Annotated in this window: 38 protein-coding genes and 4 tRNA genes; 11 read left to right on the top strand and 31 right to left on the bottom strand. The window is 69.7% G+C overall.

Annotated elements, in window-relative coordinates:
• Positions 1–98 precede the first annotated feature (98 nt).
• From ACFWP5_RS31690 to ACFWP5_RS31675, 4 genes are all read right to left on the bottom strand, one after another.
• Positions 99–1,520 carry a sugar porter family MFS transporter gene (locus ACFWP5_RS31690; RefSeq protein ID WP_384164154.1) on the bottom strand — a complete coding sequence of 474 codons (1,422 nt, stop codon included), beginning with the start codon at positions 1,518–1,520 and terminating at the stop codon, positions 99–101.
• A gap of 248 nt (positions 1,521–1,768) precedes the next feature.
• Positions 1,769–5,374, bottom strand: a complete 3,606-nt coding sequence (gene smc / locus ACFWP5_RS31685) for a chromosome segregation protein SMC (RefSeq protein WP_384164151.1) — start codon at positions 5,372–5,374, stop codon at positions 1,769–1,771.
• Positions 5,375–5,592: 218 nt separating this feature from the next.
• Entirely contained in the window at positions 5,593–5,793 is a 201-nt protein-coding gene (locus ACFWP5_RS31680) for a hypothetical protein (RefSeq protein ID WP_365306919.1), read from the bottom strand.
• 393 nt (positions 5,794–6,186) lie between these two features.
• On the bottom strand, positions 6,187–6,468 hold the full coding sequence (locus ACFWP5_RS31675; RefSeq protein WP_384164146.1) for an acylphosphatase: 282 nt from the start codon (positions 6,466–6,468) through the stop codon (positions 6,187–6,189).
• Positions 6,469–6,623: 155 nt separating this feature from the next.
• Here ACFWP5_RS31675 and ACFWP5_RS31670 point away from each other — a divergent pair, with 155 nt between their 5' ends.
• Together ACFWP5_RS31670 and ACFWP5_RS31665 are read left to right on the top strand one after the other, a co-directional pair.
• Positions 6,624–7,895, top strand: coding sequence for a CAP domain-containing protein (locus ACFWP5_RS31670; RefSeq protein WP_384164143.1), 1,272 nt, complete (start codon positions 6,624–6,626; stop codon positions 7,893–7,895).
• 109 nt (positions 7,896–8,004) lie between these two features.
• Positions 8,005–8,406, top strand: coding sequence for a winged helix-turn-helix transcriptional regulator (locus tag ACFWP5_RS31665; protein ID WP_384164139.1), 402 nt, complete (start codon positions 8,005–8,007; stop codon positions 8,404–8,406).
• Here ACFWP5_RS31665 and mutM read toward each other — a convergent pair.
• From mutM to ACFWP5_RS31625, 8 genes are all read right to left on the bottom strand, one after another.
• Positions 8,403–9,257, bottom strand: coding sequence for a bifunctional DNA-formamidopyrimidine glycosylase/DNA-(apurinic or apyrimidinic site) lyase (gene mutM / locus ACFWP5_RS31660; RefSeq protein WP_384164136.1), 855 nt, complete (start codon positions 9,255–9,257; stop codon positions 8,403–8,405). The two genes, ACFWP5_RS31665 and mutM, sit on opposite strands and share 4 nt — an antisense overlap.
• 80 nt (positions 9,258–9,337) lie before the next feature.
• Complete coding sequence (gene rnc / locus ACFWP5_RS31655; RefSeq protein ID WP_384164133.1) at positions 9,338–10,177, bottom strand: ribonuclease III; 840 nt, start codon at positions 10,175–10,177, stop codon at positions 9,338–9,340.
• Between the two features lie 19 nt (positions 10,178–10,196).
• Entirely contained in the window at positions 10,197–10,370 is a 174-nt protein-coding gene (rpmF, locus tag ACFWP5_RS31650) for a 50S ribosomal protein L32 (protein WP_015657589.1), read from the bottom strand.
• Positions 10,371–10,372: 2 nt separating this feature from the next.
• Positions 10,373–11,026 carry a YceD family protein gene (locus ACFWP5_RS31645; RefSeq protein WP_384164162.1) on the bottom strand — a complete coding sequence of 218 codons (654 nt, stop codon included), beginning with the start codon at positions 11,024–11,026 and terminating at the stop codon, positions 10,373–10,375.
• A gap of 153 nt (positions 11,027–11,179) precedes the next feature.
• Complete coding sequence (locus ACFWP5_RS31640; protein WP_384164130.1) at positions 11,180–12,271, bottom strand: ATP synthase F0 subunit B; 1,092 nt, start codon at positions 12,269–12,271, stop codon at positions 11,180–11,182.
• A 99-nt stretch (positions 12,272–12,370) separates the two neighbouring features.
• Positions 12,371–12,850, bottom strand: a complete 480-nt coding sequence (gene coaD / locus ACFWP5_RS31635) for a pantetheine-phosphate adenylyltransferase (protein ID WP_384164159.1) — start codon at positions 12,848–12,850, stop codon at positions 12,371–12,373.
• A 26-nt stretch (positions 12,851–12,876) separates the two neighbouring features.
• Entirely contained in the window at positions 12,877–13,500 is a 624-nt protein-coding gene (gene rsmD, locus ACFWP5_RS31630; RefSeq protein WP_384164127.1) for a 16S rRNA (guanine(966)-N(2))-methyltransferase RsmD, read from the bottom strand.
• Between the two features lie 43 nt (positions 13,501–13,543).
• The gene (locus ACFWP5_RS31625; protein WP_384164124.1) at positions 13,544–16,765 is read right to left on the bottom strand and encodes a helicase-related protein; all 3,222 of its coding nucleotides are present in this window, start codon (positions 16,763–16,765) and stop codon (positions 13,544–13,546) included.
• A gap of 168 nt (positions 16,766–16,933) precedes the next feature.
• Here ACFWP5_RS31625 and ACFWP5_RS31620 point away from each other — a divergent pair, with 168 nt between their 5' ends.
• Together ACFWP5_RS31620 and ACFWP5_RS31615 are read left to right on the top strand one after the other, a co-directional pair.
• Complete coding sequence (locus ACFWP5_RS31620; protein WP_384164121.1) at positions 16,934–18,760, top strand: HSP90 family protein; 1,827 nt, start codon at positions 16,934–16,936, stop codon at positions 18,758–18,760.
• A complete protein-coding gene (locus ACFWP5_RS31615) occupies positions 18,760–21,711 on the top strand; it encodes a tetratricopeptide repeat protein (RefSeq protein WP_384164118.1) in 2,952 nt (983 codons plus the stop codon). The genes ACFWP5_RS31620 and ACFWP5_RS31615 overlap by 1 nt, the downstream gene beginning before the upstream one ends.
• A 13-nt stretch (positions 21,712–21,724) precedes the next feature.
• Here the strand turns inward: ACFWP5_RS31615 and ACFWP5_RS31610 are convergent, their stop codons facing one another.
• Positions 21,725–23,485 (bottom strand): DAK2 domain-containing protein, encoded by a 1,761-nt coding sequence (locus tag ACFWP5_RS31610; protein WP_384164156.1) that lies wholly within the window; start codon positions 23,483–23,485, stop codon positions 21,725–21,727.
• Between the two features lie 259 nt (positions 23,486–23,744).
• Here ACFWP5_RS31610 and rpmB point away from each other — a divergent pair, with 259 nt between their 5' ends.
• Positions 23,745–23,930, top strand: coding sequence for a 50S ribosomal protein L28 (rpmB, locus tag ACFWP5_RS31605; RefSeq protein WP_003973430.1), 186 nt, complete (start codon positions 23,745–23,747; stop codon positions 23,928–23,930).
• A 116-nt stretch (positions 23,931–24,046) separates the two neighbouring features.
• Here the strand turns inward: rpmB and thiD are convergent, their stop codons facing one another.
• Both thiD and ACFWP5_RS31595 read right to left on the bottom strand, forming a co-directional pair.
• Complete coding sequence (gene thiD / locus ACFWP5_RS31600) at positions 24,047–24,838, bottom strand: bifunctional hydroxymethylpyrimidine kinase/phosphomethylpyrimidine kinase (protein ID WP_384164115.1); 792 nt, start codon at positions 24,836–24,838, stop codon at positions 24,047–24,049.
• The gene (locus ACFWP5_RS31595) at positions 24,835–25,800 is read right to left on the bottom strand and encodes a thiamine-phosphate kinase (RefSeq protein WP_019058663.1); all 966 of its coding nucleotides are present in this window, start codon (positions 25,798–25,800) and stop codon (positions 24,835–24,837) included. Before ACFWP5_RS31595 ends, thiD begins: the two co-directional genes overlap by 4 nt.
• 413 nt (positions 25,801–26,213) lie before the next feature.
• Here ACFWP5_RS31595 and ACFWP5_RS31590 point away from each other — a divergent pair, with 413 nt between their 5' ends.
• Positions 26,214–26,447 (top strand): Lrp/AsnC family transcriptional regulator, encoded by a 234-nt coding sequence (locus ACFWP5_RS31590; protein WP_019068732.1) that lies wholly within the window; start codon positions 26,214–26,216, stop codon positions 26,445–26,447.
• 20 nt (positions 26,448–26,467) lie between these two features.
• Positions 26,468–26,959 carry a DUF3515 domain-containing protein gene (locus ACFWP5_RS31585; RefSeq protein ID WP_384164111.1) on the top strand — a complete coding sequence of 164 codons (492 nt, stop codon included), beginning with the start codon at positions 26,468–26,470 and terminating at the stop codon, positions 26,957–26,959.
• A 37-nt stretch (positions 26,960–26,996) separates the two neighbouring features.
• Here ACFWP5_RS31585 and ACFWP5_RS31580 read toward each other — a convergent pair whose 3' ends face one another.
• The 3 genes from ACFWP5_RS31580 to ACFWP5_RS31570 all read right to left on the bottom strand — a co-directional run bounded on the left by ACFWP5_RS31580 (position 26,997) and on the right by ACFWP5_RS31570 (position 30,129).
• Positions 26,997–28,154, bottom strand: a complete 1,158-nt coding sequence (locus tag ACFWP5_RS31580; RefSeq protein WP_384164108.1) for a D-alanine--D-alanine ligase family protein — start codon at positions 28,152–28,154, stop codon at positions 26,997–26,999.
• A 158-nt stretch (positions 28,155–28,312) separates the two neighbouring features.
• A complete protein-coding gene (locus ACFWP5_RS31575; RefSeq protein ID WP_384164105.1) occupies positions 28,313–29,323 on the bottom strand; it encodes an NAD(P)H-dependent glycerol-3-phosphate dehydrogenase in 1,011 nt (336 codons plus the stop codon).
• Positions 29,320–30,129 carry a lysophospholipid acyltransferase family protein gene (locus ACFWP5_RS31570; RefSeq protein WP_384164102.1) on the bottom strand — a complete coding sequence of 270 codons (810 nt, stop codon included), beginning with the start codon at positions 30,127–30,129 and terminating at the stop codon, positions 29,320–29,322. Before ACFWP5_RS31570 ends, ACFWP5_RS31575 begins: the two co-directional genes overlap by 4 nt.
• A 144-nt stretch (positions 30,130–30,273) precedes the next feature.
• On the opposite strand from ACFWP5_RS31570, the gene cofC reads away from it, so the two are divergent.
• Positions 30,274–30,912, top strand: a complete 639-nt coding sequence (cofC, locus tag ACFWP5_RS31565) for a 2-phospho-L-lactate guanylyltransferase (protein WP_384164099.1) — start codon at positions 30,274–30,276, stop codon at positions 30,910–30,912.
• Between the two features lie 30 nt (positions 30,913–30,942).
• The gene (locus ACFWP5_RS31560; protein ID WP_365306900.1) at positions 30,943–31,146 is read left to right on the top strand and encodes a hypothetical protein; all 204 of its coding nucleotides are present in this window, start codon (positions 30,943–30,945) and stop codon (positions 31,144–31,146) included.
• An 88-nt stretch (positions 31,147–31,234) separates the two neighbouring features.
• On the opposite strand, the gene ACFWP5_RS31555 is transcribed toward ACFWP5_RS31560, so the two are convergent.
• The 4 genes from ACFWP5_RS31555 to leuC all read right to left on the bottom strand — a co-directional run bounded on the left by ACFWP5_RS31555 (position 31,235) and on the right by leuC (position 34,526).
• Positions 31,235–31,858, bottom strand: a complete 624-nt coding sequence (locus ACFWP5_RS31555) for an HU family DNA-binding protein (RefSeq protein ID WP_384164095.1) — start codon at positions 31,856–31,858, stop codon at positions 31,235–31,237.
• A gap of 138 nt (positions 31,859–31,996) precedes the next feature.
• Positions 31,997–32,227, bottom strand: a complete 231-nt coding sequence (locus tag ACFWP5_RS31550) for a hypothetical protein (RefSeq protein WP_033282690.1) — start codon at positions 32,225–32,227, stop codon at positions 31,997–31,999.
• A gap of 275 nt (positions 32,228–32,502) precedes the next feature.
• The gene (gene leuD / locus ACFWP5_RS31545) at positions 32,503–33,096 is read right to left on the bottom strand and encodes a 3-isopropylmalate dehydratase small subunit (RefSeq protein WP_384164092.1); all 594 of its coding nucleotides are present in this window, start codon (positions 33,094–33,096) and stop codon (positions 32,503–32,505) included.
• A gap of 5 nt (positions 33,097–33,101) precedes the next feature.
• Positions 33,102–34,526: a 3-isopropylmalate dehydratase large subunit gene (gene leuC, locus ACFWP5_RS31540; protein WP_384164089.1), complete on the bottom strand. Its 1,425-nt coding sequence runs from the start codon at positions 34,524–34,526 to the stop codon at positions 33,102–33,104.
• 188 nt (positions 34,527–34,714) lie between these two features.
• Here leuC and ndgR point away from each other — a divergent pair, with 188 nt between their 5' ends.
• Positions 34,715–35,431 carry an IclR family transcriptional regulator NdgR gene (gene ndgR / locus ACFWP5_RS31535; protein ID WP_019068721.1) on the top strand — a complete coding sequence of 239 codons (717 nt, stop codon included), beginning with the start codon at positions 34,715–34,717 and terminating at the stop codon, positions 35,429–35,431.
• A 155-nt stretch (positions 35,432–35,586) separates the two neighbouring features.
• Here the strand turns inward: ndgR and ACFWP5_RS31530 are convergent.
• The 9 genes from ACFWP5_RS31530 to ACFWP5_RS31490 form a co-directional block, all read right to left on the bottom strand.
• Positions 35,587–35,659, bottom strand: a tRNA-Glu gene (locus ACFWP5_RS31530).
• A 28-nt stretch (positions 35,660–35,687) separates the two neighbouring features.
• Positions 35,688–35,759 (bottom strand) — tRNA-Gln (locus tag ACFWP5_RS31525).
• Positions 35,760–35,779: 20 nt separating this feature from the next.
• A tRNA-Glu gene (locus ACFWP5_RS31520) sits at positions 35,780–35,852 on the bottom strand.
• Between the two features lie 42 nt (positions 35,853–35,894).
• A tRNA-Gln gene (locus tag ACFWP5_RS31515) sits at positions 35,895–35,966 on the bottom strand.
• 92 nt (positions 35,967–36,058) lie between these two features.
• A complete protein-coding gene (locus ACFWP5_RS31510) occupies positions 36,059–36,790 on the bottom strand; it encodes an HAD family hydrolase (protein WP_384164086.1) in 732 nt (243 codons plus the stop codon).
• 50 nt (positions 36,791–36,840) lie between these two features.
• Positions 36,841–37,500, bottom strand: a complete 660-nt coding sequence (locus tag ACFWP5_RS31505) for a DUF4241 domain-containing protein (protein WP_384164083.1) — start codon at positions 37,498–37,500, stop codon at positions 36,841–36,843.
• A 114-nt stretch (positions 37,501–37,614) separates the two neighbouring features.
• Entirely contained in the window at positions 37,615–39,099 is a 1,485-nt protein-coding gene (gltX, locus tag ACFWP5_RS31500) for a glutamate--tRNA ligase (RefSeq protein WP_384164080.1), read from the bottom strand.
• Positions 39,092–39,868: a fumarylacetoacetate hydrolase family protein gene (locus ACFWP5_RS31495; RefSeq protein ID WP_019058646.1), complete on the bottom strand. Its 777-nt coding sequence runs from the start codon at positions 39,866–39,868 to the stop codon at positions 39,092–39,094. Before ACFWP5_RS31495 ends, gltX begins: the two co-directional genes overlap by 8 nt.
• 79 nt (positions 39,869–39,947) lie before the next feature.
• The gene (locus ACFWP5_RS31490; RefSeq protein WP_266772910.1) at positions 39,948–40,133 is read right to left on the bottom strand and encodes a hypothetical protein; all 186 of its coding nucleotides are present in this window, start codon (positions 40,131–40,133) and stop codon (positions 39,948–39,950) included.
• Positions 40,134–40,705: 572 nt separating this feature from the next.
• On the opposite strand from ACFWP5_RS31490, the gene ACFWP5_RS31485 reads away from it, so the two are divergent.
• A partial coding sequence (locus ACFWP5_RS31485; protein ID WP_384164075.1) for a nitrate- and nitrite sensing domain-containing protein occupies positions 40,706–43,138 on the top strand: 2,433 nt, incomplete at its 3' end.

Below are 43,138 nucleotides of genomic sequence, written 5' to 3'. Positions count from 1 at the left end.
GGCACGGACAGTGGCCGTGCCGGGGGCGGCGGTGGGTTTCGGGGAGACGGGCGGCGGGGGCTTGAGCCCGTCTCCCCGAGTTCAGGGGGAGGGCCCGGTCAGCCCATCTCCTCCAGCTTCTTGCCCTTCGTCTCCTTCACGAACTTCAGGACGAACGGGATGGAGAGCGCGGCGAAGACCGTGTAGATCACGTAGGTCGCGGAGAGGTTCCAGTCGGCCAGCGACGGGAAGCTCGCGGTGATGGCCCAGTTGGCGATCCACTGCGCGGAGGCGGCCACACCCAGGGCGGCGGCGCGGATCCGGTTCGGGAACATCTCGCCGAGGAAGACCCAGACCACGACACCCCAGGAGAGGGCGAAGAAGAGGACGAACACGTGGGCCGCGATCAGCGCGGTCCAGCCCTGCGCGGAGGGCAGCTTGCCGTCGACGAGGTGGTAGGAGAAGGCCCAGGCCTCCAGCGCGAGACCGACGACCATGCCGACCGAGCCGATGAGGGCCAGCGGCTTACGGCCGATGCGGTCCACGAAGATCATGGCGATCACGGTGCCGATGATGTTCACGATCGACGTCGTGAAGGAGTAGAAGAACGACTCCGTGGGGTCGACGCCGACGGACTGCCACAGCGTCGAGGAGTAGTAGAACGCGACGTTGATGCCGACGAGCTGCTGGAAGGCCGAGAGACCGATGCCGACCCAGACGATCGGCCTGAAGAAGAAGCCGCCACCGCCGAGCAGGTCCTTGAAGGTCGACTTGTGCTCGCTCTTCATCGCGTGCTCGATCTCGGCGACCCGGGCGTCCAGGTCGACCTCGTCGCCCTCGACCTCGCGCAGCACGTCGTGCGCGCGGCTCAGCTTGCCCGCGGAGATCAGGAAGCGCGGGGACTCGGGGATCGCGAAGGAGAGCAGGCCGTAGAGGATGGCCGGGATCACCATGACGCCGAGCATGACCTGCCAGGCCTCGATGCCCATGAGCTTGCCGCGCTGGTCGCCGTCGGCGGCGTTCAGCAGACCCCAGTTGACCAGCTGCGAGATCGCGATGCCGATGACGATGGCGGCCTGCTGGAAGGAGCCGAGCCGGCCGCGGTAGGCGGGCGGGGAGACCTCGGCGATGTAGGCGGGGCCGATGACGGAGGCCATGCCGATGGCGAAGCCGCCGATGACCCGCCAGAAAGCGAGGTCCCACAGCGCGAAGGGCAGCGCCGAACCGACGGCGCTGACGGTGAACAGCACGGCGGAGATCTGCATACAGCGGATACGGCCGATCCGGTCGGCTATCCGGCCGGCGGTCGCCGCGCCGATGGCACAGCCGATCAGGGCGATGGCGATGACCTGCGCCAGGACCGTGGAGCCCACGTCGTAGCGGTCGCGGATCGCCTCCACGGCACCGTTGATCACGGAACTGTCGTAGCCGAAGAGGAAGCCGCCCATCGCGGCCGCCGCCGCGATGAAGATGACGTGCGCGAGATATTCGGGATGAGCCGACCCGGCTCCTGACTGAGGTGCCTGCGCAGTGCTGGTCACGTGTAACTCCTCGGGCCACCGGCAACGTCGCCGGTGTGGGGGGCGACCCTTCCAGTGGCTCACAGCTTTCAGCCGCCCACCACTTGAAGGTAAGAACAACGTTGCAGAGACTATTCCTTCATGTTTCGAAGTCAACAGCCGGGTAGCTGTGAATTTAAGGGCACAAGAGGGTGGGTTTATGTTCAAGAGTTGAAGGATTCAAGAAGTGCAGGTAGAGACCGGTGTAGCCACCACGTACCGCCGTCCGGCTAGCGCAGTCGCTGCGAGATGACCTTCGACACACCGTCGCCCTGCATGGAGACGCCGTACAGCGCGTCGGCGACCTCCATCGTGCGCTTCTGATGGGTGATCACGATCAACTGCGAGGCCTCCTGCAGCTCCTGCATGATCCGGATCAGCCGCTGGAGGTTGGTGTCGTCGAGCGCCGCCTCGACCTCGTCCATCACATAGAACGGGCTGGGCCGTGCCTTGAAGATCGACACCAGCAGCGCTACGGCGGTCAGCGAGCGCTCGCCGCCGGAGAGCAGGGAGAGCCGCTTGACCTTCTTGCCCGGGGGACGGGCCTCGACGTCGACGCCCGTGGTGAGCATGTTGCCGGGATCGGTCAGGATCAGCCGCCCCTCGCCACCCGGGAACAGCCGGCTGAAGACACCCTCGAACTGCAGGGCCGTGTCCCGGTACGCCTCGGTGAAGACCTGCTCGACGCGCTCGTCGACCTCCTTCACCACTTGAAGCAGGTCGGCGCGGGTCTTCTTCAGGTCCTCCAGCTGCTCACTGAGGAACTTGTGCCGCTCCTCCAGCGCCGCGAACTCCTCCAGCGCGAGCGGGTTCACCTTCCCTAGCTGCTGGTACGCCCGTTCGGCCGACCTGAGGCGCTTCTCCTGCTCGGCGCGGTGGAACGTACGGGGCTGGTTGCGCGGGTCCTCCGGGTCGTCCGGGAGCACCTCGCCCTCGGCGGCGAGCGAGGGCGGCACGAGCTGGTGGGGGCCGTACTCGTCGACCAGCCCGGCCGGCTCGACGCCCAGCTCCTCCAGCGCCTTGGTCTCCAGCTGCTCGATCCGCATCCGCTTCTCGGCACCGAGCACCTCACCGCGGTGCACCGAGTCGGTGAGCTTGTCGAGCTCGCCCTTGAGGTCGCGCCCCTGGTTACGGGCGGCGGTCAGCTCCTGCTCGCGGCGCGCCTTGGCGGCATCGGCGGCGGTGCGCTCCTCGTCGGCCCGGCTCAGTGACACCTCGACGTGCGCGAGCAGTTGCCGCGCCCCGAAGGCGACCGCCTCCGCCACACCGGCCTCATGCCGCAGCCGCGCCAACCGCTGCTCCGCACGCGCGCGTGCCTCACGCTCGGCCCTGGCCCCCCGATCCAGCGAATCGGCCCGCCCGGCAAGCCCCTTGACCCGCTCCTCATGCGTACGAACCTGAAGCCGGGCCTCCATCTCGGTCTGCCGGGCATTGGCCCCATCAGCGGCCAACCGATCCCGCACGGAGGTGTCGGGCTCCTCCTCGACCGGCATCTCCTCGGCCACGGCCAGCCGTTCGGCCAGTACTTCAGCCTCTTCTACGGCCTTGTCGAGCGCCTCCTGCGCCCGTGCGGCGGCAGCGGCGGACCGTTCGGCCTCGCCTGCGGCCCCGCGCGCCTGCCCGGCCAGCCGTCCCAACTGCTGTGCCACGGCCGACTTCTCGCGCTCGGCGGCCCGGCGCCGCTCCCCCAACTCCTCGACCAGCGCGGCACATTCCTTGCGCCGCTCTCCTGCGGCCTGCTGCGCTCCGGCCAACTCCTCGCAGCGCACGGCCAGTTCTTCGAGCTCGGCGGCGGCTTCGTCCACGGAGGCCTGGACTTCGAGGAGGCTGGGGGCGCCGGCGGAGCCGCCGTGGGCGAAGTGGGCGCCCAGGAGGTCGCCTTCGGCGGTCACTGCTGTCAACTCGGGGTGCCTGTATACGAGTTCCTCGGCGGCTTCGAGGGTGTCGACGATGATGATGTTGTGCAGGAGACGTCGAACGGCGGGCATGAGTTCCGAGGGGCTGCGGACCAGATCGACTGCAGGACGTCGTCGGTTGTCCGCGGGTTCGTTCTGGCTGAGCGCGCCGTTCCCCGCGCCCCTTTGGGGCACCTCAGTGGCCGGCGACGCATCGTCCGGGCCTCCTGCCAGCAGCAGCGCCGCCCTGCCCCCATCCTGCTTGCGCAGCAAGCGGATCGCGTCCGCCGCCGAGGACGGTGTGGTCACCGCGATCGCGTCCGCCGCCGCGCCGAAGGCTGCCGCCAGGGCGACCTCGTGCCCCGGGGTCACCGTCAGCAGTTCCGCCGCCGGCCCCAGGACTCCGGTGAGCCTGTCCCGTGCGCCGAGCAGTATCCCCGTGCCGTCCTTGCGGCGCAGGCCCAGTGCCAGCGCCTCGTGGCGGGCCTGCGTGGCGGCCCGCCTGCGTTCCACCGCCGTGGCCGCCTCCCGGGCTGCCGTCAGCGCGGCCTCCGCCTCGGCCAGTTGTCGCCTGCCCTCCTCGTGCCGCTCGGAGAGTTCCGCGTCGCCGGCGTCCAGGCCGTCGACCTCGGCCTGGAGGACCTCGTACTCCTCCTGCGCGGTGACCGCTCGTTCCTGGGCCTCGTCGCGGGCGGAGGCGAGGCGGTCGATCTCGGCCTGGGCGGAGGCCGCGCGTGAACGGGCCGCGTTGACCTGGCCGTTGAGCCGGGCGAGGCCCTCGCGGCGGTCGGCGATGGAACGGGCGACGTCCTTCAACCGCCGTTCCTCGGCGGTCAGTTCGCGTTCCAGTTCGGAGCGGTGGGCGACCGTGTCCTCCAGCGCGTGCTCGGCCGCCTCCAGGGCCGCTTCCAACTCGGCCTCCTGCTCGCGGATCCGGGCGGCCTCGCGCTCCATGTCCTCGGGGTCACGCCCCCGCCGTTCCTCCGGCGGCGCCGACGTCGCGCTCTTCACGCGGGCGTCGGCCAGCGAGATCGTGCCGCGCACCCGCTCGGCCAGCTGGGACAGCTCGTACCAGGTCTGCTGGGCACGCTGGAGACGCGGCGTGAGCTGCCGTACCTCGTCCTCCAGGAGGCCTTCGCGCTGGAGCGCCTTGCGCAACTCCAGTTCGGCGGCCTCCTTGCGTCCCTTCAGCGCGGCCTCGTCGGCGATCTCGGTGTTCAGCGCCTGGCGCAGTCGTACGAGATCGTCGGCGAGGAGCCGGAGGCGGGCGTCGCGGAGGTCCGCCTGGATGACGGCGGCGCGGCGGGCGACCGCGGCCTGGCGGCCCAGGGGCTTGAGCTGTCGGCGGAGTTCGTCCGTCAGGTCCTGCACGCGCGCGAGGTTGGCCTGCATCGCGTCCAGTTTCCGCAGCGCCTTCTCCTTGCGCTTGCGGTGTTTGAGGACTCCGGCCGCCTCCTCGATGAAGGCGCGGCGGCCCATGGGGTCGGCGTGGAGCACGGAGTCGAGCTGGCCCTGGCCGACGATGACGTGCATCTCGCGGCCGATGCCGGAGTCGGAGAGGAGTTCCTGGATGTCGAGGAGGCGACACGTGTCGCCGTTGATCTGGTACTCGCTGCCGCCGTTGCGGAACATGATCCGCGTGATGGTGACCTCGGCGTACTCGATGGGCAGCGCCCCGTCGGAGTTGTCGATGGTCAGGGACACCTCGGCGCGGCCCAGCGGGGGGCGGCCGGTGGTGCCGGCGAAGATGACGTCCTCCATCTTGCCGCCGCGCAGCGACTTGGCGCCCTGTTCGCCCATGACCCAGCTGAGCGCGTCCACGACATTGGACTTGCCCGAGCCGTTCGGACCGACGACGCACGTGATCCCCGGCTCGAACCGGAGCGTGGTCGCCGAGGCGAACGACTTGAACCCCCGCAGGGTCAGGGCCTTGAGGTGCACGCCGCTGGACTCTACCTTCCGCCGCTCGCTCTCTCCATGAACGTCCGGTTCCCCGCGGTTTCGCCCTTGAACGTGCAGGGCACACCAAACGTTAAAGAGGGTGGAGGCAGGCGGGGGAAAGAAAGAAGGGACGCCGAAGCGTCCCTTGCAAACTCTGACAACTTAGCGGTTGATGCTGGCCGCCCAACCACTGCTTGTCATGTGGTGCGTCGCAGTGATCAGGTGAGCGCGGGCTCCGCCTGGCGTGCGTCGAGCTCGAGAAGCGAATCGTGAGTTGCGGCAGCCGTCAGCGCGTCGTTCTCTTCCTGGATCCGAACGAGCTCGGATTCCAGGTCTTGGACGCGCTGCTGGAGCCGTCGCATCTCGGATAGGAGTCGCGGGTCGGAGCCGCCGACGTAACCGAGAAGCGCCTTTGCCATGATGGATGGTCCTCCACACTGAGTGACCGACCGAAGCGGTGTGGGTCGTGAGGGAATCGCACCCGCGGTGCTTGACAAACTTGGGTGTTGCTCTGCTGTTCTTCCATGCCAAACAGCTAAGGTGCGCGGGGCTTTCAGAGTCTCACCAAAAAGTTTGACGGTCAACACGATCACGCCCCGTATTGGCGGGCATCCCGGGGGCACGCGACCCTTACCGGGCAGCGCTGCGACTCCTGCGGGGCCTCGCTGGGTGTGGCGATCATCCTTAGGTGCGGAGCCTGCCAGAGCGAGCCGTTCTTGGCAACCACCAGGTCATTTCTGCTGTGGGCAGCTGCCGGTGGCATGTCCCTCCGCTTCCGCCAGGGCTGCTTTACACCGTTTCGCAGATTGTGCTCAGCGGATCGCGAAGCCGTCGTAGCCGCCGCGAGGTGTGTCCCAGATCTCGGTCACACCATCAACGCGCCCGGGCGTGTCGTGCCCCTGGAGCCAGTCGAGGAGTCCTTCGCAGCCCCCACGCGATCCCTCCGCGACCACTTGGACGCGTCCGTCGCCCAAATTGAGAGCAAAACCACTCAGGCCGCCGATCTCCAGAGCCTTGGCACGGGTAAACCACCGAAAACCCACACCTTGCACACGCCCTCGCACCCAGGCGACCATCCGCACATCCTCGCTCATGGCTGCAACCTAACCGGCCAATGTCTCTCTGGGCACTTGCTCCCCTCCCGCCATGCGGTACCGTCCGCCCCAATGAATCTCATATGAAACTCACTCGATCGAGTGAGCTGGGTCACCGCACGGACGAGTTGACCGCAAGGACGAAAGGCAAGGACATGGGACGCCACCGACGCTCCGCCGCCGGCCGCGCCGCCACGAGCCGCGCCACGGGGGTCACAGAGACGCACGGCTCATACACGAGCGGCTACGACCCGCATGACTCGTACGACTGGAACGACCGGTCCGACCGGAACGACCACTCCGACTGGAACCCGGCCGACGGCTCGACGATCGGCATGGCGCCCTATCTCCACCCGGAGGGCCCCGCCGAGTTCCACCCGAACCACCAGACCCACGCGAACCGCCAGGCCCCCACGGACCACGGGGTCCACGAGGGCCGCGCGAACCACGAGGTCCCGCCGAAGAGCGAAGCCCGCCTGAAGGCGGAGACCCGCCTCAAGGCCGACTCCCGCCGGAAGAGCGAGGCCTATCTCTTCGCCACCGAGGAGGACTACGCCGTGGTCTTCCCCGAGGCGACGGGCGCCACCTCGTCCCGGGGCGACGGCTCACGCCCGGGCCGCGGACGCCGTCGTAAGCGCAAGAGCGTGACGGTCAAGTCGGGCCTGCTCGGTGTCTCCGCCGCGGTCGCCATCGGCACGGTCGCGGTCGCCGCGGGCGCGATGCCGGGGCTGGACAACTACAAGCTCGGCGGTGGCGGCGGCTCGGACAAGGTGCAGGCCGCCGGCTCGCCGTCCAACACGGCGACCGAGCAGGGCGGTACCTCCGGCAGCGCCGAGTCCCGCGACGACGGCTCGTCCACGAGCCGCGACGCGAACCGCGCGGCCTCCCCGTCGGCGGCTCCGACCAAGTCCGCCACCGCGCCCGCCACCAAGGCCCCGCCGAAGAAGCCGGTGGCCACCCCGACCGAGAAGCCGACCACGACTCCCTCGGCGAAGAAGCCCACCCCGACGCCCACGCAGTCCGCCGCCGCGCCGGTGACGGTCTCCGCAGAGGCCGCCGCCGAGGCCGAGGTACTCAAGCTCGTCAACGAGCAGCGGACGATCGTCGGCTGCAGCCCGGTGGCCGCCAACAGCTCGCTGACCGAACTGGCCGAGAGCTTCAGCACGCAGATGGCCACCGAGGACTTCTTCGACCACACCGACCCCGACGGGGCCACCCCGTGGGACCGGGCGGAGAAGCTCGGCATCACCAACCTCGGCGGCGAGAACATCGCCCGCGGCCAGGCCGACGCGGCCGCGGTCATGGACGCCTGGATGAACAGCCCCGGCCACAAGGCCAACATCCTGAACTGCGACTTCAAGACCCTGGGCGTCGGTGTGCACCTCGGCACCGGCGGCCCCTGGTGGACGCAGGACTTCGGGTACTAGGCCAAAGCCCACAGAAGCCGAAGCCGACAGAAGCCGATACTGACAGGGAGCACTAACCATTGGTTAGTGCTCCCTGTCGGTTAGCGCTGCGTTCGCGTACGCTGGCGACATGGACACGACCCAGGAGCGTACGGAGGAGCAGAACTTCCCGTACAGCGTCTTCGCGAAGGCCTGCCCCTCCCGAGGCACCCTGGAGCACATCACGGGCCGCTGGGGCGGGCTCACCCTGTGCGCGCTGCACGAGGGCTCGCTGCGCTTCAACGAACTTCGGCGCCGCGTCGACGGCGTGAGCGAGAAAATGCTCTCGCAGACCCTGCACGCCCTGGAGCGCGACGGCCTGGTCCACCGCGAGGCCCAGCCGACCAACCCGCCCCGCGTGGACTACGAGTTGACCCCGCTCGGACACGGGGTCGCCGAACGTCTCAAGGGGCTCGTCGACTTCGTGGAGTCCCGCATGGACGACGTCCTCGCGGCCCGCACGCGCTACGACGAGACGCGCGGCGGCCTCTAGACCCGCGGCGCCCGCTGACACTTCGGGCAGAAGTAGCTCGACCGGTTCATCCACGCCCGCCGGCTCATCGGCGTACCGCAGCGCCGGCACGGCAGACCCTCGCGGCCGTACGCGTCGAGCGAGCGGTCGAAGTAGCCCGACTCCCCGTTCACGTTGACGTACAGGCTGTCGAAACTGGTGCCGCCCACGGCGAGGGCCGCGTTCATCACATCCCGTACGTGGCCCAGGAGTTCGGCGGTGCGCGGGCGCGTGAAGCTCGCGGTCGGGCGTTCGTAGTGGACGCGGGCCCGCCAAAGGGCCTCGTCCGCATAGATGTTGCCGACTCCGCTGATCAACGACTGGTCGAGCAGGGCCCGTTTGACGGTCGTGCGCTTGCGGCGCAGGGACTGGTGGAACAACTCGTGGTCGAACAACGGGTCCAGGGGGTCACGCGCGATGTGCGCGATGACGTCCGGCAGCCCGTCCGGGGTGGTGTCGTGCAACGACAGCCCGCCGAAGGTGCGTTGGTCGACGAAGCGGAGTTCCGTACCTAGGCCGTCGGCGAACCGGACCCGGATGCGCAGATGCTTCTCGTCGGGCAACTCGTGCGGCTGGACCAGGAGTTGACCGCTCATCCCGAGGTGCGCGAGCACCGCCTGATGGGTGTCCTCCAGCGGCAGCCACAGGTACTTGCCGCGACGGCTCGGGGTGCCGATCCGATGCCCCTTGAGCCGGTGCGCGAAGTCGTCGGCACCGGCGACATGACGCCGTACCGCACGCGGATGCAGTACCTCGGCGTCGGCGACGGTGCGCTGGGCGACCCACCGCTCCAGACCGCGCCGTACGACTTCGACCTCGGGCAACTCGGGCATGGCATCCCCTGTGGACACGGGTGAATGAACCGAGCGCCCGCCCCTCGGTGGGGACGGGCGCTCGGGTCGCGCTGGTTCGGTCAGGCGGACGCCGACGACGTGTCGGCGCTTCCCTCGGCAGGCTGCTCAGCGGCCTCGGCGATCTCGACGGTCTGTTCGGCCGCCTTCTTCGCCTTCTCGGCTCGCTCGTCCGCGTCGGCCCGGATGGACCGCCAGGCGGACTCGGCGGCCTGCTGCTCCGCCTCCTTCTTGCTGCGGCCGGTGCCGGTGCCGTACGAGACGCCTCCGACGCGGGCGGCAGCAGTGAAGGTCTTCTCGTGATCGGGGCCGGTCTCCGTGACCAGGTACTCGGGGACACCGAGCCCCTCGGTCGCGGTGAGCTCCTGGAGACTGGTCTTCCAGTCCAGGCCGGCACCGAGGTTCGAGGACTTCTCGATGAGCGGGTCGAACAGGCGATGTACCAGTTCGGAGGCCGCGTCGAGGCCCTGGTCGAGATAGACCGCGCCGATCACCGCTTCCAGGGTGTCGGCGAGGATGGACGCCTTGTCCCGGCCTCCCGTGCCCTCTTCGCCCCGGCCCAGCCGGATGAAGGAGCCGAGTTCCAGACCGCGACTGACCTCCGCCAACGCACGAGAATTGACCACCGCGGCCCGCAGCTTGGCCAGTTGGCCTTCGGGCAGGTCGGGGTGGGTCGTGTACAGCGTGTCCGTGACGACGAGGCCGAGCACGGAGTCCCCGAGGAACTCCAGCCGCTCGTTCGTCGGCAGACCGCCGTTCTCGTACGCGTACGAACGGTGGGTCAGCGCACGCACCAGAAGGGCGGACTCGAGGTGATACCCGAGCCGCCCTTCCAACAGCGTGGGGGACGAGGCCGTGTCCGCCTGGTTCTTGGCGACTGAGTCCGCCTTGACGTCAGACATGGAGCCTCTCACCAGCCGCTCAGACCTCGAGGACCTGGCGCTTGTTGTACGTGCCGCAAGAAGGGCACGCGATGTGCTGCTGCTTGGGCTCGTGGCAGCGCTCGCACGCAACCAGAGGGGTGACCGCAGCCTTCCACTGCGACCGGCGGTGGCGCGTGTTGCTGCGCGACATCTTCCGCTTCGGAACAGCCACGGCTACTTCTCCTGCTTCTCGTTGGCGCGCGCCGGTCGGGGCGCTGCGCCACTGATCTCGTCCTTCTCGCCGTCTTCGAGTGAACCGGCGAGTCCCTGCAGTGCCGCCCAACGGATGTCGACGGCGTCATGGTGGTGGTCCGGGTCGTCCGTGAGCCGTACTCCGCATTCGGAGCACAGGCCCAGACAGTCGTCCTGGCACACCGGCTGCATCGGCAGTGCGAGCACCACCGCATCGCGCAGCACGGGTTCGAGGTCGAACAGGCCGTCCTCGATGAAGAGCCTGTCCTCGTCTTCCGCGGCGTCGTCGACCGGTTCCGCTTTCACACGGCCACGGTCGTCGGCGTCAGGGTACGAGAACATCTCCTGGAATTCCGCTTCGAGTGACAGCTCGAGCGGCTCCAGACACCTTACGCACTCCCCCTTGGCCAGTGCACGGGCGGTGCCTGTGACAAGCACCCCTTCCATGACCGACTCAAGGCGGAGGTCGAGCTCCATCGGGGCGCCTTCCGGCACTCCGATGACTCCCTGGATCCCGAGATCCTTGGGAGCGTCGATCGAACGGTTCAGGCGCTGCAGCGCACCAGGACGCCGACCCAGCTCGTGAGTGTCGAACACGAGAGGGTTGCGGTGGTCGAGGCGGGCGTTCAGAGCCATCCCTGTCTTTCGGTCTGCTGAGCTCAAGGGGACGCTGCCCTTCGGTGCTTCCGGGCAGCGGTGATCGCGGACGTACACGCGACCGAAGAGCCAGGATACTGGACCTTTCGCTCTCGGCCCAATCCGGTGTGCGCTCTCGGCCACCGGCCCGGATTACTGCAGTCCGCGGCCCTGCTCGTACGCCCGCAGCTGCTCCGCGCTGATCATGCCGGTGTCGAAGAGGCTGGTCTCGTCGAGCGCGTAGCCCTGCTGCTGGGACTGCTGGCCCTGCTGCGCCTGCTGGTCGAGCTGGGCCTGCTGCATCTGGTTCGGGTCGTACACGGGCTGCTGGCCGGTGTCGTAGCCCTGGTAGGCGTAGGGGTCGACCTGCTGGTACCCGTAGGGGTCCTGCTGCTGGACGTAACCCTGCTGCTGGTAGCCGTACGGGTCCTGCTGCTGGGCGGTCTGCTGGTAGTCGTAGGCCGCCTGCGGGGCGTAGTCCTGCTGCTCGGGCTGGAGCGGGGTGGCCGAGACGGGGGTGTCCGTGACGGTCGCGAGGTCGGCGAGGTAGTCGGCGTCGCTGGTGTGCTGGACCTGGTTGCCGTCGTCGTCGAGGGAGAGGGCGCCGAGATCGTCGCTGGCGATCCGGCCGTGCAGCTTCTGCCGGCCCTTCCCTACGGCTTCCAGGGTCTTGGCGAGAACGGCCTCGAAGGCGCCGAGCTTGACGTCCACGTACGCGTCGGCGTCGCGGCGCAGGATCTCCGGGTCGTGGCTGCGCTCGGGGGCGTCCTCGTCCTCGTAGCCCTGGTCGTCGATGCCGGGCCCGGTGCCGAGCAGCTTCTCGCGGCCCCGGCCGACCGAGCCGAGGGTCTTGGTGAGGACGACCTCGAAGTTGGCGAGCTTGGAGTCGACGTAGTCGTCGGCCTCCGCGCGGACCTCCTCGGCCTCCTGGCGGGCCTCGGCGAGGATGCGGTCCGCCTCGTTCTGCGAGCGGCGGGCGACCTCGGTGTCGGAGATCAGCGAGCCGCGCTCGGCGTGCGCGGTCTGGATGATCCGCTCGGCCTCCTGGCGGGCCTGCTCGACCATCTCGTGCCGGCCGCCGATCAGCTCCTGCGCCTCGGCCAGCGAGTCCGGCAGCGCCGCGCGCACCTCTTCGAGCAGCGTGAGCAGCTCGGCGCGGTTGACCACGCACGAGGCCGACATGGGCATGGACCGGGCGCTGGAGACCGAGGAGACGATCTCGTCGAGCTTCTTCTGCACGTCCACCGTGTGCTCGCCACTCTCTACCGACGTGTTGGAGACGGACGGGTCGACTGTACGACCCCTCCCGCCCCGCCCGACACCGGGTGACGCACTGTCAGTCCCTCAGCTCTGGCCGAGCCGCTCGTGGAGCGCTTCCAGGACGATGGCCGGCACCAGGTGGGAGATGTCGCCGCCCCACTGCGCGACCTCCTTGACCAGCGAGGACGACAGGAAGCTGTAGGTGGGGCTGGTCGGGATGAACAGGGTTTCGACGCCCGACAGCCCGTTGTTCATCTGGGCCATCTGCAGTTCGTAGTCGAAGTCGCTGACCGCGCGCAGGCCCTTGACGATGGCCGGGATGTCGCGCTGCTTGCAGAAGTCGACGAGCAGGCCGTGGTACGCCTCGACCTGGACGTTGCCGAACTCGGCGGTGACCTCGCCGATCAGCTCGATCCGCTCGTCGACGGTGAACATGCCCTTCTTCGACTGGTTGATCATCACTACGACGTGCACGACGTCGTACAGCCTGGAGGCACGGGCGATGATGTCGAGGTGTCCATTGGTGATGGGGTCGAACGACCCCGGACAAACGGCGCGGCGCAACTGAGTTCCCTCGCTCTCCGGTCCGGTCATCGTGCGTCTTCGCACGTAGAGGCGGCGCGACCGTACCAAAAGGTCCCCTCGCCGTAGCGCCGGGCCCGGATCGCGTCGAAGCCGTCCGGCCACCCGAATTCGCCGCCTCTGGTGCTGCGCTCCACGGTGACGAGCGCGTCGTCCGCGAGCCACCCTTCTGTCCGGAGTGTGAGCAGAATCTCGCGAAGATCGTCGTCCGTGACGGCGTACGGCGGGTCCAGAAACACGATGTCGTACGGCTCCGCCGGCGCCGGTGTCCTGACGATCTGTTCCGCTTTGCCCGCCCTGACCTCCGCGCCGGGGAGACCGATGTTCTTGACGTTCTCCCTGATGACGCGGGCGGCCTTCGGGTCGGCCTCGACGAGGAGGGTGTGGCTCGCGCCGCGGGAGAGGGCTTCGAGGCCGATGGCGCCTGAGCCTGCGTAGAGGTCGAGGACTCGTTCGCCGTTCAGGGGGGCGCCGAGGAGGGACTGCCAGGTGGAGAAGAGGCCCTCGCGTGCGCGGTCGGAGGTGGGGCGGGTGCCGGTCCCTGCCGGGACGGCGAGTCGACGTCCGCCGGCTTCGCCGGCGATCACGCGGGTCATCTGGGGTCCTTGGTGGTGAGCGGCTTCAGGTTTCATTGTGGCTGGTCGCGCAGTTCCCCGCGCCCCTGGGGTGTCACCGCTAGCCCTTTTCCAAGTACTGCTCTCTCTCCTCATCCAGTAGGGCGTCCAGGGCTGTGCGAAGGCCCGGCAGACGCTCCAGTTCAGGATCGGACTCCACCACCTTCGTCGCCTCCTCCCTCGCCTCCGCGATGACCTCCTCGTCCTCGATGACCGACAGCACCCGCAGGGAGGTGCGGGCGCCCGACTGGGCCTGGCCCAGTACGTCGCCCTCTCTGCGCTGTTCGAGGTCGATGCGGGAGAGTTCGAAGCCGTCGAGGGTGGAGGCGACGGCGTTGAGGCGTTGGCGGGCCGGGCTGGCCTCGGGCATCTCGGAGACCAGGAGGCAGAGGCCGGCAGCCGAGCCGCGGCCTACCCGGCCGCGGAGCTGGTGGAGCTGGGAGACGCCGAAGCGGTCCGCGTCCATGATCACCATCGCTGTGGCGTTGGGCACGTTGACACCGACCTCGATGACCGTCGTGGCGACCAGGACGTCCGTGTCCCCGGCGGCGAAGCGGCGCATCACGGCGTCCTTGTCGTCGGGGTGCATACGGCCGTGCAGCACCTCGATCCTCAGCCCGTGGAGGGGGCCCTCGGCGAGCTGCGCGGCGATGTCCAGGACGGCCAGCGGTGGGCGCTTCTCCGCCTCGTCCTCGGCGGACTTCTTCTTGCCGGCCTTCTTGGGGTCGTCGTCCTCGTCGCCGATGCGTGGGCAGACGACGTACGCCTGATGGCCGTTGCCCACCTCCTCGCGGACCCGCTCCCAGGCGCGGGCCAGGAAGTGGGGTTTGTCGGCGGCGGGGACGACATGGCTGGCGATGGGCGAGCGGCCTGCCGGGAGTTGGTCCAGGACCGAGGTCTCCAGGTCACCGAAGACCGTCATGGCGACCGTGCGCGGGATGGGGGTGGCGGTCATGACGAGGAGGTGCGGGGGTTGCTTGCCCTTGCTCCGCAGGGCGTCGCGCTGTTCGACGCCGAAGCGGTGCTGTTCGTCGACCACGACCAGGCCCAGGTCGTGGAACTGGACCTTGTCCTCGATCAACGCGTGCGTGCCGATCACGATCCCGGCCTCGCCGGTGACGAGGTCGAGGAGGGCCTGGCGCCGGCCGGCCGTCCCCATGGAGCCGGTGAGCAGCGTGACCTTGGTGGCCCGCTCGGCCCCGCCCAGCATCCCGCCCTCGGCCAACTCCCCCATCATCTCGGTGATCGACCGGTGATGCTGCTGCGCGAGCACTTCGGTGGGCGCGAGCATCGCGGCCTGACCGCCCGCGTCGACGACGGCGAGCATGGCGCGGAGGGCGACCATGGTGTTGTGGGTCACTGTGAAGTTGTCGGTGACGTAGGCGTGGCTGGGGTGCGCGACGCTGATGCACTGGACAGGCTTACGTCCGACGTACTCAACTGCTCGGATTCCGCGGCGGAACGTGTTGTATTTCGGCCTGGTCCTTACGCGTCCAGCCTTGCGGGCCAGCCTGAACGGAGCGTATTCATCAGGCAGGGACACGTACACGTTGAAGGCCGCCTTCTTCGGCAGGACGCGCGCTCGTCCGCCGAGTGAACGCACCAGCCACGCAGCGTCGTTCGCCAGTCTGAGCGAGGCGGAACAGAGCGAGATGCTGAAGCCGTTCGCGTCGACGGTGCCATCCGTATCCATCAGTCCTTGCAGCAGAGCAAGGCGATTCTTGATCGATGTGTTCTTGAACTCGTCAGGAACGAACTTGCCGTGCGACGTAACACCCCAAAGATTCAGACCACGCAGGGTCTGGATCACGGGGTTGCGGACGCCTCCGGCCCGTTGGACAAGCTGAATGGTGAAGTCACAACGGGAACCCTTCACCGGGACCACTTGGCACTCAGGGGCCACAGCTGTCGCCACGGCATCACGAATCTCGTCGTCGATCGTGGAAAACCGCAGGTTGTGCCGGAATGAGCCATCTCCCAGAAGAAGCCCGAAGAGGTAGGGATCGAGAGGCAGTCCACAGTCGTCTCCGAGATCGACCGGGGCAGCCGCCGGGAGATACCACTTCGAAGATCCGTTGGCCTTGAACGTGTCCAGCCGGATCTCCCTGGTCGTCATGACTTTGGGAGCCTGTCCCCGGTGCCACCCGCAGCTCGTGCCGACGATCCAAAGATGTTCGTCGTCGCACTCCACATGGCTTCCGTCAGAAAGGACCAAGCGCCAAACCTCACGCTCTCCCTGAGGGAAGACCCCGTCGATCAGCGCGATCTCGCCATCCGGCACAACAACCTCGTCCCCCACCTTCAGATCACCCATAGGGCAGAACCCGGCGGGTGTGAGTACGAGCGAGTCGAGCGGCTGGGCCTTGCCCGATCCGACCTCCCCCTGCAGCAGTCGGTGCATCGGATGTTCCGTCGCCAGGTCGTCGAAGATCTCCTTGGAGACCTTCACCTGGCCGTCCGTGAGGGTGAACGGGAGCCTGTCGTCGAAGGCGGAGAGGAGGCCGTCGGGGGACGGTTTGCGGGCTACCGCCGGGAGTTGGGCGTCCGCGTGGCGGCGGCGCGCCAGGGCGACTTGGAGGACGAAGGCCTCGTCCCACTTGAGGCGGTCGCGGGCTGCGGCGATGTCCGCCTTGGTGTGGGGGCGGTGGATCTTGAGGAGGGCTTCCGGGAGGGCGATCAGGCCGCGGCCCTCGCGGAGGGAGTCCGGGAGGGGGTCGACGGCCTCCTGGGCACTGGGCAGCGCCGTCTGGAGGGCCTTGCCGATCTTCCAGGACTCCAGTTTGGCGGTGGCGGGGTAGATGGGGATCAGGGTGCCCGCCCAGGTCTCCACGGTCTCCTCGGCGTCGCCCTTCAGCAACTCGTATGCCGGATGAGCGAGTTGGAGCCGGCGGTTGAAGACGGAGACCTTGCCGGCGAACATCGCGCGTGTGCCCGGCAGCAGTTCCTTGTGGGGTTTGTGAACTCCCGAGCCGAAGAAGACGAGTTGGAGTCGGCCGCTGCCGTCCGTGATCGTGACTTCGAGACGCTGGCCCTTGCCCCGGGGGGCCTTGCTGGACGCGAAGGTGTGCAGGCGGGCGTCGGCGACCTGGGCGACCACGGTGACGTGCTCGTCCATCGGCAGGTCGGCGAGGTGCGTGAGCTGGCCCCGCTCCTCGTACCGGCGCGGGTAGTGGTGCAGGAGGTCGCCCACTGTGTGCAGGCCGAGATGCTCGGCCATCACCTTCGCGGTGGCGGGGCCGAGCACCTTTTTCAGTGGTTCTTCCAGTGCGGGCACGAGATCCATTGCACACCACGCCACTGACAATGCCGTATACGTCTTGCGAAACCCCTGGTCAGGCGGGTCGTTCGGGCTCTAGGATGACGCGCTCCGGCCATCCCCCCGCGGTCACCGCCTCACAGGGACCGCCCGACCCCGCGCCGATCGCACCTCCCCCACCTCGGCGCTGCGACGATGGACTCCCAGACCTCACAGTCATCCCAGGCATCCCAGTCACCTCACACGTTCCAGGTCGACCTGCGCGGTCTGGTGGACCTGCTCTCCCATCACCTCTACTCGAGCCCCAAGGTCTATCTGCGCGAGCTGCTGCAGAACGCCGTGGACGCGATCACCGCCCGCCGGGCCGAGCAGCTCGACTGCCCTGCCCTGGTGCGGCTGTACGCCGACGGCGGCACCCTGCGCGTCGAGGACTCCGGCGTCGGTCTCACCGAGGCGGACGTGCACAACCTGCTGGCGACCATCGGCCGTAGCTCCAAGCGCGCCGACGGGCTCCAGGAGGTCCGCTCCGACTTCCTCGGGCAGTTCGGCATCGGGCTGCTCGCCTGTTTCGTGGTCGCCGAGCGGATCCGGGTCGTCAGCCGCAGCGCCCGTACGCCCGACGCACCGCCCGTGGAGTGGACGGCGACCGACGACGGCTCGTACACCGTGCGGACCCTGCCCGACAGCGAGCACCCCGAACCGGGCACCACCGTGCACCTGGTGGCGCGCGCGGGCGCCGGCGAGTGGCTCACCAAGGAGCGGGTCCTCGCGCTGGCGCGGGATTTCGGGGCGCTGCTGCCGTACGACGTGCGGGTGGACGGTGAGGCGATCACCGATCTGCCCGCGCCCTGGGACCGGTCGTACCCGAGTCCCAGCACCCGGAGGGTGGCGCTGGCCCGGCACTGCCACGAGCTGTTCGGGTTCACGCCGTTGGACTCGATCGACCTGTCGGTGCCGCTCGCGGGGATCCGGGGAGTCGCCTACGTCCTTCCCGGCGCCGTGAGTCCGGCGCAGCGGGCGAGTCACCGGGTGCATCTCAAGGGCATGTTGCTGACCGAGCGGGCCGAACAGCTGTTGCCCGACTGGGCGTTCTTCGTGCGCTGTGTGCTGGACACGGACAGTCTGCGGCCCACGGCGTCGCGCGAGTCGCTGTACGAGGACGAGACGCTGGCCGCCGTACGGGAGGCGCTCGGGGAGCGGATCCGGGCCTGGCTGACCGGGCTCGCGGCGGGTGATCCGGAGCGGCTGGCCGCGTTCCTGTCGGTGCACCACCTGGGGGTGAAGTCCCTGGCGCGGCACGACAAGGAGATGCTGCGCACGATGCTGCCGTGGCTCCCGTTCGAGACGACCGACGGACGGGTGTCCCTGGAGGAGTTCGCGCAGCGCCACCCGGTGGTGCACTTCACGCGGACCGTCGAGGAGTACCGGCAGGTCGCCCCGATCGCGTCGGCGCAGGGCATCGGGGTGATCAACGGCGGTTACACCTACGACGGCGAGCTGGTCGAGGCGCTGCCGTCGGTGCGCCCGGGGACGGTGGTCGCCGAGCTGGACTCGGACACCGTGACCGCGCACCTGGACTCGGTCGACCCGGCCGAGGAGCTTGCCCTGGCGGACTTCCTGGCCGCCGCGCGGGCCAAGCTGGACCCCCTGGGCTGCGATGTCGTCCTGCGGGCCTTCCATCCGCTGTCGGTGCCCGCGCTGCACCTGGACGACCGGTCCGCCCGGCACGAGCAGGCCCGCGCGGAGGCCGAGGAGCAGGCCGACGACCTGTGGGCGGGCATCCTGGGCTCGCTGCGGGGCAGCGCTCCCCGCGCGCGTCTCGTCCTCAACCACCTCAACCCGCTGATCCGGCGGATCAGTTCGCTGAGGGACCGGGACCTGATCGGGACGGCCACGGAGTCGCTCTACGGGCAGGCACTCCTGATGGCGCAGCGACCACTGCGCCCCGCCGATTCGGCACTGCTGAACCGGGCGTTCATCGGCCTCCTGGAGTGGGCCACACACGGGGAGGGCGACCACTGATGACAGGGATCACGGACTTCGACGCGCTGCGCCGGGCGATGGCGGAGAACTCCGAGGAGCCGGAGGGACCGGCCCGCAACGCGCGCGCGGAGCAGCTGCTCGGCGAGGCCGAGAAGCTGGACGTCCCGCTCGCCGTCATCGAGGCGCTCGGACACCAGCTGAAGGTCTACAACTACAGCTCCGAGAAGGACAAGATGTTCGTCCCCTTCGCGCGACTGCTGCGCATGTGGGACGAGCGGCCCGAGGACTTCGACGAGTACGAGGTCCACTCGCTGCACTGGGTCTTCAAGTGGATGTCGTCCGGCATGCTCGGCCAGCCGCACATCCCGCTCGCGTCGATCGAGAAGTGGCTCGGCGAGATGGAGCACCGCTACCGGCTGGCCGGGCACTCCGAACGGGCCGTCCGCAGCGCCGAGTTCAGCGTCGCCTCGCACGTCGGCGACCTGGCGCGGGCCGAGCGGGCGTACGCCGCGTGGCTGGCCGCCGACCGGGACACCATGGCCGACTGCCACGCGTGCGAGCTGCACACCCAGGGCGAGTGGCAGGTGCAGCGGGAGCGCTACGCCGACGCGCTCGATCTGTGGGGCCCGGTCCTGGAGGGCGAGTTCACCTGCGCCCACGAGCCGCACACCGTCCTCGCGTCCTCCCTGGCCCCGCTGCTGCGCCTGGGGCGGGCCGACGAGGCGCGCGCCCATCACCTGCGGGGTTTCCGTCTCGTACGGCCCATGGAGAGCATGCGGGGCGCCTACGCGGACCATGTGGAGTTCTGCGCGCTGAGCGGCAACGAGGCGCGCGGTCTGGAGCTGCTCGCGGAGCGTCCGGCGTACTTCACGGACTCCGGGAACCCGCGCAGCGGGCTGGACTTCCTGTCCGTGGTGACCCTGCTGATGGACCGCCTGACCGAGCTGGGCGTCGGGGACCAGCAGGTACCGGGACCGGCCGGCCGTGCCTGGACGGCACGCGAACTCGCCGTCCACGCGCGCGCGGAGACCCTCGCCCTGGCCGCCCGCTTCGACGGGCGCAACGGCACGACCCACGTCGGCGACCGGGCACGCGCGCGCATGGACCAGCGGCCGCTGGTGGAACGGCTGCCCCTGGGAGTGCGCTCGGCGGGCCGGCCGGCCGCGGCACCGGTGACGACCACGGCACCCGAACCGGCCCCGGAGAAGGACCTTTCCGTGCTGCTCACGGAGGCGCGGCGGCTGTCGGACACGCTCCAACCGCACGCCGTGGAGGCCTGGTTGGCGGTCTCCCGGGCCGCCGAGGGCGTCGAACTGGCCGCCCGCGACCGCGCCGAGATCGCCGACCACCAGGCGATGGACCGGGGCCCCGAGGGCATAGCCCTCTTCGAGCGCGCGGCCGAGTTGTTCGCCGAGGCGGGCGACCCCGGGGAGGCGTGGGCGGCACGCGCGCGTGGAGCGTACGTACGCGCTCTCACGGGCGAGATCGACGAGGCCCTCGCGGCGATCGCCGAGCCGTACGACGGGGTGCTCGCCCTGTACTCCGAGGACGGCACCGGCGTACGGCAGACGGCGGCCGTGCTGATGAGCCGGGCGCGCATCCTGATGCGGAGGGTCCACGGGGAATCCCCCGACGGCTCCCCCGCCGACGCACCCAGTGGCGAGGCCCTGGCCGCCGCCGAGGCCGCCGTCCGGGAGGTGCTGGCCCTGGTCGAGGGACACACCGGGGACGATGTCCGGCTGGCCGCGCGGGGCGCCGAGGGTCAGGCGATGCTCGCCGAGCTCGCGGTGCGGGCCGGGGACGTGGAGACGGCCGTCCGGCTGTTCTCGAAGGCGTCGACGGCGTTCGTGGTCGCGGGGCTGCCGTGGTTCGCGGTGGAGTACGAGGCCCGGCTGGCCGGGCTCGCCCATCACCTCGGCGACGTCACCGAGGCGGAGCGGGCGCTGCGGGCGGCCCTGGAGCACGGTGGGCCCTATCTGGAGGCCCCTGGACGGGCTCAGCTGCATCTCCAGCTCGCCGAGGTGCTCGGCGGCCGGGGACGGTCCGAGGAGGCCGCTGAGCACGCCCTGGAGGCCGCTCACTGGTCCGACGAGGCGGGCGAGGGCCCGACGCTGGGCGCCTGGGCGCGGCACCAGCTCGGCGGCTTCCTGCTGCGCCAGGGGCGGTGGGCCGAGGCCGCCGAGGTGCTGGAGTCGGCGCTGCCCGACCTGAGCGCCGAGACGCACGGCGACGGCGCGATCGTCCAGACGCAGTGGTGGCTCGGTGACTGTCTGAGCGAGCTGGGCGAGCACCGGGCGGCGGCCGAACGGCGGTTGCAGGCGGCCGAGATCGCCCGGCACTGGCCCGAGCAGAACGACCACGCGACGCTCGCCCACCTCGCCGCCGAGTCGCTGGGCCACGCGGAGCTGCCCGCCGAGGCGGACCAGGCGTACGAGCGCGCGGGCGACCTGTGGCGGTCCCTGGGGAACGTGCACGGGCTCGTCCGCTCGCTGCGCGCCCGCGCGTGGCTGGCGCTGCGCGCGGACCGGGCGGACCGGGGGCTGGACCGCGCGCGGGAGCTGATGGCGGGCGCGATCGAGGAGTGCGAGGCCGCGCTGCTCGTGACGGACGACCAGGAGGCGCGGCAGCGGCTCACCGGTGAACTCGGCCACACGCACCGGCAGTTCGGCGAGCTGCTGGCCCGTTCCGTCGCCGAGGAGGCCGAGGACACCGCGATCCAGGGCGCGTTCGAGGACGCCCTGACGCAGACCGCGGAGTCGGTCACCGTGTTCGCCGCCCTCGGGGAGGGCGCGGTGCACACCCGCACCGGCGCCGAACTCGCCGCGGGCTGGCTGGAGGCCGACCTCAGCCGCCCCGTCGACGCGGCGGCACGCGCGCGTGGCGTGCTGAAGGCCTACGAGGGCGCAGACGACGGCGACGAGACGGTACGGGCCCGTCGCGCCGAGGCGGAGCAACTGCTCCAGCTGATGGAGGAACAGACGGAGAAGTAGGGGAAGTTGACGCCTACTCCACGCCGATGAGCAACAGGGCACCCTGCCGGCCGCCCCGGTACACCACCGTGTCGACCGCGAGGTACGACTCACGGACGTGGATCTCCAGGATGTCGGCGACGCTCGCGGGCGCCTCGTCGCCGAGGACGAGCGTGACCAGTTCGCCGCCGGCCGCGAGCATGCGGTCGAGGACGGCCCGGGCGGTGGCCGTGACGTCGGCGCCGATCACCGCCACGTCGCCGTCGACGAGCCCCAGGACGTCCCCGGCCTGGCAGATGCCGGCCATGGTCCAGGACTGTCGTTCGGCGACGGCGACCTCGGCGTAGCGGGTCGCACCCGCCGCCGAGGTCATCGAGACGACGTCCTCGTCGAAGCGGCGCTCCGGCTCGTGCACGGCGAGCGCGGCGATCCCCTGGACCGCGGAGCGCGTCGGGATCAGCGCGACCCGGATGCCCTCGGCCCGGGCCTGCTCGGCGGCGGCAGCGGCGGTGTGGCGCAGCTCCGCGTCATTGGGCAGCAGCACGACCTCACGCGCGTGTGCCCGACGTACGGCCGCGACCAGCTCCCCACTGGCAGGCGGCTCCCCGGGGCGCGCGAGCACGGTGGTCGCGCCGGCCTCGCCGTAGAGCCCCGCAAGGCCCTCACCCGGCACCACGGCGACGACGGCCCGCTGCGCGCGCTCCCTGGGCGGCCGTTCGGCGCCGGTGGTGTGGACGTCGCCGAGCCCGAAGTGGGTGATCCGGATCCGGTGGGGCCGGCCGGCCTCGACGCCCGCTTCCACGGCGGCGCCCGCGTCGTCCACGTGCACGTGGACGTTCCACAGGCCGTCACCGCCGACCACGACGAGCGAGTCACCGAGGGCGTCCAGCCGCTCCCGCAGCCGCGTCACGGCCGAGTCGTCGGCCTCCAGGAGGTAGATCACCTCGAAGGCCGGGCCACCCTCCTGGACAGCTTCCGGACCGTCCTCGCAGAGGGTGACGTCGGTGGCATCGGAAGGGACGTCATGAGCACCGGAAGGCACATCAAGGGAGCCGGAAGCGAAAACGGCCTCCACGCGTGCGTGCGTCACGTCATGCGTCACATCAACAGCCACGCGTGCGTGCGCCCCGAAAACCGGCACCTCCCCCGTGAACGTCTCCACCAGCGCGGCCAGCACCGCCACCAGCCCCCGCCCGCCCGCGTCGACGACTCCCGCGCGCTCCAGGACAGCCAGTTGCCCCGGGGTCGCGGCGAGCGCCGCGCACGCTCCCTCGTAGGCGGCCCGGGCCACGGTCCCGCAGTCGCCGTCGGTGTGGTCGGCCGCGTCCGCCGCCGCCGAGGCGACCGAGAGGACGGTGCCCTCGACGGGGTGGGCCACCGCGTGCCGGGCGGAGTCGGCCGCGCGGCGCAGGGCGAGCCGTAGCCCTTCCCCGTCCGTGTGAGCCGTCTCACCGTCGGCGGCGAGGACCTGGGCCATGCCCCGCAGCAGCTGAGCGAGGATCGTCCCGGAGTTGCCACGCGCCCCGATGAGCGCCCCGTGGGCCATCGCGCGGACGGCGTCGGCCAGCGGCGGCTTCTGCTCGGTCAGGGTGCCGTGTCCGGCGAACACCGCCTCGACCGCGGCGACGGCGGACTCCATGGTCAGGTAGAGGTTGGTGCCGGTGTCCCCGTCGGCCACCGGGTACACGTTGATCGCGTCGATCTCCTCGCGCGCACGCCCCAGCGCCCGCAGCGCGAGACCGCACCAGGTGCGCACCGCGAGAGCATCGAAGAATGTCTGCGGCACCTGCGGCACCTGCGCCTCCTTGAGCTGCTGGACTGGCACGCAGCGTAGACCCCGGAGCGGGCCCGGCCCGAGGAGGGCCGGAGCGGGCCCCCGACCAGGCATGGTAGTTTCGTTGTACTGGCGCGGTCGTTGTATGCTGCTCCGGTTGCCCGATCCCGATCGGGCCATCCCCCCTGGCAGCGCCACTTCCAGATCCTACGATCTTGATCCCGGCATGCCGGGATCATCCGTAAGTGCATCTGTGCATCTGAAGTCTTTGGAGTGACCCGTGGCTGCCAACTGCGACGTCTGCGGCAAGGGGCCGGGCTTCGGCAACAACATCTCGCACTCGCACCGCCGTACGTCCCGTCGCTGGAACCCGAACATCCAGCGCGTCCGTACCGTGGTCAGTGGGACGCCGAAGCGCGTGAACGCTTGCACCTCGTGCATCAAGGCCGGCAAGGTCTCGCGCTGACGCACTGCTGAGCGCGCGGCCACTGCTGGTTCGCTGCATCGAGCCGGTCCACCTCGTGTGGGCCGGCTTTTTGCCGTACCCAAGGGGCCGTACCCAGGTCGTACCCAGGGGCCGGTTCAGTTCCTGAAACGCCACCCGTGATCCACCGGCCCGATCCCCCCACCCAGCGCGAACCCCGCCGCGATCGCCCCCGTGACATACGCCTTCGCCGCCGTCACCGCCTCCGGCACCGACTGCCCCTTGGCGAGCTGTGACGCGATCGCCGAGGCGAGCGTGCAGCCGGTCCCGTGGGTGTGCCTGTTGTCGTGCCGGGGTGCGCGCAGCCAGTGCTCCTCGGAGCCGTCGGTCAGCAGATCCACGGCGTCGCCGGTCAGATGACCACCCTTGATCAACACCCACCGCGGGCCGTACGACAGCACGGCCATCGCGGCCTCGCGCAACTGCTCCTCCGAGTCGACCCGTACGCCGGTGAGTTGCGCCACCTCGTCGAGGTTCGGCGTCGCGACCGTCGCCACCGGCAGCAGCTTCGTCCGTACGGCGTCCAGCGCGGAGGCCGCCAGCAGCGAGTCCCCGTGCTTCGAGATGCCCACCGGGTCGACGACCGCAGGAACGTCCGTGCCGCCGATCAACCCCGCGACCGTCTCGACGAGTTCGGCCGACGCGAGCATCCCGGTCTTCACGGCCTGTACGCCGATGTCGTCGACGACGCTGCGGTACTGGGCGCGCACCGCCTCCGCCGGAAGTTCCCAAGCCCCTTGCACACCGAGGGAGTTCTGCGCTGTGACCGCCGTGACGACACTCATGCCGTGCACGCCGAGCGCGAGCATGGTCTTCAAGTCGGCCTGGATTCCGGCCCCTCCACCGGAGTCGGAGCCGGCGACCGTCAGCACCCGGGGCAACGCGCTCATGACTCGATGTCCCCGAAGTGGTCCCAGCCGCCCTTGCTGGTCCACGGCGCCCCGTCGACCGTCACCTGGGGCAGCGCCGACGGGTTGAGGACCTCGCCGATCACCTTCCAGCGGGCCGGCAGCTTCACGTCCGGCGCGAAGGTCGCCACGATCGCGTGGTCCTCTCCCCCGGTGAGCACCCACTGGATGGGGTCGACGCCGACGGCCTGCCCGATGTCGTTCATCTGCGTCGGGACGTCGATCGCGCCGGACCGGATGTCGATACGGACCTTGCTGGCCTCCGCGATGTGCCCGAGGTCGGCGATCAGCCCGTCGCTCACGTCGCACATCGACGTCGCGCCGAGCCCGGCCGCCGCCGGCCCCGCGTGATACGGCGGCTCGGGGCGCCGGTGCGCCTCCACGAACGCGCGCGGCGAACGGAAGCCCCGCGACAGCACCGCGAACCCGGCCGCGGACCAGCCCAGCCACCCGGTCACGGCGACCACGTCACCCGGCTGCGCGCCGCCCCGGGTGACCGGCTCGCGGCCGCGCAGATCGCCGAGCGCGGTGATCGACACCATGATCGTGTCGCCCCGTACGACATCGCCGCCGACCACCGAAGCGCCCGCGACCTGGCACTCGTCGCGCAGGCCGTCCATCAGCTCCATGGGCCAGGTGACCGGGAGTTCGGCCGGTACGACCAGGCCGAGGAGCAGCGCGGTCGGTACGGCGCCCATGGCGGCGATGTCCGCGAGGTTCTGCGCGGCGGCCTTGCGTCCGACGTCGTAGGCGGTGGACCAGTCGCGGCGGAAGTGCCGGCCCTCCAGCAGGATGTCGGTGCTCGCCACGACCCTGCGGTCGGGGGCGGCGACGACCGCGGCGTCGTCGCCGGGGCCGACCCGGACCGCGGGGGTGGTGGTGAGCCGGGAAGTGAGCTCCCTGATGAGCCCGAACTCCCCCAACTCACCGACGGTGCCCTTCATCGTTCGTCCTCTTCTCGTGACGGCAGCGCCCGGTCGCGAGCCGTCGGTGTGCTCGGTACGGTCGAGGTGACCGTCGACTTCAGTCGTGCCCGCGGCCCGGGACAGGGGCCAGGTCGTGTCCGCAGAGTCCCGTCGTCCGCCCGAAGGGCGGGCCCCGCGGCGTCTGGTGCGTTCACCCACTGCCTTGAGGGCGTGGGAGGTGCCCCCACTCGGCGTGCCGGGCGGAAGCCCTCGTACTGGACGTGCTTGGGCTTTCGCCCGGTGCGGCGAGAGTACGTGCCGGGCGTCGCGGAACAGGCGCGACTCTGCGGACACGGCCTGGGGCCTCCGCGGGTCTCCCCGCGGCGAGCGGCGACGCGATACCGTGGCGTTCCTTTTCCCCACATGATCCTCGTGGCCGCCCTGGAGGTTCCGTGGTACAGGCGTACATCCTGATCCAGACGGAGGTCGGCAAAGCGTCGACCGTCGCCGACACGATCAGCAAGATTCCTGGAGTGATCCAGGCCGAGGACGTCACAGGACCGTACGACGTGATCGTGCGGGCCCAGGCCGACACGGTCGACGATCTCGGCCGCATGGTGGTCGCCAAGGTCCAGCAAGTGGACGGCATCACCCGCACCCTGACCTGCCCGGTGGTGCATCTGTAGCCCCCGTCTACCCTTGGCCGGTGAACTCTCTCCGTCACCGGCACCGTTCTGTCATCGGGCTGTCCGTGCTCGCCGCGCTGATCGCCGTCGCGGGCTGCTCCTCAGCAGACGACAGCGCGTCGACGGCGGTTCCCTCGCCGGGCGCGAAGGTCACCGGGCTGTGCCGGAACCTCGACACGATGCTGCCGTCCAAGGTCGACGGCCAGGGCCGCCGGGATCCCGAGCCCGCGTCCGCGCTGACCGCGGGCTGGGGGAACCCGGCGATCATACTGCGCTGCGGTGTCGTCAGACCCGCGAAGATGAACGACCCGGAGGCCGACGGCGTCGAGGTGAACGGGGTCGGCTGGCTGCTGCAGAAGGAGAACGACGGCTCCTTCCGGTTCACCACGACGCTGCGCAAGGCCTACGTGGAGGTGACCATCCCGAAGGACCGCACCGGAGACGGTATGGCGCCCCTGGTCGACCTCGCGAAGTCCGTCAAGAAGGCGATCCCCGAAGGGATCGCCGACTAGACCGACCGGCTTGACCAGCCTGACCGGACCGACCGGATCAGCGCAGTCCGGTCGACCGGCGCAGCGCAGCCTGCACCAGGAGGTCCACCAGCTCCCCGTAGGGCACGCCGCTGGCCTGCCACATCTGCGGGTACATCGAGATCGGTGTGAACCCGGGCATCGTGTTGATCTCGTTGATGACGAACTCGCCGTCCTCCGTGAGGAAGAAGTCCGCCCGCACGAGCCCCTCGCAGGAGGCCGCGTCGAAGGCCTCCACCGCGAGCCGCTGGACCTCGGCGGTCTCCTCCGGCGTCAGCGGGGCGGGCACGATACCGGGGGTCGAGTCGATGTACTTCGCCTCGAAGTCGTAGTACGCGTGCTCCTGGGGCGGCGGGATCTCGGCCGGCACGCTCGCGCGCGGTCCGTCCTCGAACTCCAGGACCCCGCACTCGATCTCGCGGCCGCGCAGCGCGGCCTCCACGAGGATCTTCGGGTCGTGTCGCTGCGCCTCCTCGATCGCCTCGTCGAGACCGGCCAGTTCGTCGACCTTGGTGATGCCGATCGACGACCCCGCGCGCGCGGGCTTCACGAACAGCGGCCAGCCGTGCTCACCCGCGAAGTCGATGATCTTCTTGCGCGCGGCGGACTCGTCCCGCTCCCACTCGCGCGGCCGGATCACCACGTACGGGCCGACCTTGAGGCCGAACGAGGTGAACACCCGCTTCATGTACTCCTTGTCCTGGCCGACGGCCGAGGCGAGCACACCCGCGCCCACGTACGGCACACCGGACAGCTCCAGGAGTCCCTGCAGCGTGCCGTCCTCGCCGTAGGGGCCGTGCAGGACGGGGAAGACGACGTCGACCTCGCCGAGGGCCTTGGGCACGGATCCCGGTTCGCTGACGACGACTTCACGGTTTCCGGGGTCGAGCGGGAGCACCACGCCGCCCGCGCTCGACTCGGCGAGTTCCTCGACGTCCGGCGTACGGCGGTCGGTGATCGCCATCCGCTCCGGGGCGTCGGCGGTGAGGGCCCAGCGGCCTTCGCGGGTGATGCCGATCGGCAGGACGTCGTACTTGGTCCGGTCGATGGCCCCGAGGACGGCGCCGGCGGTGACCACGGAGATCCCGTGTTCGGAGCTGCGGCCGCCGAACACGACGGCCACCCGCGGCTTGCGAGGCGGCTGCTCAGGGCTCTGGGAGAGGTTCTCGGTGCTCATATCGCGATGAGCGTACCCGGTGGTACTGCCTTGAGTCAGCGTCCGTTGACGGGCGGCGGTTCGATCAGCGCCCCAAAGGGGCGCGAGGAACTGCGCGACAAGCCACGACGGAGCCGCAGCCGCACAACGACACCCGGCGGCACCCCCTGGCGGAGCCCTCAGCGTCGTTCGGACTTGGCGCTGCGCGACATGAGCTCCTTCACCGCGACCACCGGCGACTTCCCCTCATGCACGATCTCGAACACCGTCTCCGTGATGGGCATATCCACATCGTGCCGACGGGCCAAGTCCAGCACGGACTCACAGGACTTGACACCCTCGGCGGTCTGCTTGGTGACCGCGATGGTCTCCTGGAGGGTCATGCCCTTGCCGAGGTTGGTGCCGAAGGTGTGGTTGCGCGACAGCGGCGAGGAGCAGGTCGCCACCAGGTCGCCCAGCCCGGCGAGTCCGGAGAAGGTCAGCGGGTCGGCGCCCATCGCGAGGCCGAGCCGGGTCGTCTCGACGAGACCGCGGGTGATGAGCGAGCCCTTGGCGTTGTCCCCGAGCCCCATGCCGTCCGCGATGCCGACGGCGAGCCCGATCACGTTCTTCACCGCGCCGCCGAGCTCGCAGCCCACGACGTCGGTGATGGTGTACGGCCTGAAGTACGGCGTGTGGCAAGCCGCTTGGAGCCTGCGGGCCACGGCCTCGTCGGTGCAGGCGACCACCGCGGCGGCCGGCATCCGGGAGGCGATCTCCCGCGCGAGATTGGGCCCGGAGACCACGGCGATACGGTCCCGGCCGACCTTGGCGACGTCCTCGATGACCTCGCTCATCCGCATGACGGAGCCGAGCTCGACGCCCTTCATGAGCGAGACGAGGACCGTGTCGGGCGCCAACAGGGGTGCCCAGTCGGCCAAGTTGGCGCGCAGCGTCTGCGAAGGGACCGACAGGACGGTGAAGTCGGCGTGGGCGGCGGCCTCGGCCGCGTCGGTGGTGGCCCGCAGGTTCTCCGGGAGCTCTACGCCGGGGAAGTAATCGGGGTTCGTACGCGTGGAGTTGATGGCTTCCGCGACCTCCGCGCGGCGCGCCCACAGCGTGACCTCGCACCCGGCGTCGGCGAGCACCATGCCGAAAGCCGTGCCCCACGAACCGGCGCTGAAGACAGCCGCCTTGACCGGCTTGCTCACGTGCCCTGCCCCTCTTCCTGTCCGACCCTCGGCTCGATCGCCGACTCGGCCTGAGACTCCAACTCGTGGGTTTCCACGGCCGTCCGGCGCCGCTGCTCGATCCGCTCGCGGCGCGGGTCGTAGGGCGTCTCGGGTGACTTCGCGCCGCGGATCCGCTCCAACAGGCGGGTGATGTCGGCCATGATGACCTCGGTCGCCTCCTTGAGGAGGTCCGGGCTCATCTCCTTGCCGTAGAAACGCGTGAGGTCCACCGGCGGGCCCGCGAGCACATGGCTGGTCTTGCGCGGAAAGACGCGCAGCTTCTTGGCGTACGGCGGGAGCAACTCGTTGGCGCCCCACTGCGCTACGGGAATCACCGGGCACTGGGTCTGCAGGGCCACACGCGCGGCACCGGTCTTGCCGGTCATGGGCCATTGGTCGGGGTCCCGGGTGATGGTGCCCTCGGGATAGAACGCGACGCACTCACCGCGGTCCACGGCGTCGATCGCGGCGCGGAAGGCACTCAACGCGTCCGTGGTCTCGCGGTAGACGGGGATCTGTCCGGTACCGCGCATCGCGGCGCCGACGAATCCCTTCCCGAAAAGGCTGCTCTTCGCCAGGAATCGCGGAACACGTCCGGTGTTGTACTGAAAGTGTCCGTATGCGAAGGGGTCCACTTGTGAATTGTGGTTCACCGCGGTGATAAACCCGCCCTCGGCCGGAATGTGCTCCATTCCGCCCCAGTCCCGCTTGATCAGAACCACCAGCGGCGGTTTGCAGAGGACCGCTGCGAAGCGGTACCAGAACCCGATTCTGCGGCGGGGCACGCGAACACCTTCCTCTTGGACCTGGGGGGCCGCACAAGTGTCGCCCCAGGCCGTTGGTCTGTCGAGAACACCGTACGCCCCGCCACCGACACCGCCAGGGGTGCCGGGTGACAATGGCCGCGACAAGAGAGGGGCGGAACGCCCGTGCAGTGGACCTTGGTCATCCCCCTGAAGCCTCTGGCGCGCGCCAAGAGCAGGCTGTCGGACACCGCGGGCGACGGGCTGCGCCCGGGCCTCGCCCTCGCCTTCGCCCAGGACACCGTGGCGGCCGCGCTGGCCTGCCCGTCGGTCCGCGATGTGGCGGTCGTCACGGACGACGCCCTGGCCGGCCGCGAACTGGCCGCGCTGGGCGCCCGTATCGTCGCCGACGAGCCGGGAGGCGGCCTGAACGCCGCTCTGCGGCACGCGGCGGCGGCCGTGCGGGTTTCCCGCCCCGAAAGCGCGGTCGCGGCCCTGAACGCCGATCTGCCGGCTCTGCGCCCCGCGGAATTGGCCCGGGTCCTGGACGCGGCCGCTGAATTCCCGCGCGCTTTTCTCCCGGACGCGGCCGCAATCGGCACCACGTTGCTCACCGCGCGAGAGGGCCGCGAATTGCACCCGGCTTTCGGCACCGATTCCCGCGCCCGCCATCGAGCCTCCGGCGCGAGGGAACTCACCCTGGACACGGTGGATTCCGTACGACAGGACGTGGACACCGGCGAGGACCTGCGGGCGGCACTGGCCCTCGGGGTGGGGCCGCGCACGGCGGCAGCGGCGGCGGGGCTGCTGATTCCGGGGCAGTAGCCGACCGTGGGCGGGCAGTAGGCTGCGGCCATGCAGGCGACCGCTTACACCTACGACGCCGGGACCCGTACCGGAAGCGTGCTGCTCGACGACGGCACCCCGGTGTCCTTCGACGCCGCCGCGTTCGACGCGGGCGGGCTGCGGCTGCTCAGGCCGGGACAGCGGGTGCGGATCGAGACCGAGGGGCCGAAGGACGGTCTCAGGGTCACGCTCGTGACGCTGCAGACCTTCTGAACGCCCTTTCCGTACGCCCCTGAACACGCCGCGGGCCGGACTCCCAGAGGGAGTCCGGCCCGGCGCGTGAGTGCCTTGCGCCCCGTGACTAGCGGGTGGTGGCCTTCTTGGCGGTGGTCTTGCGCGTCGCCGACTTCTTGGCGGGGGCCTTCTTGGCCGCCGCCTTCTTGGCGGTGCCGGTGGCCTTCTTGGCCGCCGTCTTCTTGGCCGTCGCCGTGGTCTTCTTGGCGGTGGCCTTCTTGGCCGTGGCCTTCTTCGCGGTGGCCGTGGTCTTCTTGGCGACCGTCTTCTTCGCCACGGTCTTCTTCGCGGCAGCCGTCGCCCTCTTGGCGGTGGTCTTCTTGGCCGCGGCCTTCTTGACCGTCGCCGAAGCGGTGCCGCTCAGGCTGCCCTTGGGCGCCTTCTTGACGGCGACCTCGCCGCCGCGCGGGAGCTTCTTCGAGCCGCTCACCAGGTCCTTGAAACCCTGGCCCGCGCGGAAGCGCGGCACGGAGGTCTTCTTGACCCGAACCCGCTCGCCCGTCTGGGGGTTGCGGGCGTAACGGGCCGGACGGTCGACCTTCTCGAACGAACCGAAGCCGGTGACCGAAACCCGGTCCCCATTGACGACGGCACGGACGACTGCGTCCAGAACCGCGTCGACCGCCTCGGCGGCCTGCTGACGGCCACCGACCTTGTCCGCAATCGCTTCTACGAGCTGCGCCTTGTTCACGTCTTCCCCTTCGGAGACATTGCCGGAACGAAACTGCTCCGGCTTTTTCGCACGTTAGGCAGATATATACCGCAAATCAAACACGAAACGGGCTAATCACCCGTGCGCCGCAACGAACTCGGCTGTCCTGGACTTGTTTCAGCGTTCCTCTTCCGGGAATCGACCCGCGTCGAGGTCCTCTGTGAACCGGTCCAGCCGCCTTGTCGCGTCGGCGAGATCGTGCTTGGCCGCGGCCGTAATGACCAGCAGCTTCCGGGCCAGCGCCATCCGTACGCCCTCCGGGACTTGCAGTGCGCGCACCCTTGTGTGCGCTTCCTTGAGTTGGTCCGCGACTGCCGCATAGAGCTTGAGTTGGCCGTCGTGTTCCATGCACAGATTGTGCCATCTGGGGCGAGTTGTCGCCTGCGGGGGTAGCAACTGGTGCCTCAAACAGCGTTCCGGAGCCCGGCGGCAGCCTTGGCTCAAAGCTGCGCCTACCCCGTCAACACCCTGTCTAACACAGGGAGTTGAGCAAAGCGTTGCAGGCGCGCAGGGCCGTTCGGGTGCAGACATGGCTGTACCCCCAATCGTGGCGATCGGGGGTACAGACGGGGTGTCGCGTGGCCGAATCTCGACTCGGGGAAGGCCTCGTGAGGACCTTGGGGTCAGACCTGGACCGTCCGCGGCTTGTACGAGGGGCGCTTGGCCTCGTACGTGGAGATGTCGCCCTCGTTCTGGAGGGTGATGGAGATGTCGTCCAGGCCGTTCAGCAGCCGCCAGCGGGCGTTCTCGTCGAGTTCGAAGGCGGCGGTGATGCCTTCGGCGCGCACCTCGCGGGCCTCCAGGTCGACCGTGACCTCGGCCTGCGGGTCCTTGTCGGTGAGGTCCTGCAGCGCGTCCACGATCTTCTGCTCCAGAACCACCGTGAGCAGGCCGTTCTTGAGCGAGTTGCCGCGGAAGATGTCGGCGAACCGGGAGGAGATGACGGCCTTGAAGCCGTAGTTCTGCAGCGCCCACACGGCGTGCTCACGCGAGGAGCCGGTACCGAAGTCGGGGCCGGCCACCAGGACCGTGGCGCCCTTGCGCTCGGGGCGGTTGAGGATGAAGTTCTCGTCCTTGCGCCAGGCCTCGAAGAGTCCGTCCTCGAACCCGTCCCTGGTCACCTTCTTGAGCCAGTGGGCGGGGATGATCTGGTCGGTGTCCACGTTGCTGCGGCGCAGCGGGACGGCCCGGCCGGTGTGCGTGGTGAATGCTTCCATGACTCTCAGACTCCAGCGGGCACAGGGGCGTCGGACAGATCGGCGGGCGAGGCCAGGTGGCCCAGCACGGCGGTCGCGGCGGCGACCTGCGGCGAGACCAGGTGCGTACGGCCGCCCTTGCCCTGCCTGCCCTCGAAGTTGCGGTTGGAGGTGGACGCGGAGCGCTCACCGGGTGCCAGCTGGTCCGGGTTCATGCCCAGACACATCGAGCAGCCCGCGTGCCGCCATTCGGCGCCGGCCTCCTTGAACACGACGTCCAGGCCCTCGGAGACGGCCTGCAGACCGACCCGCGCGGAGCCCGGGACGACCAGCATCCGTACGCCGTCGGCGACTTTGCGGCCCTCGACGATCTCGGCGGCCGCACGCAGGTCCTCGATACGGCCGTTGGTGCACGAACCTACGAAGACGGTGTCCACCTTGATGTCGCGCAGCGGCTGACCGGCCTCCAACCCCATGTATTCCAGGGCCTTTTCGGCGGCGAAGCGCTCCGAAGCGTCTTCGTACGAAGCAGGATCGGGGACGGACGCCGAAAGCGGCGCGCCCTGACCGGGGTTGGTGCCCCAGGTGACGAACGGCGCCAGCGAGGGACCGTCGATGACGACCTCGGCGTCGAATTCCGCGTCCTCGTCGGTCTTCAGGGTCTTCCAGTACGCGACGGCGGCGTCCCAGTCCTCGCCCTCGGGGGCGTGGGCGCGGCCCTTGATGTACTCGAAGGTGGTCTCGTCGGGGGCGATCATGCCCGCGCGGGCGCCGGCCTCGATCGACATGTTGCAGATGGTCATGCGGGCCTCCATCGAGAGCTTCTCGATGGCGGAGCCGCGGTATTCCAGGATGTAGCCCTGGCCGCCGCCGGTGCCGATCTTCGCGATGATGGCGAGGATCAGGTCCTTGGCGGTGACGCCGTCGGGCAGTTCGCCGTCGACCGTGATGGCCATGGTTTTCGGGCGGGCCAGCGGCAGCGTCTGGGTGGCCAGCACATGCTCCACCTGGGAGGTGCCGATGCCGAACGCCAGCGCGCCGAAGGCGCCGTGGGTGGAGGTGTGGGAGTCACCGCACACGACCGTCGTCCCGGGCTGGGTCAGCCCCAGCTGCGGGCCTACGACGTGGACGACGCCCTGCTCGACGTCGCCCAGGGAGTGCAGGCGCACGCCGAAGTCGGCGCAGTTCTTGCGCAGCGTCTCCAGCTGGGCCCGGGAGACCGGGTCCGCGATGGGCTTGTCGATGTCGAGGGTCGGGGTGTTGTGATCCTCGGTGGCGATGGTGAGGTCGAGGCGCCGCACCGGACGGCCCGCCTGACGGAGACCGTCGAAGGCCTGCGGGCTGGTCACCTCGTGCAGCAGGTGCAGATCGATGAAGAGGAGGTCGGGCTCGCCCTCGGCGCGCCGGACGACATGGTCGTCCCAGACCTTCTCCGCGAGTGTCCTACCCATCGCTTTCCCTCCGGCCGGCAAACAGCGCCGGCCCAACTAGAGATCTTGAGGAGACGGCGCTCGCACCCCTGGTTCACGGGCAGCCGCCGCCTGGCCCGTTGGTCCGCGGGCCGCTGTGCCTACAAGAGTTGCGCGTCTCACGAAAAAAGGAACTTGCGTTTCACAGAGTGAGACGCGAGTATCGTTTCATGGACAACAGTAGCGGCGTCGGCGTCCTGGACAAGGCAGCTCTTGTCCTTGGCGCTCTGGAGTCCGGTCCGGCCACCCTCGCGGGTCTGGTCGCGGCGACCGGGCTGGCACGACCCACGGCACACCGGCTGGCCGTGGCTTTGGAACACCACCGCATGGTGGCGCGCGACATGCAGGGCCGGTTCATTCTCGGCCCCCGTCTCGCCGAGCTGGCCGCGGCCGCCGGCGAGGACCGTCTGCTCGCCACGGCGGGCCCGGTGCTCACGCATCTGCGGGACATCACGGGCGAGAGCGCGCAGCTCTACCGCCGCCAGGGCGACATGCGCATCTGCGTCGCCGCGGCGGAGCGCCTGTCCGGACTGCGGGACACGGTCCCGGTCGGCTCGACGCTCACGATGAAAGCCGGTTCGTCCGCGCAGATCCTGATGGCCTGGGAGGAGCCGGAGCGCCTGCACCGCGGCCTCCAGGGCGCCCGCTTCACGGCCACGGCCCTCTCGGGCGTACGGCGCCGGGGCTGGGCCCAGTCGATCGGCGAGCGCGAGCCGGGCGTCGCGTCCGTCTCCGCGCCGGTGCGCGGCCCCTCGAACCGCGTGGTGGCCGCCGTGTCCGTCTCCGGCCCCATCGAGCGCCTGACGCGCCACCCGGGCCGTATGCACGCCCAGGCGGTCATCGACGCCGCCGCCCGCCTCTCCGAGGCCCTGCGCCGCACCGGCTGATCCGCCGAAACATCCCAAGGAGGGCCTGCCTCAACGCCGCGGCAGGCCCTTCGTCATGACCGCGCCCCCAACTCATCGCGATCCACGCCGAGTTGACGTACGGGCGGACAACGAGAAAGGCCCTCCACCGAAGTGGAGGGCCTTCCCTCTGTACGTACCCCCGACCGGATTCGAACCGGCGCTACCGCCTTGAGAGGGCGGCGTGCTAGGCCGCTACACAACGGGGGCCTAGACTCTGCGTTTCCGCAGTTCAAAGCTGGTCTACCAGGACTCGAACCTAGAATGACGGTACCAGAAACCGTAGTGTTGCCAATTACACCATAGACCAAGGTGATTCAAGGTAAAGCGTACCCCCGACCGGATTCGAACCGGCGCTACTGCCGTGAGAGGGCAGCGTGCTAGGCCGCTACACAACGGGGGCTTTGCAGAGTTGACCTCTGCGGTTGCAGATGAGCTCTGCGAGCTGGCCTACCAGGACTCGAACCTAGACTAACGGAACCAGAAACCGTCGTGCTGCCAATTACACCATAGGCCACTGGAACGCAATCCCCTGCCGGGATCTTGTTCTAGCGTGCGCCTCCGGGTACCTGACCTTTCAGTCTGTTCTCCGGCGGCGCAGGAAGAACATTACCTGAAGGTGGACGGGGCTCCAAAACGGGTATCAGCGCCGAGGAGCGCGGGGAGTTCGGCGAGAGAGACGATCCGGTGCCGCCCCACGAGGACCTCACCGGGGGTGGGCCCGCCGCGTCGGTCGATCCAGACGGAGAGCAGCCCGGCGTCCGCGGCACCGCGCCAGTCGATCTCGGGGTGATCTCCGACATACGCCACTTCGTGCGGCGGCAGTTCCAGCGCCTCGCAGGCCGCGAGGAAGGCGCCGGCCTCGGGTTTGGAGACGCCCAGCTCGGCCGCGCACAGGACGGCCTCGAAGCGGTCGTACACCCCGAGGGCGCGCAGTTTGCGGTCCTGGACGGTGAGGCTGGAGTTGGAGAGGACGGCGTGCCGGTGAGTGGCCGCGAGGGTGTCCAGGACGGGCAGGACGTCCGGGAAGAGGGACCAGGCGGTCTCGTAGTGGGACTTGTAGCGCTGGAACCAGTCCTCGGCCTCGGCGTCGGTCAACTCCCGGCCCAGGAACAGCCGGACGCGGTCCAGCCGCTGCCCCTCGAACGAGACCTCACCGGCCGAGAACCGCGCCCAGTGGAACTCGGTGGCCACCTTCCAGCGCTCCAGGGCCTCCGCCACGCTCGCGTGCCCGTCGACCAGCCCCTCGGCCACCAGGTGCTCCCGCATGGCCGCGCGGTCCGCACCGGTGTAGTCGAACAAGGTGTCGTCGACGTCCCAGACAACGGCCCGAATGGTCATGATCCGACGGTAACCCGGGGCCCGGGGGCGCGTCTGCCCCCGACCTGCCGTCACACGGGGGCGACGAAGAAGTCCGTGACGAAGCAGGTGACTTCGCCGGCCGCCGTACGGCCGATCCAGGTGGGGTAGGCGCCGTCGCCCCAGCCCGAGCCGAAGGCCGCCAGGGTGTGGCCGGTGGAGGGTGACGTGACCAGGTACGGACCCGGAGCGTGGCCGTGCTTCTCGAAGGCGTCCCACAGCGGGCCCTCGTCGCCCTCGCACTCGGGGAAGGAGCCGTCGACCGACGCGTCGTAGAACGAGCCCGTGCCGGCGTCGACTCCGTAGCCGTAGAACTCGTCCTCGGTGAGTGCGGCGAGGTCCTGGCCGGGCTGGAGGGCGAGTTCCCAGCCGGTGGTGGGCTCGTCCCGTATGACCAGGCGGGCGGCGGCCACGCGCAGGTGGGGGGCGTCGGACGGGGGTTCGTCGGGCTGGGTGAGGGTGGCGACGGCGGCTTCGACGCGGTAGTGGCCGGGGGCCACGGCGACCGTGAAGGGTTCGGCCTCGCCCTGGCCGAGGCCGACGAAGGGGTCGCAGGCCACCACCTGGCCGGTGGGGAGCCAGAGTTGGCCGCCATCCGCGAGGTGGATCACGCCGACCGTGCCGGTCTCGTCCTCCGTGAACGTGCTGCCGGGCGTGAAAAGCCAGGTGTAGTCACGAGCGGTCATCGGCATGAAAGGCGCCTCTCCTGAACGATCTTCAATGATCCGGAACCCTAACGCCCCGCACTGACAACGCCGAAGGGACGGCAGTCCGTTGCGGCTGCCGCCCCTTCACGCGTGTGTGCGTTACGCGGCCAGCTTGGCGAGGGCCGCGTCGATCCTGGCGAGGGTCTTCTCCTTGCCCAGGATCTCCAGGGACTCGAAGAGCGGCAGGCCGATCGTGCGGCCGGTGACGGCGACGCGGACCGGGGCCTGCGCCTTGCCGAGCTTGAGGCCGTGGGCCTCACCGGCGGCCAGGACGGCCTCCTTGAGGGACTCGGGCGAGGTCCAGTCGGCCGACTCCAGCTTCTCGCGGGCCGTACGGAGCAGGGCGTCGGAGCCCTCCTTCATGGCCTTCGTCCAGGACGCCTCGTCCTCGACCGGCTCGGCGAGGAACAGGAAGTCGACGTTGTCCGTGATCTCCGAAAGGACCTTGAGGCGGGTCTGCGCGTGCGGCGCGACGGCCTGCCACTTCGCCTCGTCGAAGTCCTCCGGCGCCCAGGGGGCGAACGGGGCCCGCAGCCACGGGGCGCAGCGCTCGGTGAAGTCCTTCACGTCGAGCAGCCGGATGTGGTCGGCGTTGATCGCCTCGCACTTCTTCAGGTCGAAGCGCGCCGGGTTGGGGTTCACGTCGGCGATCTCGAAGGCCGCGACCATCTCGTCCATCGTGAAGACGTCCCGGTCGCCCGAGAGCGACCAACCCAGCAGGGAGAGGTAGTTGAGCAGCCCCTCGGGCAGGAAGCCGCGCTCCCTGTAGAGGTTGAGCGAGGACTCGGGGTCGCGCTTGGAGAGCTTCTTGTTGCCCTCGCCCATCACGTACGGCAGGTGCCCGAAGGAGGGGATCTCCTTCGCGATGCCCAGGTCGATCAGCGCCTTGTAGAGGGCGATCTGGCGCGGGGTGGAGGAGAGCAGGTCCTCGCCGCGCAGGACGTGGGTGATCTCCATCAGGGCGTCGTCGACCGGGTTGACGAGCGTGTACAGCGGGGCGCCGTTGGCCCGGACGATGCCGTAGTCCGGCACGTTCTCCGGGGTGAACGTCAGCTCGCCGCGGACCAGGTCCGTGAAGGTGATCGTCTCGTCGGGCATCCGGAACCGGACGATCGGCGTACGGCCCTCGGCCACGTAAGCGGCCTTCTGCCCGTCGCTCAGGTCGCGGCAGTGGCCGTCGTAGCCGGACGGCTTGCCGGCGGCGCGGGCGGCGTCGCGGCGGGCGTCCAGCTCCTCCGTGGAGCAGTAGCAGTGGTAGGCGCGGCCGGCGTCCTGGAGCTTCTGCGCGACGTCCTTGTAGATGTCCATGCGCTGCGACTGGCGGTACGGCGCGTGCGGGCCGCCGACCTCGGGGCCCTCGTCCCAGTCGAAGCCCAGCCAGCGCAGCGAGTCGAGCAGCTGGTCGTAGGACTCCTCGGAGTCGCGGGCCGCGTCGGTGTCCTCGATGCGGAAGACCAGGGTGCCCTGGTGGTGCTTGGCGAACGCCCAGTTGAACAGGGCGGTGCGGACCAGGCCCACGTGCGGGTTGCCGGTGGGCGAGGGACAGAAACGGACGCGGACGGGGGAGGCGGGTGCGCTAGCCACGCTTGACAACCTTGTTGGTGAGAGTGCCGATGCCTTCGATGGAGACGGCGACCTCGTCGCCGACGGTGAGCGGTCCGACGCCTGCCGGGGTGCCCGTGAGGATCACGTCGCCGGGGAGCAGCGTCATGGCCTCGGTGATGTTGACGATCAGGTCCTCGATCGAGTGGATCATCTCGCTGGTGCGGCCGAGTTGGCGCTGCTGTCCGTTGACCGTGAGCTGGATGGTGAGGTCGCTCGGGTCGAGGTCCGTCTCCACCCAGGGGCCGAGCGGGCAGGAGGTGTCGAAGCCCTTGGCGCGGGCCCACTGCTTCTCGCGCTTCTGGACGTCACGCGCGGTGATGTCGTTGGCGCACGTGTAGCCGAGGATGACGTCCTTGACGCGCTCGCGCGGGACCTCGCGGCACATCCGGCCGATGACGACGGCCAGTTCGGCCTCGTGATGGAGGTCCTCGGTGAAGGAGGGGTACTGGATGTCGTCGCCGGAGCCGATCACCGAGGTGGACGGCTTGAAGAAGGCGAAGGGGACGTCCGGCACCTCGTTGCCCAGTTCGCGGGCGTGCTCGGCGTAGTTGCGGCCGTAGGCGACGACCTTGTTCGGGAGGACCGGCGGCAGCAGCCTGACCTTGCTGAGCGGGACCTTCGTACCGGAGAGCTCGAAGTCCGCGAACGGGATGCCCTTGATGATGTCGAGGACGAGCTCGTCCGGCTTGTCGCCCTCGACCGCGCCGAAGGCGACGTTCCCGTCGATGGAGAATCTGGCGATGCGCACGGGATCCTGGCGCCCCTCACTGAGCCGGCTGAAGTCTGACGCTCCAGGCTAACGCGGTGCGGGACCCCTCCTCGCGCGATTACTCCGCGGCGGCGGTGACCGGGATCTCCATGAGGATGGTCCGGCGCGGGTTGGCGGTCTGGGCCGGCAGGTCGAGCGAGTGTTCCTGCAGCTCCGGCGTCTGCAGCGCGTCGGCGTCCGCGAGGTGCGCCAGCGTCGTGCGTCGCGGGTTGGCAATGTTGCGGAACATCATCGTGGTCTTCACTGTTGTACTCGACCCTCGTCGTCCGTCGGTGGGCGGTTGGCAGTATGTGCCCTCATGTAAAGCGTCAGGCTAAACATCCAATTCCCGGCCGAAGACGCGAAGAGCCCTTGATCTGCGTGTGAGTTTGCTCACGGCCTCATGGGCAAAGGGTCCAATTCGGGCCCTCAACTCACCTCAACCAAACGGACATTGCCCCCCTGAAGCTGTCATTCCGCTCCTGATCATGGCGACTGGGGCACATCCCATGTCCCCGGAGGCCGTGGGGATATGCCCCCTTTGGGATGAATAGCTTTCTACGTCTCGTGACGCACCCCTCACGGGGTGTCACTCAGGTCACAGCCTGGCCTACGGGCCTTGTTGGAGATCCGGCACTGTGCTGGAATTCCACGGACCGCCGCAGAATCAGCCCGGCGCGCAGAGGGCGCAACGCAGCGCCGAGGGCGGCGGAAGGGGGAGCAGCGCCGGTCACTCACGACCACACACTGGGGGGCGCGTTCAGGGCGCTCCCTAAGACGCCGACACCGTCCTTCCGTTCGCGCGGAGGGGCGCCTGGTCCAGAGGTTGCGACGCTAGTGCAGGGACGTTTCAAGAGGGATGGCAGTGCTTCGGCGGAGCCGGAGCCGCATGGCGGGGCTGGCCCCAAGACCGGCAGCTCCTCGCCCCAGCACGCCCAGAACCCGGGCCCGGCGCCGTCAGGCGACGGTGGAGGCCCCGGGCGCCCCGGCGTGTCCGCAACCCCGACCCCCATGCCCCCGGTGAAGCCGCCGTCGGGCTCACCCGGACCCGGCTCGCGCGTCGCTCTGCGTAACTGGCGCATCTCCACGCGCCTGGTCTCGCTGCTCGCGCTCCCGGTGGTCGCGGCCACCTCGCTGGGCGCCCTGCGCATCAGCGACTCCATGACCGAGATCCAGCAGCTCGACAACATGAAGCTGCTGACGGACATGACCAAGCAGGCCACCGAGCTGGCCACCGCGCTCCAGGAGGAGCGCGACCAGTCGGCCGGTCCCCTCTCCCACGGCGGCAAGGCCACCGACTACGAGGTCAAGGGCTACGAGCAGAAGACCGACCGCGCCCGAGAGAACTTCATCAACGCCTCGGAAGAGGTGGACAGCGCCAGCAAGAGCGGCAACCTCCAGGGCGTCCGGGAGAGCCTGGTCGGTCTCGCGACCGAGCTGGACAACCTCGACAAGATCCGCAAGTCGGCGTACCAGTCGAAGGGCAACTCGACCCAGACGGTCGACGCCTACCACCGGCTGATCAGCCAGCTGCTGGGCCTCTCGCAGGACATGGCGGAGGCCACCAGCAACCCGGAGATGATCCAGCGCACCCGCGCCCTGGCGGCCTTCTCCGCCGCCAAGGAGTTCTCGTCCGTGCAGCGCGCCGTGATCGCGGCGGCCCTGCCGAACAACAACACGCAGCAGGGCGACCTCTCCGCCAACGACCGGCTCTACGCAGACTCCGCCCTGGAGAGCGAGAAGTCGGAACTGAGCATCTTCCGCAACATCTACGGCAACCAGGGCGCCGAGGAACTCATCGCGCCCATCGAGAACGGCAACCCGACCATCGAGTCGGCCGACACCTACGCCCAGCGCGTCCTCGACAACGCCAACGGTCTGGCCTCGCTGGACAAGCGGTCCTACAAGGACTGGGTGGACGACAGCTCGACCAAGATCGAGCAGATGAAGAAGATCGAGCACACGCTCCTGGAGGACATGGAGCAGAAGGCCCGCGAGCTGCGCTCCGCCTCCGAGCGTGAGGCGATCATCTCCGGTGCGCTGATCCTGCTCGTGCTCGGCGTCTCCCTGGTCGGCGCCTTCGTCATCGCCCGGTCCATGATCCGCTCGCTGCGCCGCCTCCAGGAGACCGCCAACAAGGTCGCCCAGGACCGTCTGCCCGAGCTGGTCAAGCAGTTGTCCGAGTCCGACCCGCAGGACGTCGACACGTCCGTGGAGTCGGTCGGTGTGCACTCCCGGGACGAGATCGGCCAGGTCGCCGCGGCCTTCGACGACGTGCACCGCGAGGCCGTCCGCCTCGCCGCCGAGCAGGCCCTCCTGCGAGGCAACGTCAACGCGATGTTCACCAACCTCTCGCGCCGCTCCCAGGGCCTCATCCAGCGTCAGCTCTCGCTCATCTCCGAGCTGGAGTCCCGCGAGGCCGACCCGGACCAGCTGTCCTCGCTCTTCAAGCTCGACCACCTCGCGACCCGCATGCGCCGTAACGGTGAGAACCTCCTGGTCCTCGCCGGTGAAGAGCCCGGCCGCCGCTGGACCCGTCCGGTCCCGCTGGTCGACGTGCTCCGCGCCGCCGCCTCCGAGGTGGAGCAGTACGAGCGCATCGAGCTCTCGTCCGTGCCGACCACCGAAGTCGCCGGCCGTGTGGTCAACGACCTCGTGCACCTCCTCGCCGAGCTGCTGGAGAACGCGACCTCCTTCTCCTCGCCGCAGACCAAGGTCAAGGTCACCGGTCACGCGCTGCCCGACGGCCGGGTGCTGATCGAGATCCACGACACCGGTATCGGCCTCTCCCCCGAGGACCTCGCGGCGATCAACGAGCGGCTCGCCTCGCCGCCCACCGTGGACGTCTCGGTCTCCCGCCGCATGGGTCTGTTCGTGGTCGGCCGCCTCTCGCAGCGCCACGGCATCCGCATCCAGCTGCGTCCGTCCGACTCCGGTGGTACGACCGCGCTGGTCATGCTCCCCGTCGACGTCGCCCAGGGCGGCAAGAAGCCCGCTCCGGGCAAGCCCGGTCAGACCGCCGTCGGCGCCGCTGCGGCAGCCGCCGCGGCCGGTGCCGGTGCGGCCCGCCGGGGCAACGGCCAGGGTGGCTCCGCGCTCGGCGCGGGTGCGCCCGCCGGCAATGGTGGACTTCTCGGTGCCGGGGCCGCTCCGCGCGGCCAGGTCGGTGCCGGTCAGAGCCCCCGGGCCGCGCTGCCCGGTGCGGGCGGTGGACGTCCGGGTGGACCCGGCGGTCCCGGTGGTCCGGGCGGTGCGCGTGGACCTCAGGGT

The sequence above is a fragment of the Streptomyces sp. NPDC058469 genome, from assembly GCF_042721125.1.
GTDB lineage: Bacteria > Actinomycetota > Actinomycetes > Streptomycetales > Streptomycetaceae > Streptomyces.
Note: the sequence above shows the minus strand (reverse complement) of the source record. Positions and strands in the feature narration are given on the sequence as shown.

Excerpts from the sequence above, each read along its gene's own strand:
- rsmD (WP_384164127.1), bottom strand. The coding sequence starts at position 13,500 with ATGAAACCTGAAGCCGCTCACCACCAAGGACCCCAGATGACCCGCGTG.
- thiD (WP_384164115.1), bottom strand. The coding sequence starts at position 24,838 with ATGAGCGCGTTGCCCCGGGTGCTGACGGTCGCCGGCTCCGACTCCGGT.
- rnc (WP_384164133.1), bottom strand. The coding sequence starts at position 10,177 with ATGTCTGACGTCAAGGCGGACTCAGTCGCCAAGAACCAGGCGGACACG.
- ACFWP5_RS31580 (WP_384164108.1), bottom strand. The coding sequence starts at position 28,154 with ATGAGCACCGAGAACCTCTCCCAGAGCCCTGAGCAGCCGCCTCGCAAG.
- leuD (WP_384164092.1), bottom strand. The coding sequence starts at position 33,096 with ATGGAAGCATTCACCACGCACACCGGCCGGGCCGTCCCGCTGCGCCGC.
- ACFWP5_RS31510 (WP_384164086.1), bottom strand. The coding sequence starts at position 36,790 with ATGACCATTCGGGCCGTTGTCTGGGACGTCGACGACACCTTGTTCGAC.
- leuC (WP_384164089.1), bottom strand. The coding sequence starts at position 34,526 with ATGGGTAGGACACTCGCGGAGAAGGTCTGGGACGACCATGTCGTCCGG.
- ACFWP5_RS31625 (WP_384164124.1), bottom strand. The coding sequence starts at position 16,765 with ATGGATCTCGTGCCCGCACTGGAAGAACCACTGAAAAAGGTGCTCGGC.
- ACFWP5_RS31560 (WP_365306900.1), top strand. The coding sequence starts at position 30,943 with ATGCAGGCGACCGCTTACACCTACGACGCCGGGACCCGTACCGGAAGC.
- ACFWP5_RS31645 (WP_384164162.1), bottom strand. The coding sequence starts at position 11,026 with ATGGCTCTGAACGCCCGCCTCGACCACCGCAACCCTCTCGTGTTCGAC.
- mutM (WP_384164136.1), bottom strand. The coding sequence starts at position 9,257 with ATGCCCGAGTTGCCCGAGGTCGAAGTCGTACGGCGCGGTCTGGAGCGG.
- ACFWP5_RS31675 (WP_384164146.1), bottom strand. The coding sequence starts at position 6,468 with ATGAGCGAGGATGTGCGGATGGTCGCCTGGGTGCGAGGGCGTGTGCAA.
- ACFWP5_RS31550 (WP_033282690.1), bottom strand. The coding sequence starts at position 32,227 with ATGGAACACGACGGCCAACTCAAGCTCTATGCGGCAGTCGCGGACCAA.
- ACFWP5_RS31620 (WP_384164121.1), top strand. The coding sequence starts at position 16,934 with ATGGACTCCCAGACCTCACAGTCATCCCAGGCATCCCAGTCACCTCAC.
- ACFWP5_RS31665 (WP_384164139.1), top strand. The coding sequence starts at position 8,005 with ATGGACACGACCCAGGAGCGTACGGAGGAGCAGAACTTCCCGTACAGC.
- ACFWP5_RS31595 (WP_019058663.1), bottom strand. The coding sequence starts at position 25,800 with ATGAAGGGCACCGTCGGTGAGTTGGGGGAGTTCGGGCTCATCAGGGAG.
- ACFWP5_RS31505 (WP_384164083.1), bottom strand. The coding sequence starts at position 37,500 with ATGCCGATGACCGCTCGTGACTACACCTGGCTTTTCACGCCCGGCAGC.
- ACFWP5_RS31680 (WP_365306919.1), bottom strand. The coding sequence starts at position 5,793 with ATGGCAAAGGCGCTTCTCGGTTACGTCGGCGGCTCCGACCCGCGACTC.
- ACFWP5_RS31670 (WP_384164143.1), top strand. The coding sequence starts at position 6,624 with ATGGGACGCCACCGACGCTCCGCCGCCGGCCGCGCCGCCACGAGCCGC.
- ndgR (WP_019068721.1), top strand. The coding sequence starts at position 34,715 with ATGGACAACAGTAGCGGCGTCGGCGTCCTGGACAAGGCAGCTCTTGTC.
- ACFWP5_RS31615 (WP_384164118.1), top strand. The coding sequence starts at position 18,760 with ATGACAGGGATCACGGACTTCGACGCGCTGCGCCGGGCGATGGCGGAG.